The organism is Adlercreutzia sp. CNCM I-6207, assembly GCF_977072305.1.
This window is the reverse complement of sequence record NZ_CDRVLZ010000004.1, coordinates 1-57,671: the sequence shown is the minus strand read 5'-3', so window position 1 is coordinate 57,671 and position 57,671 is coordinate 1. Positions and strand designations below refer to the sequence as shown.

Annotated in this window: 49 protein-coding genes (1 of these 49 running past the window's edge); 43 read left to right on the top strand and 6 right to left on the bottom strand. The window is 64.7% G+C overall.

Annotated elements, in window-relative coordinates; translation table 11 throughout:
- On the top strand, positions 1-1,905 hold the 3' portion of the coding sequence (locus ACW4QM_RS03230; RefSeq protein ID WP_455798181.1) for an ABC transporter ATP-binding protein/permease. 1,290 nt of this gene lie to the left of the window's left edge; 1,905 of the gene's 3,195 nt are visible here — the last part of the coding sequence; its start codon lies off the left edge, out of view; the stop codon is at positions 1,903-1,905.
- A gap of 309 nt (positions 1,906-2,214) precedes the next feature.
- Here ACW4QM_RS03230 and ACW4QM_RS03225 read toward each other — a convergent pair whose 3' ends face one another.
- Positions 2,215-2,586, bottom strand: a complete 372-nt coding sequence (locus tag ACW4QM_RS03225; protein ID WP_022740483.1) for a phage holin family protein — start codon at positions 2,584-2,586, stop codon at positions 2,215-2,217.
- A gap of 44 nt (positions 2,587-2,630) precedes the next feature.
- On the opposite strand from ACW4QM_RS03225, the gene rlmD reads away from it, so the two are divergent.
- The 9 genes from rlmD (at position 2,631) to ACW4QM_RS03180 (ending at position 14,044) form a co-directional block, all read left to right on the top strand.
- On the top strand, positions 2,631-4,118 hold the full coding sequence (gene rlmD, locus ACW4QM_RS03220) for a 23S rRNA (uracil(1939)-C(5))-methyltransferase RlmD (protein WP_273701252.1): 1,488 nt from the start codon (positions 2,631-2,633) through the stop codon (positions 4,116-4,118).
- Between the two features lie 59 nt (positions 4,119-4,177).
- Positions 4,178-5,302, top strand: a complete 1,125-nt coding sequence (gene tilS, locus ACW4QM_RS03215) for a tRNA lysidine(34) synthetase TilS (protein ID WP_237974338.1) — start codon at positions 4,178-4,180, stop codon at positions 5,300-5,302.
- A 64-nt stretch (positions 5,303-5,366) separates the two neighbouring features.
- Positions 5,367-6,041: a Maf family protein gene (locus ACW4QM_RS03210; RefSeq protein WP_412668216.1), complete on the top strand. Its 675-nt coding sequence runs from the start codon at positions 5,367-5,369 to the stop codon at positions 6,039-6,041.
- Positions 6,042-6,268: 227 nt separating this feature from the next.
- The gene (gene hpt / locus ACW4QM_RS03205) at positions 6,269-6,817 is read left to right on the top strand and encodes a hypoxanthine phosphoribosyltransferase (RefSeq protein ID WP_223900067.1); all 549 of its coding nucleotides are present in this window, start codon (positions 6,269-6,271) and stop codon (positions 6,815-6,817) included.
- Positions 6,818-6,832: 15 nt separating this feature from the next.
- Positions 6,833-9,175, top strand: a complete 2,343-nt coding sequence (gene ftsH, locus ACW4QM_RS03200) for an ATP-dependent zinc metalloprotease FtsH (RefSeq protein ID WP_237974336.1) — start codon at positions 6,833-6,835, stop codon at positions 9,173-9,175.
- 362 nt (positions 9,176-9,537) lie between these two features.
- Positions 9,538-10,851 carry a dihydropteroate synthase gene (gene folP, locus ACW4QM_RS03195; RefSeq protein ID WP_237974335.1) on the top strand — a complete coding sequence of 438 codons (1,314 nt, stop codon included), beginning with the start codon at positions 9,538-9,540 and terminating at the stop codon, positions 10,849-10,851.
- Between the two features lie 2 nt (positions 10,852-10,853).
- The gene (locus ACW4QM_RS03190; protein ID WP_237974334.1) at positions 10,854-11,699 is read left to right on the top strand and encodes a biotin--[acetyl-CoA-carboxylase] ligase; all 846 of its coding nucleotides are present in this window, start codon (positions 10,854-10,856) and stop codon (positions 11,697-11,699) included.
- 39 nt (positions 11,700-11,738) lie between these two features.
- On the top strand, positions 11,739-13,277 hold the full coding sequence (locus ACW4QM_RS03185; protein WP_227070342.1) for an MATE family efflux transporter: 1,539 nt from the start codon (positions 11,739-11,741) through the stop codon (positions 13,275-13,277).
- Between the two features lie 122 nt (positions 13,278-13,399).
- Entirely contained in the window at positions 13,400-14,044 is a 645-nt protein-coding gene (locus ACW4QM_RS03180; protein WP_114548806.1) for a biotin transporter BioY, read from the top strand.
- A 250-nt stretch (positions 14,045-14,294) separates the two neighbouring features.
- On the opposite strand, the gene ACW4QM_RS03175 is transcribed toward ACW4QM_RS03180, so the two are convergent.
- Positions 14,295-14,990 (bottom strand): response regulator transcription factor, encoded by a 696-nt coding sequence (locus ACW4QM_RS03175; protein WP_022740466.1) that lies wholly within the window; start codon positions 14,988-14,990, stop codon positions 14,295-14,297.
- Positions 14,991-15,126: 136 nt separating this feature from the next.
- On the opposite strand from ACW4QM_RS03175, the gene ACW4QM_RS03170 reads away from it, so the two are divergent.
- The 5 genes from ACW4QM_RS03170 to ACW4QM_RS03150 all read left to right on the top strand — a co-directional run bounded on the left by ACW4QM_RS03170 (position 15,127) and on the right by ACW4QM_RS03150 (position 20,995).
- Entirely contained in the window at positions 15,127-15,897 is a 771-nt protein-coding gene (locus ACW4QM_RS03170; RefSeq protein ID WP_161127656.1) for a type III pantothenate kinase, read from the top strand.
- A 213-nt stretch (positions 15,898-16,110) separates the two neighbouring features.
- Entirely contained in the window at positions 16,111-17,799 is a 1,689-nt protein-coding gene (locus tag ACW4QM_RS03165; RefSeq protein ID WP_161127657.1) for a formate--tetrahydrofolate ligase, read from the top strand.
- Positions 17,800-17,969: 170 nt separating this feature from the next.
- Complete coding sequence (locus ACW4QM_RS03160; protein WP_161127658.1) at positions 17,970-18,584, top strand: cyclodeaminase/cyclohydrolase family protein; 615 nt, start codon at positions 17,970-17,972, stop codon at positions 18,582-18,584.
- Positions 18,584-19,444, top strand: coding sequence for a bifunctional 5,10-methylenetetrahydrofolate dehydrogenase/5,10-methenyltetrahydrofolate cyclohydrolase (locus ACW4QM_RS03155; protein WP_161127659.1), 861 nt, complete (start codon positions 18,584-18,586; stop codon positions 19,442-19,444). Before ACW4QM_RS03160 ends, ACW4QM_RS03155 begins: the two co-directional genes overlap by 1 nt.
- A 111-nt stretch (positions 19,445-19,555) precedes the next feature.
- Positions 19,556-20,995: a helix-turn-helix domain-containing protein gene (locus tag ACW4QM_RS03150; protein ID WP_161127660.1), complete on the top strand. Its 1,440-nt coding sequence runs from the start codon at positions 19,556-19,558 to the stop codon at positions 20,993-20,995.
- Positions 20,996-21,034: 39 nt separating this feature from the next.
- On the opposite strand, the gene ACW4QM_RS03145 is transcribed toward ACW4QM_RS03150, so the two are convergent.
- The gene (locus tag ACW4QM_RS03145) at positions 21,035-22,732 is read right to left on the bottom strand and encodes an FAD-dependent oxidoreductase (protein ID WP_161127664.1); all 1,698 of its coding nucleotides are present in this window, start codon (positions 22,730-22,732) and stop codon (positions 21,035-21,037) included.
- Positions 22,733-23,082: 350 nt separating this feature from the next.
- Here ACW4QM_RS03145 and ACW4QM_RS03140 point away from each other — a divergent pair, with 350 nt between their 5' ends.
- From ACW4QM_RS03140 to tsaD, 3 genes are all read left to right on the top strand, one after another.
- Positions 23,083-23,901 (top strand): formate/nitrite transporter family protein, encoded by an 819-nt coding sequence (locus tag ACW4QM_RS03140; RefSeq protein ID WP_114548801.1) that lies wholly within the window; start codon positions 23,083-23,085, stop codon positions 23,899-23,901.
- A gap of 103 nt (positions 23,902-24,004) precedes the next feature.
- Positions 24,005-24,517 (top strand): tRNA (adenosine(37)-N6)-threonylcarbamoyltransferase complex ATPase subunit type 1 TsaE, encoded by a 513-nt coding sequence (tsaE, locus tag ACW4QM_RS03135; RefSeq protein WP_161127661.1) that lies wholly within the window; start codon positions 24,005-24,007, stop codon positions 24,515-24,517.
- A gap of 107 nt (positions 24,518-24,624) precedes the next feature.
- The gene (gene tsaD, locus ACW4QM_RS03130) at positions 24,625-27,087 is read left to right on the top strand and encodes a tRNA (adenosine(37)-N6)-threonylcarbamoyltransferase complex transferase subunit TsaD (RefSeq protein WP_161127662.1); all 2,463 of its coding nucleotides are present in this window, start codon (positions 24,625-24,627) and stop codon (positions 27,085-27,087) included.
- Positions 27,088-27,238: 151 nt separating this feature from the next.
- On the opposite strand, the gene ACW4QM_RS03125 is transcribed toward tsaD, so the two are convergent.
- Complete coding sequence (locus ACW4QM_RS03125; RefSeq protein ID WP_022740458.1) at positions 27,239-27,604, bottom strand: NifB/NifX family molybdenum-iron cluster-binding protein; 366 nt, start codon at positions 27,602-27,604, stop codon at positions 27,239-27,241.
- A gap of 494 nt (positions 27,605-28,098) precedes the next feature.
- On the opposite strand from ACW4QM_RS03125, the gene kdpA reads away from it, so the two are divergent.
- The 15 genes from kdpA to ACW4QM_RS03050 all read left to right on the top strand — a co-directional run bounded on the left by kdpA (position 28,099) and on the right by ACW4QM_RS03050 (position 46,741).
- The gene (kdpA, locus tag ACW4QM_RS03120) at positions 28,099-29,886 is read left to right on the top strand and encodes a potassium-transporting ATPase subunit KdpA (RefSeq protein ID WP_455798180.1); all 1,788 of its coding nucleotides are present in this window, start codon (positions 28,099-28,101) and stop codon (positions 29,884-29,886) included.
- A gap of 16 nt (positions 29,887-29,902) precedes the next feature.
- Positions 29,903-31,981: a potassium-transporting ATPase subunit KdpB gene (kdpB, locus tag ACW4QM_RS03115; protein ID WP_114548797.1), complete on the top strand. Its 2,079-nt coding sequence runs from the start codon at positions 29,903-29,905 to the stop codon at positions 31,979-31,981.
- A gap of 80 nt (positions 31,982-32,061) precedes the next feature.
- Positions 32,062-32,673 (top strand): potassium-transporting ATPase subunit KdpC, encoded by a 612-nt coding sequence (kdpC, locus tag ACW4QM_RS03110; RefSeq protein WP_173112192.1) that lies wholly within the window; start codon positions 32,062-32,064, stop codon positions 32,671-32,673.
- A 121-nt stretch (positions 32,674-32,794) separates the two neighbouring features.
- On the top strand, positions 32,795-35,626 hold the full coding sequence (locus ACW4QM_RS03105; RefSeq protein WP_455798179.1) for an ATP-binding protein: 2,832 nt from the start codon (positions 32,795-32,797) through the stop codon (positions 35,624-35,626).
- Complete coding sequence (locus ACW4QM_RS03100; RefSeq protein WP_231699588.1) at positions 35,616-36,326, top strand: response regulator; 711 nt, start codon at positions 35,616-35,618, stop codon at positions 36,324-36,326. The genes ACW4QM_RS03105 and ACW4QM_RS03100 overlap by 11 nt, the downstream gene beginning before the upstream one ends.
- An 82-nt stretch (positions 36,327-36,408) precedes the next feature.
- Positions 36,409-37,494 (top strand): NrfD/PsrC family molybdoenzyme membrane anchor subunit, encoded by a 1,086-nt coding sequence (nrfD, locus tag ACW4QM_RS03095; protein WP_173112195.1) that lies wholly within the window; start codon positions 36,409-36,411, stop codon positions 37,492-37,494.
- Positions 37,482-38,024 (top strand): GntR family transcriptional regulator, encoded by a 543-nt coding sequence (locus ACW4QM_RS03090; RefSeq protein ID WP_231699589.1) that lies wholly within the window; start codon positions 37,482-37,484, stop codon positions 38,022-38,024. The genes nrfD (ACW4QM_RS03095) and ACW4QM_RS03090 overlap by 13 nt, the downstream gene beginning before the upstream one ends.
- Complete coding sequence (locus tag ACW4QM_RS03085) at positions 37,927-38,874, top strand: slipin family protein (RefSeq protein ID WP_173112198.1); 948 nt, start codon at positions 37,927-37,929, stop codon at positions 38,872-38,874. The genes ACW4QM_RS03090 and ACW4QM_RS03085 overlap by 98 nt, the downstream gene beginning before the upstream one ends.
- A 656-nt stretch (positions 38,875-39,530) precedes the next feature.
- Positions 39,531-41,981, top strand: a complete 2,451-nt coding sequence (locus tag ACW4QM_RS03080) for a molybdopterin-containing oxidoreductase family protein (RefSeq protein ID WP_161128369.1) — start codon at positions 39,531-39,533, stop codon at positions 41,979-41,981.
- Between the two features lie 6 nt (positions 41,982-41,987).
- On the top strand, positions 41,988-42,614 hold the full coding sequence (locus tag ACW4QM_RS03075) for a 4Fe-4S dicluster domain-containing protein (protein WP_425292715.1): 627 nt from the start codon (positions 41,988-41,990) through the stop codon (positions 42,612-42,614).
- 68 nt (positions 42,615-42,682) lie between these two features.
- Positions 42,683-43,972: an NrfD/PsrC family molybdoenzyme membrane anchor subunit gene (gene nrfD / locus ACW4QM_RS03070; RefSeq protein WP_161128371.1), complete on the top strand. Its 1,290-nt coding sequence runs from the start codon at positions 42,683-42,685 to the stop codon at positions 43,970-43,972.
- A 286-nt stretch (positions 43,973-44,258) separates the two neighbouring features.
- Positions 44,259-44,777: a hypothetical protein gene (locus ACW4QM_RS03065; RefSeq protein WP_237974326.1), complete on the top strand. Its 519-nt coding sequence runs from the start codon at positions 44,259-44,261 to the stop codon at positions 44,775-44,777.
- Between the two features lies 1 nt (position 44,778).
- Positions 44,779-45,219, top strand: a complete 441-nt coding sequence (locus ACW4QM_RS03060) for a DUF4405 domain-containing protein (RefSeq protein ID WP_161128372.1) — start codon at positions 44,779-44,781, stop codon at positions 45,217-45,219.
- 105 nt (positions 45,220-45,324) lie between these two features.
- A complete protein-coding gene (locus tag ACW4QM_RS03055; protein WP_237974325.1) occupies positions 45,325-45,834 on the top strand; it encodes a prolyl-tRNA synthetase associated domain-containing protein in 510 nt (169 codons plus the stop codon).
- A 115-nt stretch (positions 45,835-45,949) separates the two neighbouring features.
- Positions 45,950-46,741 carry a TorD/DmsD family molecular chaperone gene (locus ACW4QM_RS03050; RefSeq protein WP_455798178.1) on the top strand — a complete coding sequence of 264 codons (792 nt, stop codon included), beginning with the start codon at positions 45,950-45,952 and terminating at the stop codon, positions 46,739-46,741.
- 24 nt (positions 46,742-46,765) lie between these two features.
- On the opposite strand, the gene ACW4QM_RS03045 is transcribed toward ACW4QM_RS03050, so the two are convergent.
- Both ACW4QM_RS03045 and ACW4QM_RS03040 read right to left on the bottom strand, forming a co-directional pair.
- A complete protein-coding gene (locus ACW4QM_RS03045; RefSeq protein ID WP_173112207.1) occupies positions 46,766-47,716 on the bottom strand; it encodes a DUF5685 family protein in 951 nt (316 codons plus the stop codon).
- Positions 47,717-47,727: 11 nt separating this feature from the next.
- Positions 47,728-48,471 carry a class I SAM-dependent methyltransferase gene (locus ACW4QM_RS03040; RefSeq protein WP_173112210.1) on the bottom strand — a complete coding sequence of 248 codons (744 nt, stop codon included), beginning with the start codon at positions 48,469-48,471 and terminating at the stop codon, positions 47,728-47,730.
- A gap of 178 nt (positions 48,472-48,649) precedes the next feature.
- Between ACW4QM_RS03040 and ACW4QM_RS03035 the strand changes: the two genes are divergently transcribed.
- From ACW4QM_RS03035 to groL, 10 genes are all read left to right on the top strand, one after another.
- Positions 48,650-50,011: an amidohydrolase family protein gene (locus tag ACW4QM_RS03035; RefSeq protein ID WP_114548782.1), complete on the top strand. Its 1,362-nt coding sequence runs from the start codon at positions 48,650-48,652 to the stop codon at positions 50,009-50,011.
- 151 nt (positions 50,012-50,162) lie between these two features.
- Entirely contained in the window at positions 50,163-50,375 is a 213-nt protein-coding gene (locus ACW4QM_RS03030) for a CASC3 protein CASC3 (RefSeq protein WP_114539628.1), read from the top strand.
- A 22-nt stretch (positions 50,376-50,397) separates the two neighbouring features.
- On the top strand, positions 50,398-51,078 hold the full coding sequence (locus ACW4QM_RS03025) for a Sec-independent protein translocase subunit TatA/TatB (RefSeq protein WP_173112213.1): 681 nt from the start codon (positions 50,398-50,400) through the stop codon (positions 51,076-51,078).
- Positions 51,079-51,080: 2 nt separating this feature from the next.
- Complete coding sequence (tatC, locus tag ACW4QM_RS03020; RefSeq protein ID WP_173112216.1) at positions 51,081-51,860, top strand: twin-arginine translocase subunit TatC; 780 nt, start codon at positions 51,081-51,083, stop codon at positions 51,858-51,860.
- The gene (locus ACW4QM_RS03015) at positions 51,861-52,217 is read left to right on the top strand and encodes a hydrogenase maturation nickel metallochaperone HypA/HybF (RefSeq protein ID WP_173112219.1); all 357 of its coding nucleotides are present in this window, start codon (positions 51,861-51,863) and stop codon (positions 52,215-52,217) included.
- A gap of 98 nt (positions 52,218-52,315) precedes the next feature.
- The gene (gene nadE / locus ACW4QM_RS03010; protein WP_173112222.1) at positions 52,316-53,152 is read left to right on the top strand and encodes an NAD(+) synthase; all 837 of its coding nucleotides are present in this window, start codon (positions 52,316-52,318) and stop codon (positions 53,150-53,152) included.
- 137 nt (positions 53,153-53,289) lie between these two features.
- Positions 53,290-54,525, top strand: a complete 1,236-nt coding sequence (locus ACW4QM_RS03005; RefSeq protein WP_161128375.1) for a sensor histidine kinase — start codon at positions 53,290-53,292, stop codon at positions 54,523-54,525.
- Positions 54,518-55,219 (top strand): response regulator, encoded by a 702-nt coding sequence (locus tag ACW4QM_RS03000; protein ID WP_114548775.1) that lies wholly within the window; start codon positions 54,518-54,520, stop codon positions 55,217-55,219. The genes ACW4QM_RS03005 and ACW4QM_RS03000 overlap by 8 nt, the downstream gene beginning before the upstream one ends.
- A 247-nt stretch (positions 55,220-55,466) precedes the next feature.
- Entirely contained in the window at positions 55,467-55,754 is a 288-nt protein-coding gene (locus ACW4QM_RS02995) for a co-chaperone GroES (RefSeq protein ID WP_022740431.1), read from the top strand.
- A 49-nt stretch (positions 55,755-55,803) separates the two neighbouring features.
- Complete coding sequence (gene groL, locus ACW4QM_RS02990) at positions 55,804-57,438, top strand: chaperonin GroEL (RefSeq protein WP_022740430.1); 1,635 nt, start codon at positions 55,804-55,806, stop codon at positions 57,436-57,438.
- Positions 57,439-57,671: the final 233 nt, after the last annotated feature.

Sequence of the window (57,671 nt, the reverse complement as noted above, 5' to 3'; positions counted from 1 at the left end):
TTCTCCGCCTTCGGTATGGGCTCCGGTTCGTCCAACGCGCTCATGTCGTCCATGTACTCCACCGATGTGTTCAGCGAGATGATGGGCAACACCGCCATTGTGGAGGAGCAGTACGACGTGAAGGCGGGCCGGTGGCCTTCCGCCTACAACGAGTGCGTCGTGGTGCTGACCGCGAACGGAACGGTGCCCGATCTGGTGAGCTATGCCCTGGGGCTGCGCGATCACGCGGTGCTCGAGGACATGATCGACCAGTTCATGAACGAGGAGGACGTGGAAAGCCCCGACGACAACCTCACGTTCACCTACGACGAGATCATGGGCGTGTCGCTGAAGATGGTGCCCGCCGCCGACTTCTACACCTATGACGAGGAGAACAAGGTCTGGGTCGACAAAACCGGCGACGAGGAGTACATGAAGGGGCTCGTGGACGCCGGCGAGGAGCTGAAAATCGTCGGCATCGTGCAGCCGCGGCCGGACGCGAAGGCCACGGCGCTTTCCATGGGCATCTACTACACGCCCGAGCTGACGCGCCATCTGATCGAGCAGGCCTCCGAGACCGCCATCGTGCAGGAGCAGCTGAATTACCCGACCATCGACGTGTTCAACGGCAAGGATTTCGCCGAGGAAGAGGAATCGGGCTCGGATTTCTCTATGGAAAACCTGTTCAGCATCGACGAGGAGGCGCTGCAGAACGCCTTCAAGTTCGATGAGTCGAAGTTGAACATGGACACGAGCGCGCTGGGCGAGGGGATGTCGGCGAGCGATCTGCCGGCGATGCCCGGGCTCGATGCAAGTGCGTTGAACCTGGATGTGACCTCCGCCTTCAACAGCGACGCCATGGGCGAGATGATGGGTGCGGCGCTGGCCGGCTACACCCAGGCCCTCGGCGCCGCCTATGCCCAGGCCGCGGCGTCGGGCACGCCGCCGGACTTCCAGACGCTGGCGCAGTCGACGCTGGAGTCCTACGCCCAAAGCCCCGAGCTGCAGGCCATTATGGGGCAGTACGCGGCGCAGATCGTCGATGCCAACGCCCTGCAGAAGGAGATGGCAACGAAGATCTCCGCAGCCCTGGAATCTTCCATGAAAGCCTACATGGAGCAGGTCATGGCCACGATCACCGCCAAGACCCAGGCCTCGGTGCAGAAGGTGATGGGCGACATGGCGGCGAGCATTCCTCTGGCCATGTCCGTGGATACCGGCGCTTTCCAGAACGCCTTCCAAATGAAGATGACCGAAGAGGAGCTGACCGAGCTCATCATGTCGCTCATGAGCAATGGGACGCGGTCCTTCGATGCGAACCTGAGCAAGTTGGGTTACGCGGAGCTTTCTAAGCCCTCGCAGATCGACATTTATCCGGATAATTTCGAGGACAAGCAGCAGGTCATCGCCATTCTGGACGATTACAACGACCGCATGGTGGCCTCGGGGCAGGACGACAAGAAAGTCTCCTACACGGATTTCGTGGGCACGCTCATGAAATCGGTCACGACGATCGTGGACATGATCAGCTACGTGCTCATCGCGTTCGTGGCCATATCGCTCGTGGTGTCGTCCATCATGATCGGCATCATCACCTACATCTCGGTGCTCGAGCGCAAGAAGGAGATCGGCATCCTGCGCGCCATCGGCGCGAGCAAGGGCGACATCTCGCGGGTGTTCAACGCCGAGACCATCATCGAGGGCCTGACGGCGGGCCTGATCGGCGTGGGGGTCGTGGCGCTCGTGTGCATTCCGGTCAACGCCATTGTGTACGGGCTTCTGGACGTGCCCGACATCGCCATGCTGCCGCCGGTGGCGGGAGCGATCCTCGTGGCCATCAGCGTGTTCCTGTCGTTTGTCGCCGGCCTGTTCCCCGCGATGGCCGCCGCCCGCAAAGACCCGGTGGAGGCCCTGCGCTCGGAGTAGGGCGACACATGCGATGAGGCGGCGCGCGAAGGGGTTGCGCCGATGGTAAGAGTCTCGAAAACGTAGCCCGAGAGGGGATTTTGCCAGCTCTCTCCAACAAGTCTGGCATTATCCCCTCCCGGGCTACGGTGTAAACATCATTTAACTTTTTCTTTCTCAGAGAAACGCCTGGTCAGCGTCTTTTGATATGCTTGGCGCAGAAAAAGACCCGTAGCCCGAGGCCTGAAAATGTCGGAACACGCTGGGGCGCCTGGCAAAATGCCCTCTCTGGCTACGGGTTGCCGCAAGCGCTGGGGGCTGCAGCTGAGATTACGCGTCGTTGCCGATGAGGCCGTTGACGAGGGCGGACACCAGCGAGATGACGATGGAGGCCACAAAGGCGCTGCCGAAGCTGGCGATGTAGAAGCCGGCGCCGAACAGCCCGTTGGCGAGCCACGCGGCGATGTAGAGCAGAAGCGTGTTCACCACGAGATAGAAGATGCCCAGGGTGAGCACGGTCACCGGCAGCGAGAGGATCTGCAGAATCGGCTTGATGGACATGTTGATGAGCGACAGAATGAGTGCGAAGAACACGATGCCCACCCAGGATGCGCTGTTGCTCAAGATCTCGATGCCCGGCACGAGCCACACGGCGGCGGCGACGGAGATGGCGGTGACGATCCAGCGAATGATGAAGTTCATAAGTGCCTCCTTTTCCTGTGGCCCCATTATGTCAAAATGAGGCCATGACGAGAAAACATGACAACAACCCGAAACGCACCAGTAACCGCCCCGCCAAACCCAAAGCGCTCCGGGCCAACCTGCCGCGCCTTAAACGCTCCGGGGCCGATCCCGCAGGGGGCAACCTCGGTCGCCCCCTGCCCCAGGCGCGTAGGGGGAAGGGGGCGCGACGAGCGTCAAAGCCCCCCGTAGGGGGCGACCTTGGTCGCCCCTTGTCCCAGACCACCGACGATGCGGGGAAGGGCTTGTCGTGCGCCCTGTGTCCCGCCTTCGGACGTTGCGGCGGCTGCAGCCGGTTGGACGTGCCCTACGAAGACCAACTGTCCGCGAAGGAACAACAGGTGGCCGCTCTTTTCGAAGGCATCGCCCCCGCCGACGCCCTGCTGCCCATTCTGGGCATGAACGATCCCTTCCATTACCGCAACAAGGTGATCTCCCCTTACGCCCCAGCCAAGGGCGCAAAGCGCAAGGGAAAGGATGCCAAACTCGCCCGCGCCGACATCCTCACGGGCATGTACGAGACCGGCACCCACCGGCTCATTCCCACCGATACGTGCGCTATCGAAAACGAGACGGCCAAGAAGGTGACGCTCGCCATCCGCGACATCATGGCCCGCTGGAGCATGGAGCCCTACAACGAAGACACCGGCGCCGGCTTCGTGCGCCACGCCGTGGTGCGCGTGGGCCATAAGAGCGGAGAAGTGCTCGTGACCGTGGTGACCAACGGCGAGGAGTTTCCCGCGTCGAAGGCTTTCTGCCGCGAGCTGGTGCGCCGCGTGCCCGAGGTGACCACCATCGTGCAGAACGTGAACACGCGCCAGACCAATGTCATCTTGGGCGACAAGGAGCGCGTGCTCTTCGGCCCCGGATTCATCTTGGACACGCTGTGCGGACTCACGTTCCGTATCTCGTCGCAGTCGTTCTACCAGGTGAACGCCACGCAGACCGAGGTGCTTTACGACGAGGCCATCCGCTTGGCGAATCTTACGGGCGTCGAGACGGTTATCGACGCCTATTGCGGCACAGGCACCATTGGGCTGGTGGCCGCGAGCCGTGGGGCGGCCCGCGTTATCGGCGTCGATTCCGTGGAGGCGGCCATCCGCGACGCCGCCAACAACGCCCGCCACAACGGTGTGGAAAACGCCGAGTTCGTGGCGCAGGACGCCACCGCTTTCATGAAGGAGCTTGCAGCATCGGAGGAGCGTCCGCAGCCCCTCGTCCTGCTCATGGATCCGCCGCGGGCCGGTTCCACGCCCGAGTTCCTCGCGGGCGCTGCGGCGCTTGCCCCCGAGCGCATCGTCTACATCTCGTGCAACCCCGCAACCCAGGCCCGCGACGTGCGCCAGCTGGTGAAGAGCGGCTACGAGGTGCGCGCCATCCGGCCGGTGGACATGTTCCCCCACACCGACCACGTAGAATCCATCGTCATGCTGGAACGGGAAGACAGGCGCGGAGGGGCACGGGGTGGTGCTCACCGAGCGAGGACTGTTTGAGCGACTGAGCATTACCCCGCGCCCCGGCCCCGGCGAGTTGCAAGAAGAAGGAAGGGAAAATGACTGACTTGATTGAAGGAACCCTCGAAAAGGCCCGTGCCGCCATCGCAACTCACGACTTGGTGGCGCCCGATGCCGCTGTGCTGCTCATGGTGTCCGGCGGCTCCGATTCCACGGCGCTGGCGTATTTGGGCGCTGCCCTGCGCGAGGCGGGCGATGTGGGACCGGTGGCCATGCTGCACGTGAACCACCAGTTGCGCGGCGAGGACGCCGATGCCGACGAGCGCTTCGTGGCGGCTTTGGCCGAGGCGCTGGACATCCCGCTGTTCATCTGCTCCATCGACATCGCTGCCGAAGCCGAGCGCAGCCGCGAGAACGTGGAAGCCGTGGCCCGGCGCGAGCGCTACCTGGCCGCCAACGAGGCGCTGCGCTCGATGTGCCAGCACGAGGGACGCCCCCTCTCCGAGGCGTGCATCTTCACGGCCCATACCGCCGACGACCGCATCGAGAACTTCTACATGCGCTCCATCGTGGGCACCGGTCCGGGCGGCTTCCGCAGCATGCTCTACCGCAACGGGCCCGTGGTGCGCCCGTTGCTCGACCTTACCCGCGACGAGTTGCGCGACTACCTTTCCGCCCGCGAGTCAGCGGGGGAGACCGTGGTCCGCGACGAGTCCGGCGCGCTCTGGCGCGAGGACGCCACCAACGCCCACACCGACCGCTTCCGCGCCTATGTGCGCCACAAGATCGTGCCGGTGGCCAAGGAATGGAACAGTGCGCTGCCCGAGGTGCTGACCCGCTCGATGAACCTCATCGCCGACGAGGACGACATGCTGCAGAACATGGCCGAAAAGCTGGCCGAGGAGTCCGCGGAATGGGTGGCCGAGGACGACACCTTCGGCATCGACCGCTCCGAGGGCTTCCGCCTTCTGCCCGCTTTTGGAAAAGCGGAGCGCCCGCTGCAGCGTCGCGCGGTGCTGCGTCTTTTGGAAGCGATGCTCGGCCCGGATGCGCGGGTGGAAGCCGCTAGCGTGGAAGCCGTGCTCGCTGGCTTCGCGAACGGCGCGCCCAACAGCGGGTATGTGGCCAATATCCAGTATGATCTGGCCGTGAGCGCGAACAAGCGGGGTGTCCTTGTGGAGCCCATGGCCTATTTCCGAGCAAGAAGGAAGAAGCATGACTGAAAGAACCGACGAATTTGCCAACGAAGTCGCCGCGAAGGTAGCTGCCGATGAGCTGCAGCAGGCCGTGGAAGAGGAAGCGGAAGCGGAAGCTGCGACTGCGCCCGCTTTCGAAGTGATCCTCGCCTCCAGCAGCCCGCGCCGCCGCGAGCTTCTGGATGCGGCCGGCGTGAAGTTCACCGTGCGCACGCCGGCGACCCCGGTGGACGAGTCGCTGGAGCCCGATTTGGCCGCCGACCCCGAAGAGGCCGCCAAGAAGCTCGCCGAGCGCAAGGCCGGCGCGGTCATTCAGGAGGTGCTGGCCGAGAACTACACCGGCATGCTCATCGTCATCGGCGCCGACACCATGGTGGTTCTCGACGGCAAGATCTTCGGCAAGCCCCGCAGCGCCTCCGACGGCAAGCACATGCTGCGTCAGCTGTCCGGCCGCACCCACGAGGTCATCACGGCCGTGTCCGTCTGGATGGTGGCCGCCCCCAACGCCGAGGATGTGTCTCTGGGCTTCCGCACCTTCGCCGACATAAGCCGTGTGACCTTCCGCGACCTGACCGACGAGGAAATCACCGACTACCTGCGCAAGGGCGAGTCCTTCGACAAGGCCGGCGCCTACGCCATCCAAGGTGAGGGGGCGGCGCTCGTTGACCACTACGACGGCTCCCTCGACACCATCATCGGCCTGCCTACGACACGCCTCATCAAGGAATTCCCCGACCTCGTGAACGCCGAGGCCGCAGAATGCTAAGCGATCAATGTTGGCTGAGTCTTGCGGTTGCGTGACGCCGGGCTCTGGCATGCCGCCAGTATCGATGCGGCCCTTAGCGGCTCGATGACAATTAGCGCACATAATTTGTGGCGTTGCTGTCTTACGGCTGTTCGAGAAAAGGTCTTTGGTAAACTGGACTGCGATTAAAGAGCGCTGCGGCGTTTGCGCGAGGAGCGCGTGCTGCGGGCAAAGAGAAAGTGGTTCACGTGCATAACGACATCTCAGAGATACTTTTCTCCGAGCAGGACCTGGCGATACGCGTGCGCGAGCTGGGCGAGGCCATCACTCGCGACTATGCCGACGTTGCCGGGGATGCGGGCATTGTGGTCGTGTCCATCCTGCGCGGTGGGGCGGTGTTCACCTGCGACCTCATCCGCGCCATCGATCTACCGCTGGAAGTGGACTTCATGGCCGTGTCCTCCTACGGCAACGGCGCGAAGAGCTCCGGTGTGGTGCGCATCCTGAAAGATCTCAGCACCGACATCCGGGGGCGTCACGTCGTCATCGCCGAGGACATCATCGATTCAGGGCTCACGCTGAAGTACCTCCTGAAGAACCTGCAGTCCCGCGAGCCGGCGTCGCTTACGGTGGCGGCGCTCATGCGCAAGGACACGTCGGCCCAGGCCGACATCCCGTGCCGCTATATCGGCTTCGAGTGCCCCGACGAGTTCATCGTCGGTTACGGCCTCGACTTTGCCGAGCATTACCGCAACCTCCCCTACATCGGCGTTCTGAAGCCCGAGATCTACCAGTAAAGGCAGCAATCAACTATGGCAGACAACAATCCCAAGAAACCAATCCCGCCGGCGTCGACCCAGCGCACCACGATGGTCATGGTCATCATCCTCTTGGCCGTGGCATTTTTCGTGGGCAGCCAGTTCATGCGCACCGGCGCCATGGGCACCACCGTGACCGATCAGCTCATTACCTCCGAGTTCACCCAAGCGGTGGAGCAGGGCCGCGTGAAGTCGGTCACCTACTCCGCCGGCGACTACACGGTGTCGGGCACCTACTTCCCGGCGGCCACCGCCGGCTCCGAGGCCGCCGCCGCCTTCAACGGGGCCTTCGATTCCCTGAACGCCCTCATGGCGACCGAGCACGGCGATGACGGCAAGGCGCTCGGCGGCGTGGCCACCACGACGCTCGATCCGGCCACGCTGGGCAAAGAGCACAATTACACCTCCACCTATGTGGGCTCCGATTCGCTCGGCGAGCTTCTGGCGGCTCACCCCGACATCTCCTATCAGGTGACGTTGCCGAGTCCCTTCCTGGAGGTTCTGGCCACGCTTCTGCCCATTCTCATCATCGGCGGCCTTCTGATGTTCTTCTTTTACAAGATGCAGCAGGCCAACAATTCCCAGATGAGCTTCGGGAAGAACAAGGCGAAGAAGACTCTGGAGGAGCGCCCCGATGTGACGTTTGCCGATGTGGCCGGCGTCGATGAGGCCGTGGAGGAGATGCAGGAGATCAAGGACTTTCTGGCCAATCCCGCCAAATACCAATCGATGGGTGCGAAGATTCCGCGCGGCTGCCTGCTCGTGGGCCCTCCGGGCACCGGCAAGACCCTGCTCGCGCGCGCTGTGGCCGGCGAGGCGGGCGTGCCGTTCTTCAGCATCTCGGGCTCGGACTTCGTCGAGATGTTCGTGGGCGTGGGCGCGAGCCGCGTGCGCGATCTGTTCAAGGACGCGAAAGAGGCTTCCCCCGCCATCATCTTCATCGACGAGATTGACGCGGTGGGGCGCCAGCGCGGCACGGGCCTTGGCGGCGGTCACGACGAGCGCGAGCAGACCTTGAACCAGCTGCTCGTGGAAATGGACGGCTTCGAGTCCAACGACTCCGTGGTGCTCATCGCGGCCACGAACCGCGCCGACGTGCTAGATCCGGCGCTTCTGCGCCCCGGCCGCTTCGACCGCCAAATCGTTGTGGACACCCCCGACGTGAAGGGCCGCCAGCGCATCCTGGAGGTGCATTCCAAGGACAAGCCCATCGGGTCGGATGTGGATCTGGCGAAGATCGCGAAGATCACCCCGGGCTTCACCGGCGCCGATCTGGCGAACCTCATGAACGAATCGGCCCTGCTCACGGCGCGGCGCGGCAAGAAGATCATCACCATGCGCGAGGTGAGCGAGTCGATGGAGCGCGTCATCGCCGGCCCGGAGCGTAAGGGCCGTGTGATGAACGAGAAGACCAAGCATACCATCGCCTACCACGAGAGCGGGCACGCGCTCGTGGGCCATTTGCTCGACCATGCCGATCCGGTGCACAAGATCTCGATCATCTCGCGCGGCCGAGCGCTGGGCTACACCCTTTCCATTCCCGACGAGGACAAGGTTTTGAACTCGCTTTCCGAGATGAAAGACGAGCTGGCGGTGTTCATGGGAGGCCGCGTGGCCGAGGAGATCTTCTGCGACGATATCACCACCGGCGCCTCCAACGACCTTGAGCGCGCAAGCAAGATGGCCCGCGCCATTGTCACCCAGTACGGCATGAGTCCTCTGGGCACTCAGGTGTTCGGCCAGCCCAACCACGAGGTGTTCTTGGGCCGCGACTATGGCAACACCCAGGATTACTCCGAGGAGACGGCCCGTCGCATCGATGAAGAGGTGGCCAAGATCATGAAGGAGGCCCATGACCGGGCTCACGCGATTCTGTCCTCCCATGCCGATCAGATGGACCTCATGGCCAGCGTGCTGCTCGAGCGCGAGACCGTGGAAGGCGAGGCCTGCGAGGCGCTGCTCGACAACAAGTGGGACGAGTACTTGGCGCGCGAGGACGACATCATCGCCGCCAAGGAGGCGGAAGAGGCCGCGGCCCGCGCCAAGGACGCCGAGCTTTTGGCGGCCCAAGGCGAGGGCGATGGCGCGAGCGACACGCCGGGCGCGCCGGGTGCTGCGCCGGCCGATCCCGATGCCGGCGAGACGCTGGCCGACCCGAACTGGCGAAACGAGCCGGTAGAGCCGGGCGACCAGGATCCGAATGCCCCCTTCCGCACGCCTGCCGAGCACGCCGACCGCGCCGATGCACCCACCCAAGCCGAGGTGAACGCCGAGATCGACCGCGAGGACGACATGGATTCCTCCGCCGACGCCCCTGATCCGAACAAGAAGGATTGAGCGAGGACGCTGCGCTTGGACGCGATCCTCGATTGTCAACATACATAACCTTCGTAGGGGCTGACCTTGGTCAGCCCTTTCTGCAACGGCAACCATGCCTGTAGCAAGGGGCGACCAAGGTCGTCCCCCTACGGAAGAGGCCGCGCTTGCGACAAAGGGCGACCAAGGTCGCCCCCTGCGGAAGCTGAGATGACGCCTTCGGGCGCTCTTTTTCGTGCATGCGCCTAAACTTGAAGCCCGCTCTAAGAGATATTACGGTACACTCATCTGAAAACCAGTGTACACGGGCTTTTTGCGCCGTTACACTTATCGGTTGAGAATCTAAGGGAGGAAACGCCGAGGAAGACGAGGCTTCAGCATTCATGATTTGGCATTGCGGACAATACGACTTCGACACCAGCACGCCCATCATCATGGGCATTTTGAACGTGACCCCCGATTCCTTCTCCGACGGCGGCGCTTATCTCGATCCGAAGGCAGCTGTGGCCCACGGTCTGGAAATGGTGCGCGCCGGTGCCGCCATTGTGGATGTGGGCGGCGAGTCGACGCGTCCGGGCGCCACGCCGGTCACGCCCGATGAGGAGTGGGATCGCATCGGCGAGGTCGTGGCGGCCCTGGTGGAGGCCGGCATCTGCGTGTCGGTGGATACGCGCCATGCCGAGGTGGCCGTCCGCGCCCTGCATGCCGGCGCTTCCATCGTCAACGACGTGTCGGGTTTTCGCGATCCCGCCATGCGCGAGGCGGTGCGCCGCTGCGGCTGCGGCTGCGTGGTCATGCACATGAAGGGCGAGCCCGCTACCATGCAGGACAACCCCGTTTACCAGGACGTGGTGGCCGAAGTGCGCGATTACCTGCGCGATGCGGCCGCCGCTTTGGAGGCGGCCGGCATCGACCGCTCCCGCATCTGCGTCGATCCGGGCCCTGGCTTCGGCAAGACGCCCAAGCAAACCATCGAGCTCATGCGCAATCTCCACGAGATCGTCCACCTGGGCTATCCGGTCATGGTGGCGGTCTCGCGCAAGCGCTTCGTGGGCGAGGCCTACCATGTGGAAGAGCTTCACGACCGCGATGTGGCCTCCGCGGCTGAGGCATTGCTCGCCTGCGAGCTGGGCGCCAGCGTGGTGCGCACCCATAACGTAGAGATGACGGCTGCGGCGTTGAAGGATCTGAGGCCGGCGGTGCTTCTGGGACTGGGCTCCAATGTGGCGCTCGTGGCCGAGCCCGGCGAGGAGACCGAGGCCAAAATCGCCCAGCTGAACCTCGCCGTGGGTCAGTTGTGCAGCCTGCCCGACACCCAGATCATGGACATGTCGTCGTTCTACGAGAGCGAGCCGGCCTACTACGAGGATCAGGATACCTTCGTGAACGCCGTGGTGCTTCTGCGCAGCGGCCTTCCGCCGAAGGAGCTGCTCGGCTACTTGCACGGCATCGAGAACTCACTCGGTCGCGTGCGCACTATCGAGAACGGCCCGCGCACGCTCGATATCGATATTCTCGACTATCAGATGTACGTCGCTTCCGACGACGAGCTCACGCTTCCGCACCCGCGTGTGACGGAGCGCGATTTCGTTGTGAAGCCCCTGCTGGAAATTCTGCCTGGCTGGGAGTTGGCGGACGGAACCCCCGTGGGGCGCGTGCCCGAGGCGCAGCGCGTTGGGAAGGCAAGGAGGATCTAGCCATGAAGCTGACCGTGCTCGATGAGGTGGCCTCCACCAACGAGGTCGTGAAGAACGCGTTGCGCGAGGGCAAGGCCGAGGGTCTCATTGTTCGCGCCCGACGCCAGTCCAGCGGCTATGGCCGCCAGGGTCGCGAATGGGACAGCCCGGAGGGCGGCCTGTACATGTCCATCCTCTTGCGTCCCGATGTGGCCGGCAGCGGCTTGGCTACCTTGAGCCTGGTGGTGGGGCTTTCGGTCCAGCGCGCCTTAGGCCAGGTGGCGGCGCCGCAGTTCGAGGACGGCATCCAAGTGAAGTGGCCCAACGACGTGATTTATATGCCCGCCGACTGCGAGCGCGCCGACGAGTACCGCAAGCTCTGCGGCATCTCGCTGGAGGCCTGCGGGGGCGGCGTGTGCGTGGGTATCGGCATCAACGTGTTCCGCCCCGAGGTCGACCGTCCCGTGCAGGGTCGCAACGTTCCCGAGTACATGGCGGATATCATGCCGGCCCCTGAATCCGCCCCGGGGCATTTCGTGTCACTGGCCCAGGCCATCGCGGCATTGCCGGAGCGCGAGCAGGCTGCTCGTCGCGAGGAGGTCATCACCGACATCCAGCGCGAGGTCATCGCCCGCATCCTCGTGAACTACGGTCGTTGGCGCGAGCTCGGCTTCATGCCGACGTTGGGCAGCTACGAGGGCTCGTCCTTCCTCACCGGTCGCGCGGTGCGCATCGAGGACGCCGCCGGCACCGCTACTTTGGAAGGCACGGCCACCGGCGTCGACGAGCGCGGTCGCCTTCTCGTCCGCACCGCCGACGACACCGTCCCCGTCGCCTCCGGCGAGGCCCACGTCATGGTGATGCCGTAAGGGCTACAATAGCGCCGAAGAGAAGAAAGGCGCGAAGGCATGAGTGACGAGAAGAAGCTTGACGGGGAATTGAAAGAGGGCGCAGCTGCGCAGGGCGAGCGCGAGCTTGGCGTGGACGCCCAAGCAGCCGGAGATCCGCGCGGGGAGCGGTTGCGCGCCTCGTCGGCGGGTGACGACAAGGTGCTGCGGATGGGGACGGCCTCCATTCCGCGGCTCATTACGGAGTTCGCCATTCCGTCGGTGGTGGGCATGCTCATCAACGGCTCCTATGCCATCATCGACTCGGTGTTTCTGGGGCACGCGGTAGGGGAGATCGGCCTTTCGGCCATGACCGTGGCCAACCCCATCATGATCGTGTTCATGGCCATCGCCATGCTCATCGGCAACGGCGGCAACGCGCTGGCGGCCCTGCGCCTCGGCGAGGGCAAGCGCGACGATGCCGAACGCGCCCTGGGCAATGTGGTGTCCTTGAGTCTCGTTGCTGCCGTCATTGTGCTCGTCATCGGGTGGAATCCGGCGCTGGTCTCCTGGGTGCTCGATTTGGCGAGCGCCACGCCGGAGGTGCGCCCCTACGCCCAGACGTTCATCCAGATCCTTTGTGCCGGCTTTATCTTGCAGTGCATCGGCCTTGGCGTGAACAACTTCATCCGCACCTGCGGCGCCCCTAACCGGGCGCTCGGCACCATGGTCATCGGTCTGGTGGGCTCGGTGGCCTTCAACGCCCTGTTCGTTCTGGCGCTCGGTTGGGGGGTCATGGGCAGCGCCCTGGCCACGGTGCTCGGCTGGGCCTGCTCGTGTTTGGCGGTGCTGCAGTACTTCTGCCTGCGCAGCGACGTTCCCATGCGGCTGCGCTTGCCCGCCATGCGCCTGAGCTTTTCCATGGATCGCACCATCCTCGCCTTCGGGCTGCCGAGCTTCTGCGTGCAGGCGGGCATGGCCATCGTGAACTTCGTCATCAACTTCCAGCTGGTGAAATACGGGGCCCTGACGCCCATCGGCGCCGACGACGCGCTGGCGGCCATTGGCGTGGTGCAGCGCATCGGGCAGTTCTCGGTCATGCCGCTCATCGGCATCGCCATCGCCCTGCAGCCGCTGCTCGGCTTCAACTACGGCGCTCACAACGTCAATCGCGTTCGCAAGACGCTGTGGTACGGCATCGGGGCGGCATCCTCCATCTCCGTGCTCATGTTCATCATCGTCGAGGTGTTCGCGGTGCCCATCGCCCATGCCTTCGGCATCTCCCACGACGGCCTCGTTGATTTCACGGCTTTCGCCATCCGCGTGCAGTTCCTCATGCTGCCCTTCGTGGGCTTCCAGATCGTCAGCTCGAACTACTTCCAGGCCACGGGCCAGCCGGCCAAGTCGGTGTTCCTCACCTTGACGCGCCAGATTCTGTTCCTCGTGCCCTTGCTGTACCTGATGCCTGTGGTGCTGCCGCAGCTGTTTCCGCAGTTCACCGGATTGGACGCATTGTACTTCGCGGCACCGGTGGCTGACTTCCTCTCCATCTTCACCACGGCCATCTTCGTGGCCTGGGAAATGGTGCGCCTCCGCAAGCTCGCCGCGATGTACGATTAGTTTTTGAGCACTTGCACAAATTTATTGGCATGGCAGCCCGCTAACCGCTTGAGGCGCTTCGCGAGGGCTGCGGGGCGCGCTCGTCTCCTACCATGAAATTCTTCGAGTGGAAGGAGAGATGCATGGAATCAACGAAGACGCGCAGCGAGGCGACCCAGCGAACGCGGTCGGTGGTCTTTGTCGGCTTGACCATCGCCATCATGGCGGTATCGGCCTGGGTGGTCGTGCCCTTGGGTCCCATTCCCTTCACGCTGCAGATGTTCGCCATCACGTTTGCCATAGTGGTGCTGAGTCCCAAGGAGGCCATTGCGGCCATCACGGGCTACTTGCTGCTGGGTGCGGTGGGGGTGCCCGTGTTCTCGGGCATGCGCGGTGGAATCGGTGTTCTGGCCGGGCCGACGGGCGGCTTTCTGTGGGGATACCTCTTCGGCGTGGCGGCTGCCGCGCTGTTTTTGCACGCGGTGCGCACGAGGCTCGGTATGGCCGGCGGCAAGAATGCGCCGCGGCTCACTCGCGCGGAGAAGACGGCCATGACGCCGCTCCAGCGCGCGGGTGCGTTTCTGCGCAGCTTCGGGGTAGAGATTATCGCCGGCATCATCTTTACGGCTATCGCTTACGTGTGCGGGTGCGTCCAGTACATGGTGGTGGGGCACGTGGATCTGGCCACGGCGTTCCTCACGGCGGTGGCGCCGTTTATGGTCGTTGACCTCTGCAAGATCGTGGCCGCCGTCATCTGCGCCGACGCCGTCCGCGCCGCCGTGCGGTAGGCGTCTCGTCGCTGCTAAATCCTCGAGCAAATGCCAGTTGGGCCCCGAAATGGTCGTCCGCGTGTTGCCATAACGGGGCCGAACTGGCATTTGCTTGCCATTTCACCCCTTAACGGGCATCGCAGCACGCCATAACGGGGCCGAACTGGCATTTACCCTTAGAAAACGGTCGGTAGAAACCCGTCGCTAAAAGGGAAGGCTCCCGCTCGGGAGCCTTCCCTTCATGGGAGCAGATTTCTCGCGAGTTGGCTTACGCCTTGAAGCGGTAGCCGTAGCCGCGTACCGTTTCCACGAGGGCCGGATCGTAGCCGGCGGCGTGAATCTTGTCACGCAGACGCTTGATGTGGGTGTCCACCGTCTTGGTCTCGGTGAGGTACTCCCAGCCCCAGGCGTCGCGGAGCAGATCCTCGCGGGAGACCACCTTGCCGGCGTTCTTCATGAGCGAGGCCAGAAGCTCGAACTCGCGGGGCGTCAGGTCGATCTCGCCGTGGTCGCCGGCGGCGGTGTGGGCGTCCTCGTCCAGCGTGATGCCCGAAGCGGTGATGGAATTGCTCGCGCCGGGGAACTCGCCGCCCTGGCCGCGGCGCAGAAGCGCGCGGACGCGGGCGATCAACTCGCGCACGCCGAAGGGCTTGGCGAGATAGTCGTCGCCGCCGATTTCCAAGCCGACGACTTTGTCCAGCTCGGTGTCGCGGGCGGAAAGGAACAGCACGGGGGCCGTGGTCTTCGAACGCAGCCGACGGCACAGCTCGTAGCCGTCCATGCCCGGCAGCATAATATCCAAGATAAACAGATCATAGTTGTTGGCGCTTGCCAACGCGAAGGCGTCCTCGCCGTTGTCGACGACGTCGGTCTCGTAGCCCTCCTTTTTCAACGCGTAGCTGACGAATTCGGTGATGGAAGGCTCGTCGTCAACGACAAGGATGCGGCTCGGTGTCTCTATCATGGTCTTGCCTTTCTCTCGTCATATCGACGAATGCCCGTCGGGGGCATATCGTTGAGACATTGCTATAATCTCTCATGCGCTAACTATACGCAAATAAGCCCGCAGGGCCGGAAAACTGAGGAAGATTGTCATAATTATGTTACTTGCTATTGACATCGGTAACACCCATACCGTAATCGGGGTCTACGCGGGGGATTCTCTGCGCGCGATGTGGCGAATCGCCACCAATCGGAAGGCGGCGGCCGACGAGCTGCGCATCGTCTTCTCCACGCTGTTTTCCCTCGAGAGCCTCGATCTTTCCCAGGTGCGCGCCTCGGCGGTCGCCTCGGTGGTGCCCCAGCTGACCAAGGCCTGGATGCAGGCCATCAAGGACGCCACCGGCGCGCGGTCGCTGGTGTGCAATGCCGAGACGGCCGAGGGCCTTTTCGACGCCGATTACCCCAACCCCCGCGAGATCGGCGCCGATCGGGTGGCCGATGCGGTGGCGGCCCGGGCGATCTACGGGGCGCCGGTGGTGGTGGTCGACTTCGGAACGGCCACGAACATCGAGGTCATCGATCGCGACGGCCGCTTCCGCGGCGGCGTTATCGCGCCGGGCGTGCAGACTTCGGCCAACGCGCTGTTCACTCACGGCGCTCAGCTGCCGGACATCGCGCTGGTGGCGCCGCCGGCGGTCATCGGCACCAACACGGTGGAGGCCATCCAATCGGGTATCATGTTGGGAGAGGCCGACCGGGTGGACGGGCTGGTGCGCCGCATCTTCGACCAGCTGGGCTATCCGGCAAAGGTCATCGCCACGGGCGGTCTGGCGCCGGTCGTCGAGCGCTACTCGAGTACCATCGACGAGGTGAACACCGAGCTGACGCTGGAAGGCCTGCGCCTTATCGCCGATCGCGCCTACCGCTAGGGGCTGTTGGGCGCGGATGCCTTCGGGAATCCCCGCAATGAGGGGAAGTTGCGCCCTTTGGGGATAGAGGGGCGACGGGGCGCGGCCGCATCGCTAGAATGGGAGCGTCAGCGTTTGGTCGGCAGGACGATTCCTTCCGCCGGCGCTGCGCCATCTATCGATGAGGCTGCCAGGTACGCCTGCGCGCCGCGACATGAGAAAGAAGGGCCCGACGTGTTGACCGACATTGAAATTGCCCAGGCGACCGAACCGAAACCTATTGGCGAGATCGCTGCCATTGCCGGCGTCGACGAAAAGTACCTTGAGCTGTACGGAAACTACAAGGCGAAGGTCGATTACAACCTGCTGCGTGAGGAGGAGCACGCCCCGGGCAAGCTCATCCTGGTGACCGCAATCAATCCCACGCCGGCCGGAGAGGGCAAGACCACCACGACGGTGGGCCTGGCCGATGCGCTTTCGCTGCGCGGCAAGAACGTGGTCGTGGCGCTGCGCGAGCCGTCGCTCGGCCCGGTGTTCGGTATCAAGGGCGGTGCGGCCGGTGGCGGCTACGCCCAGGTTATTCCCATGGAAGACATCAACCTGCATTTCACCGGCGACTTCCACGCCATCGGCGCGGCCAACAACCTGCTCGCGGCGCTGCTCGACGCGCACATCCAGAACGGCAACGAGCTCAACATCGACGTGCGCAAGATCACGTGGAAGCGCGTGGTGGACATGAACGACCGCCAGCTGCGCCACATCGTGGACGGCCTGGGCGGCAAAGCCCACGGCGTGCCCCGCGAGGACGGCTTCGACATCACCGTGGCCAGCGAGGTCATGGCCATCTTCTGCTTGGCCACCTCCATCACCGACCTGAAGGAGCGCCTGGGCCGTATCGTGGTCGGCTACACCTACGACGACAAACCCGTCACAGCCCACGATCTGAAGGCCGAAGGCGCCATGGCCGCGCTGCTGAAGGACGCCCTGAAGCCGAACCTCGTGCAGACGCTCGAGGGTACCCCGGCCTTCGTCCACGGCGGTCCCTTCGCCAACATCGCCCACGGCTGCAACTCCATCATGGCCACGCGCATGGCCATGGCGCTCGGCGACTACTGCGTCACTGAGGCTGGTTTCGGCGCCGATCTGGGCGCGGAGAAGTTCCTCGACATCAAGTGCCGCCTCGCCGGCCTTAAGCCCGATGCGGTGGTGGTCGTCGCCACGGTGCGCGCGCTGAAGAACCACGGCGGCGTGGCCAAGGCCGATCTCAACGAGGAGAACCTGGAGGCGCTGGAGGCGGGCCTGCCGAATTTGCTGCAGCACGTGGAGAACATCACCAACGTGTACAACCTGCCCTGCGTGGTGGCCATCAACGCCTTCCCGACCGACACCAAGGCCGAGCTCGACCTCGTGGAGGCGAAGTGCCGCGAGCTGGGCGTGAACGTGGCTTTGTCCGAGGTGTGGGCGCGCGGTGGCGAGGGCGGCCTGGCCCTGGCCGATGAGGTGGTGGCCTTGTGTGAGAACGGGGATGAGGCCGGTCGCTCTGCGGAGACCTTCACGTTCTCCTACGAGGACGACCTCTCTATCGCTGAGAAGATCGAGGCCATCGCCAAGCGCGTCTACCATGCCGACGGCGTGGTGTTCGAGCCCGCGGCGCAGAAGGAGATCGCGCAGCTGGAGGCCCTGGGCTTCGGAGAGATGCCCGTGTGCATGGCCAAGACCCAGTACTCGTTCTCGGACGACGCCACCAAGCTGGGCGCTCCCCGCGATTTCCAGATCACGGTGCGCCAGGTGAAGGTGTCCGCCGGCGCCGGCTTCATCGTGGCGCTCACCGGCTCCATCATGACCATGCCGGGCTTGGGGAAGGCCCCCGCCGCCCATAAGATCGATGTGATGGAAGACGGCACGATCACGGGGTTGTTCTAGCATTTACGTAGTTGTCCGGGCTCGGACTCGGAGCGGAAGTGCCGTGCTCAAACAACATTGAAGTGCACCGTCGGAGTTCTGCTCCGGACGTGCTTCGTGCACTTCAATGAACTGCGCGCGGCACCACCGCACCGAGTCCGAGCCCTGCTTTTTCGGAAAGAAGGGTTTGCGTGGTCGATACCGAGTTTGTGGAGGCGCTGGCTTCAAAGGCCCCGACTCCCGGTGGAGGCGGGGCCTCGGCCTATGCGGGGGCGCTTGCGTCGGCGCTGGCTTCCATGGTGGGCAACCTCACCGTGGGCAAGAAGAAGTACGCCGATGTCGAGGAGCGGATGCGGGCCGAGCTCGTCGAGCTGGACGACACGCGGGCGCACCTGCTGTCGCTCATCGACGAGGACGCTCGCGCCTTCGAACCCCTCGCTGCCGCTTACGGGATGCCCAAGGACACCGATGCTGAGCGTGCGGCCCAGAACGCGGCGCTGCAGAAGGCGCTCGTGGGCGCCTGCGAGGTGCCGCTTGAGATCATGGCCTGCTGCCTGCAGGTCATCGAGTCCTGCGTGTTCGTGGCCCGGCACGGCTCGGTGCTGGCTCTCTCGGATGCCGGGGCGGGCGCCGTGCTCGCCAAAGCAGCGCTTATGGCGGCGAGCCTGAACGTGGTCATCAACATCGGCTCCATGGATGATGTCGATCGGGCCGACGTCTACCGCAATCAGATGGAGGACCTTCTCGCCGCAGGGGGCGCCATGGCCGATGAGGTGTACGCCGATGTCGTGAAGAGGCTTAGCTGATGGCGAGGATTCTGTACGGCAAGGAGGTATCCTCGGCCCTGTGGGAGCGCCTGCTGCCCCGCATCGACCGCTTGCGGGCGCACGGCGTGGCGCCGACGCTCGCCATTGTGCGCGTGGGGGAGCGGCCCGACGATTTGTCCTACGAGCGCACCTGCGCCCGCCAGGCCGATCTCCACGGCATCGCCGTGCGTCGTTTCGTGCTGCCAACGGAGGCGACGCAGGCCGAGCTGGAGGCCGTCATCGACCTCGTGAATGCCGATGCGCGCATCCACGGCTGTCTCATGTTCCGCCCGCTGCCCGCTTCCATGAATGAACGCGCTGTGTGCGACCGCCTGACTCCGGTCAAGGATATCGACGGCATTGGATCGGCGTCGCTCGCCGGCGTGTTCGCCGACACGGGCGAGGGCTTCCCGCCCGCTACGGCCCAGGCGTGTCTGGAAACGCTCGATTTCTACGGCATCCCCGTTGCGGGCAAGCGCGTCGTGGTGCTCGGTCGCAGCCTCGTGATCGGGCGTCCGGTGGCCATGATGCTCTTGGCGCGCCACGCCACCGTGACGCTGGCCCATTCCCGCACTGCCGATGTGGCCGCCCACACCCGCGAGGCCGACATCGTCGTGTGCGCCACCGGCCGCGCCCGCGCCTACGGTCCCGAGTACTTCTCGCCGGGCCAGACGGTGCTCGATGTGGGCATCAACTTCGATGCCGCCGGCAATCTCTGCGGCGATGTGGACTTCGGCGCCGTGGAGCCCGTGCTGGGGCCCGAAGGCGCCATCACGCCGGTGCCCCGAGGCCTCGGCGGCGTGACTACGAGCGTCACTATGGCCCACGTGGTGCAGGCGGCCGAGGCTGGGCAGCGCTAGGGGCGGACGACTCGTGAAACGTGCCTTGCCCCTTGGGGACAGATGGCGGGTATAATGGTGGCGGCCCCCATGGGGCCGCGCGCGACCGGTTCTGATTCGAGAGGAGAGAGGTTGAACAAGCTGCGCATCCTGCTGCTCGCGCTGGCCTACGCCTGCTTTTGGTCGCTGTTCGTGCTGTTCCCCTACCCGGCGAACGTGCTGCCCGAGTCCCATGCCTCCTACGTCGCAGGCCCCGTCTTCGCCAGCAACCTCATCACGCTCGTCACCATGGCCCTTATGGGTGGGGTGCTCGTGGTGTTTCGCGACAGCCTGGCCGAACGGGTGGCCGGCAGCACGGCGGCCATCGTCGGGTCCGGCGCCTTGCTGCTCGCCTGCGCGGCCGCGCTCGTTGCCAGCGCCGATGCCGGAGCGGTCCCGCGCTGGATGATGGCTGCCTACCCCGCCATCATGGCGCTTTACGGCGTAGTGATTGCCCTGGCCCTCGCGGCGGCATCGCGGCGCTTGACCCCTCGGGACAACGCCGTCGTGCTCGCCCTCTCCCTGCTTCTGTCGTTTCTAATCGGCGAGGCCATCGTGGCGCTTACGGATCCCCTGCCCACCGGCGACATCTCAAACCCTCTCATGTTCGCCCTGAGCAGTATCTTCCTGGTGATTCTCGGCCACATTGGCTGCGATGCCCCCAAAGCACCGCTTCCGTCCCGCCTCGCGCCGTCCCTTTCGGGGCGCGCCGCCGTGCCCGCGACGGCCATTCTGCTTTGCTACCTACTGGGAAGCGGGGCGTTCATGAGCCTCTCGTCGGTGGCTCGGGGCGAGACCTGGTTTTCCGATGGATGGATTCACTGTGCCTTCGCCCTCGTGCTCTATCCGGCCTTCTGCCTCTTCACCCTCGCCGCATGGCGGCAGCGGCGCGCGGCCTTTCCGTGGCTCGGCTTCTTCATCCTCTGCATCGCCTGTCTCTACTGCACCGCCCTGCTCTACTCGCCGTTGGCTGTGCTGTGCCGGGCCTTGATCCTGTCAAGTCGCCCCATGGCCATCACGCTGCTGTGGGTGGCGGTTCAAGAGGGCATGGGAGCGCGGGACCTCCCTTGGTGGCTGGCTGCGGTCGCTGCGCCCATGCTCATCGTGGCCGTCGACTGCGCCATCCATACCGTCGGGCTTATCGGGCTCTCTCCCGGACAGATGGACTCGGTGGTCAACGCCGTCATGCTCGTCACGGCCTTCGCCATGACGCTGGGGATGCTCTGGTTCGTGCGCCTGCGCCCTGACGGTGCCGAGCCCGCAAGCTCCGAATGCGCTGCAGGCGCCGCCGATGTATCGGAGATTCTCGCCGCCATGGCCGATGCCCATGGGCTGAGCGAGCGGGAGGGGGAGGTGCTCGGGCTGCTCTATCGCGGCAACACCCAGAAAAAGATCGCCGAGCGCCTGTTCCTTTCGGTGAGCAGCGTGCAGACCTACGCGAAGAGCCTCTATCGGAAGCTCGGCGTGCACTCGCGCCAGGAGCTGATCGACATGGTTAACGAGGCCGCGAATGGAAACGACCGGACCCGCTGAGGGGCCCGGTCGCAAAGGGAGGGATGAGGGGTTCTTGGCTTACCAGACGGTAATGGCTGTGGCGCAGAGGGGGCTGTCCCAGGCGTAGCCGCCGTCTTCACCGACGAAGGAGTCGGCGAGATCCTCGAAGCTCGCCGGGTGGGCGGGCGTCATGTCGCCGGTCAGCGCGTGGATGACCGTGTAGCGCCCGGCGGTGAAGATGTGCGAGTTCGAGAAACCGCCCGGCATGTTCCAGTTGATGCCGCCGCAGGGGTTGCCCGCCTGGATGCCGGCGGCGTACAGGCCCGGGATGGGGGCGCCCTCGTTGTCGATCACCCGGTAGCGGTTGTCCACCATGATGCCGGCGTTGATGCCCGACATGCCCACATCGCCCTTGATGCAGAAGAAGGGGGGAGTGTCGATGGCCGCCATATCGGATCCGGCGACGCCGAAGTCGTCGTCGCAGCCCTTGGCGCACAGCTCGTTGTAGCGCTCGATGCTGGCGACGCCGTCGGCCACGGGAATGCCCGCCGCCTCGCAGAGCTCCTCCAGGGTGTTGCCCGATACCACCGTTTCCGGATCCATCCAGGCGCTTCCCTCGCCCACGAGGGCCACCGGCGGCACGCCGGGAATGCCCTCCACGGCGCCCTCGGTCTTAGAGTCGAAAATGCGGAAGTGGATGCCGCGGTCCTCGGGCTTGTAAGTGGCGGACATGGAGATGTTCAGGCTGCTCATGGGGATGGTCTCGTTGCAGAAGCGCTTGCCGTGGACATCGAGGGCCAGGAAGGGGTAGAACATAAAGGGGCCGATGTAGTTGGTGTGGATCTGCCGCGCATGGCCGAGGGGCGCCATGCGGCCGCCCGCCAGAATACCGAGGATGTGGCCGTCGCCGGTGTGGTTCACCAGGCACAGGGGGAACATGGCGGCGTCGCGCAAATTGCGGTCCACCATGGACTCGTTGTTCATGTAGTCGCCGGCGGCCAGCACGACGCCCTTGGTGGCGTTGAGCTTGACGTAGCTGCCGTCCTTTTGCTTGCCGATGGCGCCCGTTACGGTGCCGTCCTCCTCCTGGACCAGCTGCACGCAGGGGGTCTCGTAGTAGAACGTGGCGCCGCCCTCGGCCGCCTTCTGGGCCAGGGCCACCATAAGATCCTGGTTCGAGGCCTGGGTGGCGTCGCACACGGCGACGACGCCGCCATCGTCGTAGCGGATGGAGCTGTCGGTGAGGAACTCGATGGGCTCGATGCCGACCGAGCGTCCCTGGCTGATAACCCAGGGTACGGCCTCCTCGGCATATTCCACATAGTAGTTGAACAGCTCGTTGTTGATGCGCCAGTCGTTGAGGCGGGCCCAGTCGCTGCGCCACCGCACGATGCCGGCGGGGTTCGAGTGGGCCTTTACGACGAAGGAGCAGCCGTTGCCGTTGGCCGAGACCGTGGCCTCCTTCTGGAGGCAGGCCACCTTCGCGCCCTCCTCCACGGCGGTGAGCACGGCGGGCACGCCGGCACAGCCCGCGCCTACTACGACGATGTCGTAGGTTTCCTCGGCGGCAAATTCCGTAATGGGCTCGCGTTCCACGATGCTGAACTCGAAGTCGCTCTCCTTGAGGTCGGCCGGCAGCTCGCCGGCCGCCGTGCTGGCGAGCGCGTCGTTGGCTGCCGGAGTCGACGGGGCACAGCCGGCGGCGCCCAGAAGTGCGGCGCCCGCCGCCAGGCCGGCCCCGCCCTTGAGGAACGTCCGTCGATCCATGTTCTCCATGTTTCCCTCCTTGGGGTCGTTGCACGTGGGCGCTTCTCCGCGCCCGGGGCGGCTTGTGCCGCCTCGGTGCCCATACTGCCCCTCTTGCCGCTTTCGCGCTTCCCATGGAAAGGGGGGTAATGTGTCGCGCCCTTTCCCATAAAATGGTGATATGACTGTATGAGCGGCACCTTTTGGGCCGCCATCCCCGCTGTGGCCGCCGGCGGCCGTCCGCCGGTCGCTTCCGTCCGCCTTCGGCGGCCCGCGACGCCGCTGCCCGATTGGGGCGGGCCCGCGGGGGTCGGGCGCGGCTTCTCGTGGAATGATGGGAGGCGTACCGATGCGCGACGATTGACCGAAGAGGAGCAACCATGGCCATCTTCAGCCCCACCGAGATCACCGACAACTACATGAGGGCCTCCGTGGGCAAGGCCGCCTCGCCGGCATGGCGGCTGTTCCTGCTGGCGGTGGCCGCCGGCGTGCTCATCGGGCTCGGCGCGGTCACCTCGTCCACGGCCGCCCACGGCCTGGAGAACGCCGGGCTCGTGCGGCTCATGTCGGGGCTCATCTTCCCCGTCGGCCTCATGATGGTCATCCTCATGGGCACCGAGTTGTTCACGGGCAACGCGCTCATGGTGACCGCCGCCATCGACGGCCAGATCACCTGGGGACGGCTTTTCCGCAACTGGGGCATCGTGTTTCTCGGCAACCTCGTGGGGGCCGTGGCCTTGGCCGCCTGCATGGCGTTCTTCGGCCAGCTGAACATCGGCGGGGGAGACTTGGCGGTGTACACGGCCAAGGTGGCTGCCGCGAAGAACGCGCTGCCGTGGATGAACGCCTTCGTGCTGGGCATCTTCTGCAACCTCATGGTGTGCATCGCCGTGTACCAGGCCAACACCGCCCAGGACACCGCCGGCAAGGTGCTCGCCATCTTCTTCCCCATCATGGGCTTCGTGCTGGCCGGCTTCGAGCACTGCGTCGCTGACATGTACTACGTGCCCGCGGGCATTTTCGCCTATATGAACCCGGCGTACACGGGGCTCATCGATGCGGCGGGCATCAATGTGGCCCTGCTCAACTTCGGCGACTTCATCTTCGCGAACCTCATTCCCGTGACCTTGGGCAACATCGTTGGCGGCGTGGCCGTGGGGCTGGTCATGTACGCCTGCCATGGCACGAAGAGGGCGTAGAAGAATCTGCCGAATTCTTCAGGAATGTGGGTAATTCGGTCAGGTTTTGCGGCTTCCCTGCGGGTGCTCTTGCGAAGCGCGGTCGACGGCCTATGATGGGAGCATGGCGAACGGACTGACATATCAGCGCACCACCACGACCCCCGAGGCCACCAAGCAGCTGGCGGCGACGCTCGCGCCCTACCTGCACGCGGGCGACACCATCGTTCTGACCGGCGATTTGGGGGCGGGGAAGACCCAGTTCGTGCAAGGAGTGGCCGCAGCCCTCGGCGTGCGGGCGGCGGTGACAAGCCCCACCTTCAACATCCTTTTGGAGTACCACGACGGGCGCCTGCCGCTGTACCACTACGACCTGTACCGGCTGGATGCGCGCTGGCAGCTGGAGGACATCGACTACTACAGCGCCATCGACGGCGACGGAGACGGAGCGGCCTTCGTGGAATGGGCCGAGAAGTTCCCCGAGGACATGCCCTACGACTATCTGGAGATCGCCATCACAGTCGACGGCGACGGCGCACGGCGCATCGTCGCGCACTCCTTCGGATCCCGTTCGCGCCAGCTTTTGTGCGTGTGGGCCAACGATTCCAAATCGCGCTTGGGAAAGTGCCAGCTGTAGAGAGAGACCTCGGGCAGTTCGCTATCTTGGGTTCGCTATCTTGCGGCGCGCGGGCAGTGGGGTACAATAGGCCGCACTGATTTGTCGTTTTCGGGAAGGTTCTCCCTTTGAATACACAGCGTTCTTTCGTACTTGCCTTCGACACGGCCAACGAGGTCATTGCCATTGGGCTGGGAAAGCTTGATGCCGCCACGCAGTCGATCGAGTGCGTGGCGAGCGTGGAAGTGGAGGCGCGGCGGGCGTCGAACACCCAGCTACTGCCGCGCATCGATGAGCTGTGCGCCCAGGCCGGCGTGGGCCGCGGCGAGATCGCCTGCGTGGCCGTGGGACGAGGCCCGGGGTCGTTCACCGGGGTGCGCATCGCCCTGGCCTGTGCCAAGGGCATCGCGTCCGCGTTAGAGGTGGGCCTTGTGGGCGTCTCGTCGCTGGACGCGGTGGCCTGGGGCGCGTGGAAGGCGAGTGAGCGCGGGTCATTGCTCGTCGTGGCCGACGCCATGCGCCGCGAGGTGTATCCCGTGGAATACCGCCTGAGCGACGCGGGGGCGGAGCGCGTGACCGCCGACCGCGTGATCAAGGCGGATGCCTTCGCCGAAGAGCTCGGCGCGACAAGTGCCTCCGATCGCCTGATCGCGGGCGATGCCCTGCGCAAGTACGTGGAGCTTTTCGAAGGCGCGGGCATCCTTCTGCCCGAGGCGCTGTGGACGCCGACGGGCGCGGGCCTCTTGATGGCGCTTCGGGCCTCATGGCGCGCGGGGGAGTGCGATCCCCTCGACGCCGAGCGCCACGATCCGGCCTTCGCCCTGCCCGTGTACACGCGCCTGTCGGACGCCGAGGAGAACGAGCGGCAGCGCCTGGCCCGGGCCGACGGTGCCCTGGCGGGCAAGCGGGGCTCGAAGCACGTGACCATGAACGACACGGCCATCGCCAACGCCCGGGCCAACGGCGAGGGCATCGCCTACAAGCCGCTCGATGCGTGTCATGTGGCCGATGTGGCGGCCCTGGAGGCGGCCGTGATGGGAACCGATGCGTGGAACGAGACGCTCGTGGCCGACGAGCTGGGCCGCGCCGACCGGGTATGGTGGGCCGCCTACGCCGCGGACCCGAAGATGCCGCTTTCCGCCGAGGCGCCTCTGGTGGGTTATGCCGGCGGCTGGGTGGTCGACGGCGACTTGCAGATTCTGAAGGTGGGAGTGGATCCCGCATGGCGCCGCCACGGCATCGCTCGCGTCCTGCTCGCCCGCGTGGCCGACGACGCCCGCAACCTGGGGGCGCGCACGAGTTCGCTGGAAGTACGTGCCGCAAACGCCGGGGCCCAAGCGCTGTATGCGGCCCTCGGCTACGAGGTGCTGGGCCGCCGCCCGCGCTACTACTCCGACGGCGAGGACGCCCTCATCATGCAGGGCCCTCTGCCCACCATCACCCTGGCAGCGGTTCCGAACGGTGCGGTGGCTGACGCGCGGCCTGGCTATGTTTCGGGCCCAGGGGCGACCGAGGTCGCCCCCTACGGGGAGAGCGATGTGATCGCGACAAATCATCCTCTCATTCTGGCCATCGAGTCTTCCTGCGACGAGACGGCCGCCGCCGTCATCGACGGCGGGGGAGTTTTGCGCTCGGACGTGGTGGCGACCCAGGTGGATTTCCACGCCCGCTTCGGCGGCGTCGTCCCCGAAATTGCCAGCCGCAAGCACATCGAGGCCATCTGCGGCGTGTGCGACGAGGCGCTCGACGTCGCTGCGGCGAGCCTGGGGCGATCGAGCCTCCGCTGGCGCGACCTCGATGCCGTGGCCGTCACCTACGCGCCGGGACTCGTGGGCGCACTCGTGGTGGGCGTGGCCTTCGCCAAGGGCGCGGCCTGGGGCGCCGACATTCCTTTTATCGTGGTGAATCATTTGGAAGGGCACCTGTACGCCAACAAGATCGGGCTGGAGGATTTCGCGCCGCCGGCGGTGGTCTCGCTCGTGTCCGGGGGCAACACTCTGCTCGTGCATATGGCCGACTGGGGCGACTATCGCGTGCTCGGCGCGACGATCGACGATGCGGTGGGCGAGGCCTTCGACAAGGTGGCCAAGGCGCTGGGCCTGGGCTACCCCGGCGGCCCGGTCGTCTCGAAGTTCGCCGCCGAGGGCGACCCGGATGCCATTCCGTTCCCCCGGGCCATGCTGCATTCGGGTGATTTGCGCTTCTCGCTCTCGGGCCTGAAGACCGCCGTGGTCACCTACATCAACAACGAGCGCGCCGCCGGGCGCGAGCTCAATGTGCCCGACATCTGCGCGAGCTTCACGGCGGCCGTTGTGGACGTGCAGGTGGCCAAAGCCCGCGCGGCCCTGCGCGAGACGGGGGCGCCCACCTTCTGCCTCGGCGGCGGCGTGGCGGCCAATCCGACCTTGCGCGCCGCCTACGAGCAGATGTGCGCCGAGGAGGGCGTGCGCCTCGTGATGCCGCCGCTCGCCTCCTGCGGCGACAACGCCGGCATGATCGCCGAAGTGGCGCTCGACCGCTATCGGGCCGGGGCGTTCTCGCCGCTTAGCACCGACGCTTTGGCCCATGGCGACTTGGAGGTGCCGTACTAGCGGCTCCGGGCGTCAGGGTTCGGGCGTTTCCGATTGCCCTTAGCGGCCCGGAGCGTTGAGCCCAAAACAAAAGCCCGAAGAGTCGGCGGCTCTTCGGGCTGGGCGAGCGATGGGGCAGGTGCCCCGTGGCCTTTGCGGGCCGAGGCCTTCTCTAGTGGCGGCAGGCGTTGGCGGGATCCATGAGCGCGACCTTGCCCTCCGCGAACAGGCGGGCCACGTTACCGACGTTGGGCTCGGTGGTGTCGGAGTAAACCTTGATGCCGGCGTTGGTGAAGCGAGTGAACGGCGGCATGCCCATGCCCACGGTGAGAATGCCGTCGACGCCGATGCCGGAGACGAAGTCGATCACGCCGCCGCAACCCACGGCATCGTGATCGGCGTTCTTCACCGACTCGACGCCCACGATGTTCATGTCGTCATCGAACTCGACGACGGTCATGTACGCGGCGTGGCCGAAGTGCCCGCTGCGGATGCTCTCGAGGCCGGCGTCGGTTTCGCTGGGGATGGCGATCTTCATGCGAATGCTCCTTTGCTGTTGCGACTTGCCCTTTGCTCGGGCAAGTCATACGTGTCTTTCAGGGCGAATTATAGCTTGAGCTGCGTCAAACATGCGTTGAAAATCGGCGACGACCTCCGAAGTGGCGTCCGGTGCACCAGCGTTCGAGGCGCCGTTGCTTCTAGCTCGCTCGCGCTGTATCCGTTGAAAGCTGAATAGCGGGGCGGATGCGACGCAGACGCGGAGACGAGCTGCCGGACTGCAATCTTAATACCGTCTTAATGCGGGCGCATGAACCTTAACGGCGTCTTTAGCCCTTGCTGATTATGCTGACATTCATCGGGTGGTGCTCTTGCGCGCGAAGCGCGTTGCCTCCCGGATGTTGGCAAGCGGTCCTGCGGGATCTTGAGAGACAAGGGCAAGATCATGTTCGTGGTGACACCTATCGTGGGCGTGTTGGCGCTCGTCGCGATGGCGTATTTGGCAGTTTTGCTGCTGCGGGGCGGTGAGCAGCGATGAGCGCGATCGCGGGGTCGGAGTTTCTGCAGGCGGGCGTGCTGGTGGCGCTCGTCGTGGCCTGCGCCCTCCCGCTTTCGGGGTATTTGGTTGACGTGATGGAAGGTCGGCCCCTTCTCATTCGGCGTGCGCTTGGCCCGCTCGAGCGCTCTGCGTGCCGTCTTGTGGGCGCGCGCGAGGATGATGGTATGGATTGGAGGCGTTTTCTCGCCAGTGCGCTCGCCTTTACGGCGGTAAGCTTTATCGGCCTCTTCACCCTGCTGATCTGCCAAGGCGCACTGCCTTGGAACCCCGAGCGCTTTCCGGGGCTTGCGCTCGATACGGCCTTCAATATGACGGCGAGCTTTGTGACGAACACCAATTGGCAGCCTATCGCCGGTGAGACGAATCTGAGCTACTTCTCGCAGGCGGTTGGTCTGGCGGTGCAGAACTTCCTTTCGCCGGCCGTCGGCATCGCGGTGGCATTCGCGTTGCTGAGGGGCCTGGCATCTTCGGACGGCGGCAAGCTCGGGAACTTCTTCGTCGATGTCGTGCGCGCGGTGCTCTACGTGCTGCTGCCCCTGTCGCTGGTGCTCGCTTTGGTGGGAGTATGGCAGGGATCCCCCCAGACGTTTCAGGGCTATGAGATGGTGCAGCTTTTGGAGCCGGTGAGCGTTGATGCCGAGGGGGCTCTCGTCGATGCCGATGATCCGACGGCGGTGCAGGAGGTGACCGAGGCGGTCGTACCGCTCGGTCCGCAATCGTCTCAGGTGGCTATCAAGCAGCTGGGAACAAACGGCGGCGGTTTCAACGGCGCGAATTCCGCCTCGGCTTTGGAGAACCCCACGCCGCTTACGAATCTCCTCCAATGTGCGGCGATGCCGCTCATCCCCTTCGCTCTGATATTTGCTTTCGGGCGCATGGTGGGCGACCGTCGGCAGAGTCGCGCGCTCATGACGGTTGTCCTCGCGATTCTCGCGGCGGGCCTGTTTTCCGTTATCGCCGCTGAGACGGCGGCCACGCCCCAGCTTTCAGCCGATGGGGCAGTGTATCTGGGCGCCTTGGATCAGTCGGCTGGCAATATGGAGGGAAAGGAATGTCGTATCGGCGTCGGAGAATCGGCGGCGTGGACGGCGCTCACGAGCGCTACTTCCAACGGTTCGGCCAACGCATCAATCGAGGCCATGACTCCTATCGGAACGCTGGTGCCGCTGGCGCTCATCGGACTTGGCGAGGTGGTCGGCGGCGGTGTCGGCACGGGTTTGGTGGGCCTGCTTGGCTTCGCGGTGCTGGCGGTGTTCGTTGCGAGCCTGATGATAGGACGCTCTCCTGAATACCTGGGAAAGAAGCTGGGTCCGGCCGAGATGCGCATGGCGGTCGTTATCGTGGTGGCGCCGGCGCTTGCCATCCTGCTTGCCGCATCGGTGCTTGTGATGAGCCCCGCCAGCGCGGCGGCGGTGGGAACTCCGGCCCCCTTCGGTTTTACCGAGTTGCTGTATGCGGCCACTTCGGCCGGCGGAAACAATGGCAGCGGCCTTTCCGGTCTGAGCTCGAACACGCCGCTGATCAATGTGGTGCTGGGGGTGGAAATGCTCTTTGCCCGCCTGGCTCCGCTCGCTGCGGCGCTGGTGCTCGCCGGGAATTTGGCGCAGCTCAAGGTTCAGGCGACGGGAGCGGTCGGGCTTTCCACCTCCGGCGCTTTGTTCGCCGTGCTGCTGTTGGTCATCATCGTGCTCATCGGCGCGCTCTCCCTTCTTCCGGCTTTTGCGCTGGGACCTCTGGCCGAGCAGTTCATGGGTGCGTTCTAGGTAAGGTGCGTGGTCTATGAAAAAGGAAACGAAACGAGCGATTCGCGACGCTTTTGCCAAGCTGTCCTTTCGCAGCCAGGCTCAAAATCCGGTTATGCTCATGGTGTATCTGTCGGCCTGTTTGACCACCGTGCTGCTTGCGTTGGCGCTCGCGGGCATATCTGACGCTCCGTGGGGCTACATTGCGGCAATTTGCGTGGTGCTATGGGCGACGGTGCTGTTCGGAAACTTTGCCGAGTCGCTCGCCGAGGGTCGCGGCAAAGCGCAGGCCGATGCGCTGCGCTCCGCCAAACGCGATGTCGAGGCGTGCCTCATAGACAACGCCGCCCTCGCTGATGCCGCCACGATGGAAGACCCGTCGGCGTTTCTTGCTGATCGAGGCCGCGCGGTGGGATCGGCTACGTTGAAGCGGGGGCAGGTGTACCTTGTTCGCGCGGGCGAGCAGGTGCCCGCCGACGGCGAGGTCATCATGGGGGCGGCAAGCGTGGACGAAAGCGCGATTACCGGCGAATCGGCGCCGGTCGTGCGCGAGAGCGGCGGCGATCGGTCGTCGATTACCGGAGGCACGACGGTGCTCTCCGATTGGCTGGTAGCGCGGGTGACCGCTGAGGCGGGTCAGAGCTTTCTCGATAAGATGATCGCCATGGTCGAGTCAGCCGCGCGCAAAAAGACCCCCAACGAGCAGGCTCTCGAGCTGCTGCTCATCGCGCTGACGTTGGTGTTTCTTGCGGTGTCGCTGTCCTTGTACCTGTTCGGAGCATTTACCGCCGCGCAGCACGGCGCGGGAAATCCTCTGGGAATCACCTCGTTGGTGGCGTTGTTCGTGTGCCTGGCGCCTACCACCATCGGCGCGCTGCTGTCCGCTATCGGCATTGCCGGCATGAGCCGACTGAATGCAGCCAATGTGCTGGCCACCAGCGGACGTGCCGTCGAGGCGGCGGGTGATGTAGATGTGCTCCTGCTCGACAAAACGGGCACTATCACGCTCGGCAACCGTCAGGCTGCGGCCTTTCTGCCCGTTGGCGGCGTTAGCGAGCGCGAACTTGCCGATGCGGCTCAGCTGGCAAGCCTGGCCGACGAGACGCCCGAGGGACGCAGTGTGGTGGTGCTCGCCAAGGAGCGCTTCGGCATCCGCGAGCGCGAGTTGGCGCAGTCCGGTTTTGCGGTAGTTCCCTTTACGGCCCAAACGCGCATGAGCGGTGTGGATTTCGAGGGTCACGAGATTCGCAAGGGTGCGGCCGACGCCGTGCGGGCTTACGTGGAAGCGCGCGGGGGCGTCTTTGGCGCGGAGGTGGCCGCCGTGGCTGAGGAGGTGTCTCGATCGGGCGGGACGCCTTTGGTGGTGGCGCGCGATGCGCGCGTGCTCGGCGTCATTCACTTGAAGGACATCATCAAGTCGGGCATTCGCGACAACTTCGCCGACTTGCGCGCCATGGGCATTAAAACAGTGATGGTCACGGGCGATAACCCCCTCACGGCCGCTGCCATCGCCGCTGAGGCGGGGCTTGACGACTTTATTGCCGAGGCCACGCCCGAAGCGAAGCTTGCGGCCATCCGTCGCTACCAGGCCGAGGGGCATCTGGTCGCCATGACAGGCGACGGCACCAACGACGCTCCGGCGCTGGCCCAAGCCGATGTGGCCGTGGCCATGAACTCCGGCACTCAGGCGGCCAAGGAGGCCGGCAACATGGTGGACCTGGATTCCTCGCCCACCAAGCTCATCGAAATCGTGCGTATCGGCAAGCAGCTGCTCATGACCCGCGGCAGCCTCACCACGTTTTCGATCGCCAACGACCTGGCAAAGTACTTCGCGGTCATCCCGGCGCTGCTCGTGCCCCTTTATCCGGGTTTGGAGGTGCTCAACATCATGCATCTGGCCACACCCGCCTCGGCGATGCTTGCGGCCATCATATACAACGCTCTTATCATCGTCGCGCTCATTCCGCTTGCGCTGCGCGGGGTGAAGTGTCGCGAGGCGTCGCCGCACCGTCTGCTCGCGCGCAATTTGGCAGTGTACGGCTTGGGCGGCGTGATCGTTCCCTTTGCGGCCATCAAGGCGCTCGATGCGCTCATGGTGTTTGTCGGCGTTGCGTAAAGGCATCCGGGCCGCAACATGGCGGCGGCCTTCGTTTGAACCGCTGTGAAGGCAATTTTCGAGAACAGGAAGAACGCATTATGAGTGGAAAGATGGTGACGCGGTGCTTCGCGAGTGCCCTGGCGTTGTTTATCGCGGCAAGTGTGCTGTGCGGGATCGTTTACCCCTGGGCTGTGACGGGGCTGTCGGCTATAGCGTTCCCGTACCAGGCGACAGGCTCTATTATCGAGGTTGACGGGGTGAAGTACGGCAGCGAGTTGGTGGGACAGCCCTTTAAGAGCGACACCCATTTGTGGGGTCGGCCCACGGTGGTCGACGCCAGCTCCTTCTCCGATGCGGAGGGGCAGCCGCTTTTGTGGTACAGCCCCGAGAACCTCAGTCCCGCGAGCGACGAGTTTGCCGCGCGAGTGGACGAACGCATACAGCAGGTGCGGGCGGCCCATCCCGACCGTGCCGCGCAGCCCGTTCCAAGTGATTTGGTGACGGTGTCGGGATCGGGCTTCGATCCGCATATCTCGCCGGCCGCTGCCGATTACCAGGTGGAACGTATCGCTGCGGCAACGGGACGGCCCGAGAGAGAGGTGCGTGCCATTATTGCTCAGTGCACCGAGTACCCCCTGTTGGGCATTATCGGCGAAGCGCGGGTGAATGTGCTGAAGGTGAACCTCATGCTCGACGGCGTGCTGGAGTAAGTGGAGCTTGGCGCGCTTGGAGAAAACCTGAGGGAAACGGATAGCGAATGAGATGCGGCTGAGGAGTGAGGCGTGCTAGGATGCAGGGGCGCTGTCGGGACGACGCGAAAGGGCAAGTGACGTGGCGGAAGTTCGAGAGAGATGGGAGATCGGCGGCGGCCGCGGCGACCCCGATGCCATCCTACAGCGAATCCGGGAGGAAGAGGAAGCGGGTGAGGCGGAGCGCTTCGAGGGGCGCGGCCGGCTCAAGGTGTTCTTCGGGTACGCTGCCGGCGTGGGAAAGACCTTCGCCATGCTCACCGAGGCTCATCATGTCCAAGATGAGGGCGTCGATGTGGTAGTGGGCTACGTTGAGCCGCACACGCGTGCCGACACCCTTGCCTTGCTCGATGGCCTGGAAGTGCTGCCCGTGAAATCGGTGAAGCACCGAAACGTCGCTTTGCGCGAATTCGACCTCGACGCCGCCCTGAAGCGCCGTCCCCAAGTTGTGCTGGTAGACGAGCTGGCGCATACCAATGCGCCGGGGTGCCGCCATCGCAAGCGCTATCAAGATGTCGAAGAGCTGCTCCGTGCGGGTATCGATGTGTACACGACGGTGAATGTGCAGCATCTCGAGGGGCTTAACGACAAGATTGCCTCCGTGACGGCTGTGGCGCCCTCCGAGCGGATCCCCGACCGCGTTTTCGACGCGGCCGATTCGGTCGAAGTCGTCGATTTGGAGCCTGCTGACCTCATCAAGCGCCTGCGTTCGGGCAAAATCTACGCGCCCGAGCGGATCGGGTCGGCGCTTTCGCACTTTTTCTCGCGATCGAATTTGGCGGCGCTGCGCGAAATTGCCCTGCGTCGCGCTGCCGACCGCCTCACGCGCGCCTCTGCGGCTACGGTGCCGCATGCGGCTGGCGGCGAAGACGTTTTGGTGCTGGTGACCGCCGATGCGGCGGCGCCGCGAGTTATTCGCGCGGCAGCGGGTATGGCCGAGGCGTTTGGCGGCTCGTGCACGGCGCTTGTGGTCGAATCGGGCGGCGAGGGCGTGGAGGGGCGATCGAAAGGCGATGCGGCCCTTGCCCGCTCGATCGCCCTTGCGGAGGAGATGGGTGCGCACATCGTCACGTTGACGGGGGACGATCCGGTGCAGCCCGTGGCCCTTTACGCCGCAGCGGCGGGTATTCGCCGTATCGTGGTGCCCTCGATGCCCGGTCGCATCGGCCTGCTCGGATGCGGGGACGTGGCGTCGCGGTTGATGCGGGCCGCTCCCGAGGCCATGGTGACGGCCGTCCCCGCGGTGGACGCCCCCTCGGTGCTCGAGCGCTTGCGCACCCATGCGAGCTTTCGCCTCACGGCCTCCGATGTTTTTCGAGCGCTTCTCGCGATAGCCGTTGCGACGGCGCTGGGGGAAGTGGCGTGGCTGGCAAGCCCTACGCCCTCGATCATCCTCATGACCTATCTGCTGGTCGCGCTGCTGCTCGCCACGCGCGCGGATGGTTTTCTGTATGCCGTGCTTGTGGCGCTGGGCAGTGTCGTGGCCTACAACTTCTTCTTCACGGCGCCGCGCTACACCTTCCATGCCTATAGCCTATCGGCCCCCATCATCTTCGCGTTTCTGCTGATAGGAACATTGGGGGCCTCATCTTTGGCCATCCGACTGAAGCGTCAGGCGACCACGGCGGCGCGACGGGCCTATCGTACCGAGGTGCTTTTGGAGAGCAGTCGGGAGTTCCAGGCGGTCGTGAGCCTCGGCGCTTGTTTGGAGACGGCGGCGGCCCAAGTGGTGAAGATTCTCGATCGGCCGGTGGTGATGTACCAGGTCGACGGGGCGGCGCATGGCGGCCTCCTTCCGCCGCGGGTCTTCGATGTCCCCGGCAGCGGCGGGGGAGACGCCGAGAAGCTGGATCTCGCGGCTCCGGGCGAGATGGCTGTTGCGTCGTGGGTCGCCGCCAATGGCGAGGCCGCCGGCGCGACGACGGATACCTTGCGCGAGGCGCGCTGCCTGTACCTTCCCATTCGTTCGAAGGATCGCGTGTTCGGTGTGGCGGGATTGGTGATGGAGCAAGGCGATGACGACTTCGGCTCCTTCGAGCGCAATCTGCTCGTAGCGCTGCTTGACGAATGCGGTCAGGAGGCGGAGGCTCTGGCGCTGGCGAGCGAGCGGAAGAACCTCGCCGTCAAGGCCGAGAAAGAGGCGCTGCGCTCGAATCTGCTGCGTGCCATTTCCCATGATTTGCGAACGCCGCTCACGAGCATCTCGGGCGACGCCGATATGTTGCTCGCCTCGGGGGACGTCCTGGACGAGGCGCAGAGGAAGCGTTTGACGTCGGATATCCATGAGGACGCGAATTGGCTGATCAATCTGGTGGAAAATTTACTGTCGGTGACGCGGCTCGACGACGGCGACGTCGAAGTGTCGCGCGCCCCCGAACTGGTTTCCGACGTGCTGGCCGATGCGCTGCGCCATGTCAGTCGCTTTGTGAGCGAGCATCGGCTGACGGTGGAGATCGAGGATGAGTTTCTCCTGGCTCAGATGGACGGACGTTTGATTGTGCAGGTGGTGGTGAACCTTTTGAACAACGCCATCGCCTACACGCCCGCGGGGTCGTCCATTCGCCTCACCGCGCATCGCGAGCGCAGCGCTTCCGGCGATAGGGTGGTTGTCGCGGTGGCCGATGACGGTCCGGGCATCCCTCTCGCCGAGCAAGCGCGCGTGTTCGATCTGTTCTACCACGGGGGACGGGTGGGCACAGGCTGCGAGGACGGCGAAGGGGGCGATGCGCGTCGAGGAATGGGGCTGGGTCTTTCGCTTTGCCGCTCTATCTTAAGGGCGCACGGCAGTGATATCGTGTTGCGCGATGCCTATCCGCACGGTTGCGTGTTCTCGTTCGCTCTTCCCGCGGCAGAGCTGCGCGAAGAGGCTCCGGTTGGCGTCGTCGAGGAAGGGAGTGCGGACGTTGAGCGATAGAAACGAGGGCGTTATCCTCGTTGTGGAGGATGACCCGGCGGTGCGCAATCTGGTTACGTGTGCCCTTGACGTGCACGGCTATCGTTCGCGCGAGGCATCCACGGCTACGGCGGCTCTCGCTGACCTTACGTGCGCGAGGGATGTCAACCTCGTCATTTTGGATTTGGGACTGCCCGATCGCGACGGGACGGAGGTCATCGGAGCGGTGCGCGGATGGTCGCGCGTGCCGATCATCGTTCTGTCGGCGCGCCAGGAGGATGCCGATAAGGTGACGGCTCTTGATGCGGGGGCCGATGATTACCTGACAAAGCCCTTCTCAGTTGCGGAGCTGCTTGCCCGAGTGCGCGTGGCGCTGCGTCGCGTCGCCTTCGACGAGACCGAGGAAGAGGCGGGGGAGACGTATCGCAATGGCGATCTCGCCATCGACTTCGATGCCAAGGTTGTCGTGAGGGGCGACGACGAGATTCATCTGACTCCCATCGAGTACAAGCTTCTGGTGCTTTTGGCCCACAATACCGGCAAGGTACTCACCCACAACTACATTCTGAAGGAGGTGTGGGGCGCCGCCCTGGCGAGCGACTTGCCCAGCCTGCGCGTGTTCATGGCCACCTTGCGCAAAAAGATCGAGCCCGATCCTGCCAGCCCGGTCTATCTCCAAACCCACGTTGGCATCGGCTACCGCATGCTGCGTGTGGAATAGGTTTTCGCTTCTGCCCCATGTTGTCATATACATTGGCGAGCGTTTGTGTCATACTTCGGGAAACGGAATCGAAGGGGGCGCGTTGTTCGGGGAGCTGGTGACAGCCTATCTGTTCTTGGCCGGGGTCGGCGCGGGCGGCGTGGCCGCGGCGTCTGTGGCCGACCTGCTCTTCGTGCGCGAGCCCTTCGGCGCGGATGTGGTGCCTGACTTCGCTGAGAAGCGCCCGGCTGAGCGCCTGGTTGCCGGTGTGCTGGCCCTCTCGTGCGGGGCGCTGGCCCTGGGCGCCGGCTGCCTCGCCGCCGACCTCGGACGTGCCGACCGCGTGCTGTCGCTGTTTTTGGCACCGCCCGTCACGCTCATGAATCTGGGCGCTTGGGCCGTGGCGCTGCTGACGGCGGTGGCGGCAGCGCTTGCCCTGGCGCGGTTTCTGTACGTGCCCTGGTTGCGTCGGTGCGCGATGGTGGTCGCGGAGATCGTCGCCTGCGGGCTGGCCGTGGTCGTGGCGGTTTACGCCGGGCTGCTGCTGCAGACGCTTTCCGGGGTGCGGCTGTGGTCGTCGCCCTGGGTACCGGCGCTCTTCGCACTGTCGGCCGCCTCCTGCGGCTGCGCCCTGCTCATGGCCGGGGCGCTTTTCGTGGAAGGCGACGGGAGCGTTCGGAAGGCGGTGCGCAGTGCCGCCCGCGTCGATGTGGTCGTCATCGTGGCGGAGGCGGTGGCGGCCGCGGGGCTTCTCGCCTTCGCGCTGGGAAGCGATCACGCGGGTGTGCGAGCCTCGGCGACGAGCCTCATGCACGGCCCGGCGGCGCTGCCCTGGTGGGCGGCTTTCGTGGCCTGCGGTCTTGCGGCGGCGCTCGCCGTGGAAGTCGGCTGCCTTGTTCGCGGGCACGGGCGCTCGCGCTCGGCTGCGAAGGCGGTCGCGAAGGCGTATCCCGCTGCGGCCCTGGCTCTTGCGGCTGCCCTCGTGCTCGTGGGTGCTCTGGGCCTGCGCGCCGCGGTGGTGGAGGCCGGTGCCCAGCGTCCCTTGGAGCTGCAGGAAGCGGAAGCCCCCGCTTCCGTACCTTCCGAAAACGAGGAGGCGGCGGGCTTGCGTTCCGCGCCTTCCGCAGAGGAAAGCGGGGGAGAAGGCTCCGCAACGGAAAGAGAGGACGTGATCCTGTGGTCAAACTAGGCAAGACGATACCTGCCGGGGATTTGTTCGAGCTGGACGCCGCCAGCTCCATTCCCGTCTGGCTTCAGCTGAAGAACCGCTTCATCTACCTCATCACCTCGGGGTTCTACCTGCCGGGCGACCAGCTGCCCACGGTGCGGGGCCTGGCCGCCGAGGTGGAGGTGAACTACAACACCGTGAGCAAGGTGTACCAGAGCCTGGAGGAGGACGGCTACATCGTGTCGAAGCGGCGGCTCGGGGCGTTCGTGGCCGATGTGTCCGACAAGCCCGGCGTCTCGGCCGAGGTGACGGCGGAGATCGTCACGGCAGAGTACCTCAAGCGCTGCCAGGAGCTCGGCATGTCGCTGGAGGATATCGACGCGCAGTTCACAGCGGCGCTCGTGGCCGCCAAGGCCAAGCGCGAGAAGGATGGCACAAGCGAAGGAGCAGCCCATGACCCGCAAGAAGCACGGCGCGGACGCCTCGTCAAGTTCCCCGAGCCCGCAGGAGAGGGCGCCGCAGACGGGCGCGCGGCTGGAAACGGGGCGTAACCGCACCTCTCGCAACGGCGCCGTGGCGTTCACCATCATCGTGTTCGCCGCCGTTTGCGCGCTGGTGCTCGCCTGCGCCCAGGCCCTCGCGGGCGGCATCGGCCTCGCGGCCCTCGTGATCGCCGTGGTGGTCGGCATCCTGGCCGCCTCGTCGGTGCACATCGTCATGGAATGGGAGCGCGCCGTGGTCATGCGCTTCGGCCGGTTCAACCGCGTGGCCGGGCCGGGGCTCGTGTTCACGTGGCCCGTTATCGAGTTCTACACGGTGCGCATCGACCAGCGCGTGGCGGCCACCTACTTCGGCGCCGAGGAGACGCTCACGTCCGACTTGGTGCCCGTGAACGTGGATGCCGTGGTGTTCTGGATGGTGTTCTCCCCGAAGAAGGCCGCCACGGAAGTGGAGGACTACGTGAGCGCCGTGGCGTGGATGGCCCAGGCCACGCTGCGGGCGGCCATCGGCCGTGCGAGCCTGGCCGAGGTGGCCTGTCGGCGCGATCAGCTGGATGCCGAGCTGAAAGAGGTGCTGGAGGCGAAGCTGGACGGCTGGGGGATCGACGTCATAGACGTGGAGGTGCGCGACATCGTGGTGCCCCGCGAGCTGCAGCCGGCGATGGCCGCCGGTGCCATCGCGGCCCGCGAGCGCGACGCCCGCATGACCCTGGCCGAGGCGGAGGCGGATATCTCCGACATGCTGAAGGACGCGAGCGCCAGCTATGCCGGAGACCCCGAGGCTATGAGGTTGCGCACCATGCATCTGGCCTACGAGTCCGTGAAGCAATCTGGCGGCACGCTCGTCATCCCCAGCGCCTTCAGCGAGGGCTTTGTGCCCGAAGGCGGGGAGAAGGCCTAGCGACCGACGACGCATCTGTGCTACAATGGGCCTCGCCTAGAGAACTTGGCCCCGAAGGGCCGGGACGCCCGAAGACGTCCCGGTAGCGAGGGTGCCTAGTCCTCGCTGTTGTTGGATGACCCGTCACTATGTGGCGGGTCCCCGCTTTCTAGGGCCAAAAGTGCAACCCCAAGAGTGGCGGCTCCAATCAAAGTCTGGACTAAGGCCAGGAAAATGCTCATCTGCATCACCTCCCTCCCGTTATCTAGAATTGGTGTTAGGGGAGATGTATGCAGAGAGCCCCAGCTCCCCGCTTAATTCATAATAATACAAACAAATATTCTATAATCAAGACTTGACTTTGCAAAATGGTGCAATTTTCTGCCATGAAAATGGTTTGCATGAAATGATCTCTGATCCGGTGTTTTGAATCAAGGACAAATTTTGTCATAGATTGTCCTACATTTTCTCTTGACAACATATGACAAAGTATGACAGACTGGCAGCATCAGAATCCGGCCGATTCTAAAGACAATGTTGGAATCCCATCAATCGTGCCGCGAAAAGGCAACCGGATTCGCCCATGGGGGATGGGAAAGAGAGGGATGCATGCGTCAACTCTGCGGAGTAGCTATCCGTTTGAATTGCGTGCTCCCTTACTCGCAAGAGGAGGAGAGATGTCGAATCGGAATAGCGCGCAAGGCGGTCTGACTCGCCGAGGCTTCCTTAAAGCCACGAGTGCAGCTGCTGGTGCTGCCGTTGTCGGATCTAATCTGGTTGGTTGCACCTTCGATGCCGCGAATGCCGGAGAGCCGACAGAGGATGAAATTGCTGGCTATGGCGTCTGCCGTTCGAACTGCATGCAATCCTGTCGCTACGCTGCCCATGTGCGCGACGGTAAGATCGTTCGGTTGGAGCCTGCCGATTATGGCGAGGATCTTTATCGCGGCAGCTGTCTGCGCGGCATGTCGTACATGCATCGCATTTACGGAAAAAACCGCATCAAGTATCCTTTGCGCCGGGTCGATGGTACCGAGCGTGGCGCTGGCGAGTGGGAGCGCATCACGTGGGACGAGGCCATTGCTGAAATCGCTCAAAAGTTCTCCAGCATCGCTGAAGAGTATGGATCCCAGGCCGTAGTCTTCGACTTTGGGACGGGCAACTATGGCGAGATTCAGGGCCAGACGGGTATCTTCAATCGCCTGGGTAGTGTCATGGGGGTCTCGAAGCCTGCGGGCATGAACGACCTTTCCACTGGCTACGGCATCGATCGCGTGCTCGGCACCGGCCTTATGTATTTCGCTAACGAGGCAAAGAGTGTACTCGATTCCTCGCATATTGTGGTCTGGGGCTCGAATCCCGTGCATAGCACGCCGCAGAACTGGCGATGGATGCAACGCGCCAAGGAGCAGGGTACGCGCATTATCACCATCGATCCGGTGAAGTCTGCCACCGCCATGAAATCTGACGAGTACTATCCCATCAAGCCCACAACCGACGGCTATCTTGCTCTGGCCATGTCGAACTACATCATTGAGAACGATCTGCAGGATGTCGAATTCATTAAAAAACGCACTACGGCGCCCTTCCTGGTGCGCCAGGACACTGGCATGCTGCTGCGTAAGAGCGATTTCGAAGAGGTGCCCGAAGACGCCGACGACGAGTTCTACGTATGGGATCCCGAGAGGAGCACTGCCGTGCTGTACGGCACCGGTGCCGATCCGGCGCTCGAGGGGTCTTACGAGTATGAAGGAATTACGGTAACCACGTCGTATACCCTGTTGAAGGAGCAGCTGTCCCAGTACGTCGTAGCCGACGCCGCTGCGGAAACGGGCATGACAGAGGAAACCATCGAGCATCTAGCCCGCATGTTCGCGGAGGCCGATGCTATTTCGGTGAACATCTCCTTCGGTATGGACCATTACAACAATGGCTACCAGTCCTGTTGGGCTATTGCCATCCTTATGGCGCTGACGGGCAATGTGGGTCGCGATGGTGCCGGCTTCACGGGCATCTACCTGAATACCGCCCTCGTCTTGAATATCCCCGGACTGTGGGCCGCTCCCGGGTTCAAGGGAATGACCACGGCGTTCCCGATGACGTTGCTGCATGAGGTGGCACGCGATCAGGAATACAACGGCGAGCCGTATCCGATTAAGGCCATGGTGGCCATTCTCTCCAACTCGGCAAGCAACTGGCCCTCGCAGACTAACTACCTCGAAGAACTTCTGCCCAATCTCGATTTCCTCCTGGCTATGGACATGGAGATGACCGACACCGCTCGATACTCCGATATGATTCTGCCCATCGCTTCTTTCTACGAAAACGAGGACTTCCGCAAGGCGCACAACCTGCCCTATATCGTGCATCAGGATAAGGTGATAGATCCGCCCTTTGAGGCCAAAGACGATGTTGAGATTGCGGGTTTGATCGGTCGCGCCCTGGGCTATGCCGAAGCGTTTCCCGAGGAGTACACTTTCGACGACTACGCAAACATGCTGTTGTCGGGCCCTGCAGTGGAGGCATTCGGTGTCAGTCTCGACCGCTTACGCAAAGACGGCTATATCGAGTTGCGCACGGCACCTGGCAAGCCTGGTATTGTTGGGCGGGAAAAGTTCCCCACGGAATCCGGTTTGGCCCAACTCTACACTGAGAAGCCGGCCCCCCGCGTCATGTATGGGCAAGACATCGCAGAGCGCTTCCCCAAGGAGCATCTGGTGTACTATCAGCCCTCAGCCGAGGTGAGCGAGCGCAGCGAAGCTGCCAAGACCTACCCGCTCGTATTCATCCAGGAGCACACGCGTTGGCGTACCCACTCCCAGTGGTTTAACTCTCCTATCTTGAGAGAGCTCGATCCCGAGCCGCTCTTCAAGATGAGCCCTGAAGATGCGGCGGACCGCGGAATCGCTGACCGAGACGTCGTCGAGGTGTTCAACGATCGCGGCCGTATGGTGGTGAAGGCCATCATCGACCCGAGTCTGCCAAAGGGCATGACTCGTATGCCCAAGGGTTGGCAGCGTGATCAGTTCATTGAAGGCGGTTACCAGGAGCTCACCTACCCGCACAATGATGAATGGTCGGTGGCCTTCAATTTTTATGATACTCGCGTCGACGTAAAGAAGAGGTAGGGTGACATTATGCATTACGGATTCGCAATTGACCAAGAGCGGTGCATCGGATGCCACACCTGCGCCGTGGCCTGCAAGATTGAGAACAACCTTCCTAACGAGATTTGGTGGAATCGCATCCTGACTGATGGCGGCAGCAACGAAATGGACATTCCCAGGGGCTCGTTCCCTGACAGCTCCATCGACTACCTGCCTGTAAATTGCCAGCACTGCGGGAATCCAGCTTGTGTGAGGGTGTGTCCGGTGGGAGCTACCTACAAGGACGAGGCAACGGGTATTGTTCGCCAAGATTATGACAAGTGCATCGGGTGCCGTATGTGTATGGCGGCGTGCCCCTACACCGGCGTGCGGTCTTTTAATTGGCAAGAGCCTGAGTATATGCTCGACTATACCTTGGGCGCGAAAGATTCGCCGGAGCATCAGCGGCATACGGTTGAGAAGTGCACCATGTGCTGGCATCGAGTTGCCGATGGCGGAGAACCTGAGTGCGTGAAGGCGTGCCCTGGGCGTGCCCGCATTTGGGGCGATTTGGATGATCCGAATTCGGAAATTTCCAAGCTCATCTCTTCACGCGAGTGCAAGCAGCTGCTTCCCGAGGAGGGGACCAAGCCCTCGGTGTACTACCTGGTGTAAGCCTCCCTTTCTTGTTGATGTCGCGCGTGCTGCGGTGCGTGGCGCGCGCCTACCTCTAGGAGATTCTCATGTCTGATTTCTCTTCTGGGGCCATCGTGGACGATGACCTCGACTTCAGTGCGGCCCAAAGCAGATCGAAGAGCCGTGAGGCAGTCGGCGCGAAAGCGGCTGCGTGGGGCGGCAAGGGCCTGAACATTGCCATCGGTATCTCGGCCGTGGTGATGGTTGCGGGCATTGCGCTCTGGTTCATGCAGCTTTCCGGCGGCATGGTGCAGACCGGCATGCGCAATCTGGATTCGTGGGGCCTCTACATCACGTCCTTCATGTTCTTCGTGGGCCTCTCTGCCGGCGGCCTCATCATTTCTTCCGTTCCCAAGGCCTTCGGCATCGCCGGGTTCGGCGGCATCTCCAAGGTGGCCGTCATGAGCTCCATCGCCTGCACCGTGGCCGCTATCGGCATGGTGGTGGTCGACCTCGGCCAGCCGGCACGCCTGTGGGAGCTGTTCGCGTATTCGAACCTGGGATCGCCTCTCATGTGGGACATCCTGGTGCTGGGTACCTATCTGATCCTTTCCTGCTTCTACCTGTGGGCGCAGGTGCGCGCCGAGGTCGGCCGCATGTCGCGCACGGCCCTGCGCGCGGTCAGCGTCGTGGCGCTCGTATGCGCGGTGCTCGTGCACTCCGTGACCGCCTGGATCTTCGGCCTGCAGCAGGGCCGCGAGATGTGGCACACGGCCCTTCTCGCCCCGTGGTTCGTGTCGTCGGCGCTCGTGTGCGGCACGGCGCTCGTGATGACGGTCGCCATCGCGCTGCGCAGGGCCGGGTACCTCGAGCTCGACCAGTCCTACATGGTCAAGCTCGCCAAGCTGCTCGGCGCCTTCGTCATGGTGGACCTGTACTTCTTCGGCTGCGACCTGCTCACCGAGGCGTTCCCCGGCGGCTCGGGGGCCGAGGTGGTCGCCATGCTGGCGACCGGCCCGCTCGCCCCGTACTTCTGGACGGAGATCGCCGGCTGCGCCGCCTGCGCCGTCATCTGCTTCGTGCCGGCGCTGCGCACCAACACCTTGCTGGTGATCGGCTCGCTGCTCGCGATCCTCGGCATCTTCTGCAAGCGCGTGCAGCTGCTCGTCGGCGGCTTCCAGATCGCCAACCTGGACTACGCCGGCCCCCTGACCTCGATGCAGCACACCGCCTGGGACTCCGGCCTCTCCGGCATCTACGGGGGCATGGTCTACTGGCCGACACCGCTTGAGTTCGGTGTGACGCTCGGCGTCGTGGCCCTTGGGTTCCTCATCTTCTTCCTGGGCCTGAAGTTCCTGCCCTTGCGCCCGGTCGAGGAGGCCTCGCCTTCCAAGTAGCCGCCTCCTTATGTGCAGGCCCGCGCCGCCCCTTCCCGGCGCGGGCCTCTTCGTCAGCATGCGAGACGATTTCGCAGCTGAATTTGGGCAAGAATTTCGAGTTGTTAGACGTCGGCAGGGAAGAACTCTGGACTGCATCCGCTTAGCGATCTCTGCGAACTGGGATTTTGCCCCTTGCGGCTCTCGAACGCGCTCGATGCGCCCCGTTGAATGTCTAACAACTCGAGATTCTCGCCCTGGGAGGCTCTCGCACTTGCTTAGGCGCTTCCGAAAGGAAAGGTTCGCAATGCCGAAGAAACTTCTCGCCGCCCTCGTATTGCTGGCGGCTCTAGCCGTGACGATAGCGGCCGGCTCTGCATTGGCTCCCGGCTCTGCCATCCGTCCCATTGCCGCGGATTCCCCCTGCCCGGCCGCGGGGTGCGCCTCGGGCGCGTGCCACGGGTTCGAGGCGGTGCCCGAGCCCGACGGGGTTCACGAGATGACGTGCCCCGAAGCCGGCTGCACGTCGGCGGAGTGTCACGGGTGGGACTCCCTCATCGGGCGCTACCACCAGGCGTCGGACGCCAGCCTGAACATGTGGATCATCATGCCCACGGTGCTGGTGCTGGCTCTGTGGCTGCTCGTGCGCCGGTCGGGCCGCGGCGCGCGCGGGCGCGAGGGACGCGGCGACGTGCTAACCAGCAGCTCTGCGGAAGCCGCGCCGGCGGCGAAGGTGCCGGCCGCCCATTCGACGGCGGAGGTGTCGATCGCCCGCTCTGCCGATCTGGCCGACGCCGATTTCGATTTCGAAAGGGAAGGTGCCTGACATGAAACGCAATCGCGCGCTTTTCGACGCGGTCGTGCTGGTGGTGTACCTGGTGGCGGCCAATCCGGCTCTCACGGGTGTTCCGGTGCACGAGTTCATCGGGCTGGGGGCCTTTGTCGTCATGGGCGTTCACATTGTTGCCAGCGGCGATGGGCTTGCCGGCCGTGGCCGCGCGGGGCGGCTCGCTCTGAACATCGTGCTGCTCGTGGCGCTCGCCGCCTGTGTGGTGTCGGGCGTCATGGTGTCCGGGGCGGCGCTTCCCTCGCTCGGCCTGTACGCCACGGGCTACTCCTTCTGGGATCCGCTGCACGCCGTGGCGGCCAAGGTGCTGCTCGCGGCCCTCATCGTGCACGTGGTCGTGCGCGCCCCCGCCGCCCTGGCGGTGTTGCGGCAACGCGGGAGTCGTCGCGCCGCGGGAGGCGATTGCCCGATGGACAACTGATCCGAGCTTGTCTTGCGCCCCGCTTTTCTTCGCTATACTGTGCCGCAGAGAAATCGACGGCGTGTTTGCGATAGGCGATGCCGGACGGCGGAAAGGAGCGGGGCCGTGACATTTGGAAAAGAAGAGGTGTGCGCGTATCTGGACAGTCGCGGGGTTGTCTACGATCGAGTCGATCACGAGGCGGTCTTCACCATGGAGGCGATGGATGCGCTCTCATTGCCCTTCGCCAATGTGGTGGTGAAGAACCTCTTTTTGCGCGACGACAAGAAGCGCAACTACTATCTGGTCGTCATGCCCGAGGATAAGCCGGCGAATCTGAAGGCTTTGCGGGCGGCTCTCGGAGCGCGGCCCTTGCGTTTTGCCTCGGAAGAGGACTTGCAGGGAATTCTCGGTCTGCGCGGTGGGGCGGTCTCTCCTTTCGGCGTGCTGAACGATACGGAAGGGAAAGTGCAGGTGGTGTTGGATGCGGCTTTGCGCGATTGGCCGGCCGTGGGCGTGCATCCCAACGACAACACGGCCACGCTGCGCGTTCCTCTGTCCGACTTGCTGGCGCTGTTCGAAGATCGCGCCGTGCCCTATCGGTTCGTCGCCACAAGCGAGGCTTCTGCGCAGTAGGGCGCTCGGCGTCAGCCATGGAGTTGCGACGCTGGTCGCGAAGCTACGCCGACAACGGGGCCGCACAATGCTATGCTTCTCGTTGATAAAACCCATCCGCAAAGGAGGAACTTCCATGACCGTATCCGCAAACATTTGGCAGGCTCGCGCGGCGATGTGCGAGCTTTTGGCGCTGTCGTTCCGCTATCCGGAGGACAAAGTGCTCGCCGAGGCCATCGCCTCGGGGGAGTGGGGCGAGGCCGCCGACGAGATTGCCGGTGTGCTGGGGCTCGACTGGACGGTCGCTACGGCCCCCGGTGCCGCTGAGGCCGCTGCGCTGCCCGACCCGGACGACATCCAGAAGGAGCTGCGCCCCGAGGCTACGCGCCTGTTCGTGGGCGCTCCCGAGGCGGCGTGCAGCCCGTACGAGGGCGTGTGGCGGGCCAAGGCCGAGGGCGTGCAGCCGCTCTTGTTCGTGAACCCGCACTCCATGGCCGTGGAGCGCTTTTGCAAGGCTTGCGGCCTGGGTCGTCCCGAGGGCACCAACGAGCCGCTCGACGCGGTGTGGACCGAGCTGGAGCTGCTGGAGTACCTAGCCCTGCGCGCGGCGGCCGACGTTATGGACGAGGCGGCCGAGGCCGATGTGGAAGCTGGCGGCGACGGCGCGCCTACCGAAGAGCAGGCCGCGCAGTACAAGGAGGTCGGCGACGAGATTGACGAATTCGACGCGGAGGACGACGGTCCCGAGCCCGGCGACGTGGTGGCCTCGGCCGATTTGCCCGGCGGCTCTCCGGAGGCGGCCTGGGACGAGTTCATGGCCGAGCACGCGAAGGTGTGGATGCCCCAGTTCGCCGAGGCCTGCGAGAAGGATTCCCGCGTGCCGTTCTACAAGCAGGCCGCCAGCCTGCTTGGCGCCTTCATCAAGTAGCGTCAGCGCGGTTGCGCGCGTCGGTCAGTTTCGAGGGGGTTCGCTCTGCGGGCTCCCTTCATTTTGCGCGAGGGCGTCTTGGGGCGGATAGGCTTTGTTGAACTGGGCCCAGACGCCGGAATACAGAATGGCGTCCATGAGATGCGCGTCTTGCACCAGCGGCAAACGCTCGTAGGGCGCGGCCGCGTCGGCGGCAGCGAGGGACAGCGTGGCGCGCATGGCCTCGGCATCGGAGCCGAGCGTCACGAAGGGATTGTAGCTGCCCGAAGCGGCGTCGTCGTTGAAATCGACAGCGGCATCCATCAGGTAGATGAAGCGCCCGAGGCCGCGCCCCAGCTCTTCCATTGCTTCGGTCCAGAATCCCTGGTTGTGGGCGAACAGCCGCCCGAGCATGCGCCCGAACTCGCGGGCTGCGGCATCGGGGTCGAACGCGAGGGCGGTATCGGTTGCGTCTGCGCTAAGAGGAGAGACGCAAGCGGTTTCAGTGCTGTCCGAAAGTGCCGGTGTGTTGTTGCGTTCAGCGCCTTCGATAGCCCGAATCGCCGCCATGGCTCGCTCAATCTCGGCGCACTGCTCGGGGATGCGCGCCCGGGCCCGCTCGTAGGCGCCGGCGAGCAGGCGCTCGGCCGCCCGTGCCGCAAGATCGCCGTCGTCGGCCACGTCGTCGAGCACCTTGTGGTAGGCGAGTGCCACGGAGAGGTCGGCGGCATAGTCGGTCCACGCCGAGCGCGCCCATGCCCGCGGGGCGGCCGGTGCCGGGTGCATCACGCAATGGCTCGTGCCCTGCGTCTCGGCAGGCTCATGCAGGGAGTTGCACAGCAGCACGAAGAAGGTGAGGTCGTAGGTCAGGCACGCCCGCGACAGCTGCCCGTACCGGTCTCGCAGCGCGAGGCACAGCCCGCAGTACACCGCCCGGTAGCGCTCTTTCTCCTCCTCGGAAAGTGCTCCCGCATCCGCCACCACGAACCCGAACATGGGCTGCCCGTTTACTCCGGCTTCTTCGCGACATGCACGGCCGCGATGCCGCCGGTGTAGTTCTTCCAGGTGACGTCGGTAAAGCCGGCCTCGCGCATCATCTCCGCCAGGCCTTCCTGGTCGGGGAAGGCGCGGATCGATTTCGCCAAGTACACGAAGCCGTCCTTGTCGCCGGTGAGCAGGCCGCCCCAAAACGGGATGAGGTGGCGCAGGTAGAAGTGGTACAGCGCCCGCCACGCGCCGTTGGGCGGCGTGGAGAACTCCAGGCACACGAGCGAGCCGCCCGGCTTCAATACGCGGAACATCTCGGAAAGTGCCCGGGGCCGGTCGGGCATGTTACGGATGCCGTAGGCCATGGTGATGACGTCGTAGGAGGCGTCCGCGTAGGGGATGTCCTGGGCGTCCACGACCTCGAAATCGATGGGCACGCCGGCGCCGTCCCCTTCGTCGATGTGCATGCGCGCCACGTCCAGCATCTCGGGTACCAAATCGGTGCACTGGATATGGCTCGGGTGCTTGGTGCGGGCCACGGTGAAGGTGACGTCTCCGGTGCCCCCCGCGATGTCCAGCACGTCGTGGCTCTCATCGATGGGGGCCTGGCGCATCATGCCCGCGAGCCACAGCTTGTAGGCGCCGAAGCTGGAGAGGGCGTTGAACCGCTCGTATTTCCGGGCGATATGCGAGAAGATGTCGCGCACGCGCTCGCTGGAAAGCTCGGCCGGGGCCTCGAGCCCGGTGGCGGTGTCGATGGTCATAGGCGTAAAACTCCCTCGTGCGGCGCGCCGATCCCGCAAGATCGCGCCCTTCGTATCGTCGTTTGGCCCCAGTATAGGGCACTCGCCCGCAAATCGAGGGCGCATATCCCTAGGCGGCGCGGCGCCGTGCTATCATGGGTGGCTAATTGAACACGCCCCTCATGAATTGGGAGGTACCATGCTTCTGTGTGCCCAGTATATCCTGCCGGTTTCTTCCGAGCCCATCATCGATGGCGCGGTCCTCGTGCGCGACGGCGTCATTCGCGACATCGGGAAGGCCGAGCAATTGCGCCTGCGCTACCCCGAGGAAGAGGTCGTCGACCAGGGTCTGGCCGCCATCATGCCCGGCCTGGTTGACCTGCACACCCGCCTCGAGCAGTCGGTGCTGCGCGGCGTGGTGAACGACGCACCCTATGTGCAGTGGCTCGCGGAAGTGGCCCAGAAAAGCGGGCGCATGGAAGCTTCCGACTGGTTCGACTCCGCTATTCTGGGCGGCCTGGACGCTCTCTCCAGCGGCATCACCACGGTGGCCGACATCACGCTGACCGGCGCCTCCTGCACGGCCGTGAACAAGCTCGGCCTGCGCTCGGTGATCTACCGCCAGGTGGGCGCCATGGACAAGAACCGCATCGACGCGGCCATGCAGTTCGCCCAGAAGGACATCCTGCACTGGCGCGAGGAGGTCGACTCCGACCGCGTCGCCATCGGCATTGCCGCGGCGCCCCTGTTCACCAACCACCCGGCCATGCTTTCCGCTATCTCGAAATTCGCCCAGAAGGAGGATCTGCCCGTGGCCCTGTGGCTCGCCGGCAGCCGTGAGGAGTCCGATTTCGTGCGCTACGGCTCGTCGCCCTTCCAAGTGCACGGCGGCGATGTGAAGCGCGGTTACGTGGAGATTCCGCCCTGGCTGCCCACGGGTGTGAGCCCGGTGCGCTACGCGCTGAACTGGAACGCCTTCGACGCCGACAACGTCATGATCGTCGGCGCGGTCTACGTGGACGACGAGGATCTGAAGAAACTGCGCTCCCATGACGTGGCCGTTTGCGTGTGCCCGCGCGCCTCGGCCCAGCTGGGCATGGGCGTCGCGCCCCTGGACGAGTACATCCGCGCCGGCCTGCGCGTGGGCCTCGGCACCGACTCGCCGGCGGCGACGGAATCCACCGACATGCTCTCGGAGATGCGTTTGGGCATGCTGCTGCAGCGCGCCGTGAACCCCGGGCGCTTCCTCGACTCCCATACGATGCTCGAGGTGGCCACGCTCGGCGGCGCGCGGGCACTCGGCATTGCTGATAAGGTGGGGTCGCTGGAGATCGGCAAATGTGCCGACATGATCGCCGTGGATCTGTCCAGCTCGCATCAGTCCTTCACGACCGATCCGGTGGCCGCCGTGGTGAACACCTGCACCACGGCCGACGTGCTCATGACCATGGTCGACGGCAACGTTCTGTACGAGAAGAACCGCTGGCACGTGAAGGTGGAAGTGGCGAAGAGCATCGCGCGGGTCATCGAGATCCGCTCCAAGCTGCGCCCCGAGGCCTAGCGGGCGCAATCGCTGAGCGGGGTGCTCGGCGCAGTTGTGAATTCGTGGAGGGCGCGCCGCGGCAGGCATTTTCGCTGGCGCGGCGCGCCCGCTTCTGCGATAATGCCATATTTGCGTATACTTGAAGTTGGGAACCTGAGGAGTACCCGCGATGTCGAGCAAGAAGAACAAGACCGGCGCGAAGAATCCCACGCGCAAGCAGCAGGCCGAGCGCATCAAGCAGGCCGAGGAGCGCGAGCGTCGCGCCAAGGAGGCCGCCGAGGCCAAGGCGCGCACCAAGAAGATCTTCACCGTGGTCGTGTGCGTCATCCTCGTGCTCGCCTTGGGCATTCCCACTATGGCGTTGACCGTGCTCTCGCTGTAGAGCTGTTGAAAGGATATCAGTCGTGTTTGGAATCGGCGGATTCGAGCTTTTCCTCATTCTGCTGTTCGGGTTCCTCATCTTCGGGCCCGATAAGCTGCCGGCCATGGCGAAGACCCTCGGCAAGGCTATCGCGAAGTTCCGCAACGCCCAAGAGGAGATGAGCGGGGTGCTGAAGGGGGAAATGGTGTTCGACAAGGACGCCGAGGATCCCTTCAAGAATCCGCTCGACGCCCTGGACGAGGCGGCGGCCAAGGCCAAGAAGGGCGCCGAGGGTGCCAAGAAGGCCGCGAGCGCTGTGTCGAAGAAGGCGAGCGAGGCTACCAAGAAGAGCACGTCCACCGCCGCTGCCGGCGCCGCCGCGGCCGCTGCCGCCAAAGCCGAGCAGGTCGACGGGGGGAATGCAGCCGATAAGGCCGATGCCGCCCCGGCGAAGCCCGAGAGCTTCGCCGAGCGCAAGGCTCGCTACGACCGCGAGCGCGCCGAGCGCAAGGCCGCCGAGGAGGCGGAGCTGAAGAAGAAGGAAGAAGAGGAGCGCAAGGCCGCAGCTGAGAAGCGCAAGGCCGAAGCGGCCAAGAAGCGCGAGGAAGCGGCCGCCAAGCGGAAGGCCGAGGCGGAGGCCAAGAAGGCCGCCGAGGAGGCCAAGGCCGTGACCGAGGCCGCCGATGCCGCCTCCGCCGCTGCCGACGAGAAGAAGGAGGCGTAACGATGCCTATCGGACCGGCACGCATGCCGCTATTCGACCATCTCGGCGAGCTGCGCATGCGCCTTGTGCGCATCGTCGCCTGCCTCGCCGTGGCCGTGGTCGTGTTCTACATGGCCACCCCTACCATGGGCCAGTTCCTCCTCATGCCCATCGCGGAGTTTCTGCCCAACGTTGACGGCATGGCCTCGCTTCAGGCCATCGACCCCTTCGAGGCGTTCTCCGTGCGCTTCCAAATCTCGCTGTGGGCGGGCATCGTGGCCACGTCCCCCGTCATCCTGTGGCAGCTGCTCGCGTTCTTCCTGCCGGCGCTGAAGCCCAGCGAGCGCAAGTGGTTCATGCCCACCTTCGCCGCCGCCGTGGCCCTGTTCATCATCGGCACGGTGTTCTGCTACCTCATCATCTTGAACCCGGCGTTCCAGTGGCTCACCGACCAGGCCATGGGCCTCGGCTATGTGGCGCCGCGCATGAGCTCCTACATCGACATCATCATCAAGTTCGAGCTCGGCTTCGGCTTCGCCTTCGAGCTGCCGCTCATCGTGTTCTACCTCGTCATCTTCGACGTCATCCCCTATAAGAAGCTGCGCGGCAGCTGGCGGACGGTCTACGTGGTGCTCATGGTCATCTGCGCCGTGGTCACCCCCGACGCCTCGCCGGTCACCATGCTGCTCATGTTCGCCGCCATGATCGCGCTTTACGAGGGCAGCCTGCTTATCGCGCGCGTGGTGCTGGGCCGTCGCATCAAGCGCCAGAACGAGCGCTTGGCGGCGGAAGAGGACGAGTAAGTGCACGAGCTGGGACTGATGACCGGCGTCATGGACGCCGCCGTGGAGGCGGCCCGCGAGGCCGGCGCGACGCGGCTTCTGGGCGTGAGGGTCTCCATCGGCGAGGCCACGGAGGCGGTGGAGGACGCCCTCGTGTTCGCCTTCGAGGCCCTGGCCGAGGCCGACCCGTTCACCCAGGGCGCCACGCTGGATCTGACGATGATCCGCCCGCGCAGCGTCTGCTTGGAATGCGGCCACGAGTTCGAGCACGACCTCTACAACCGCTTCTGCCCCGTCTGCGACTCGTTCGCCACCGAGCTTCTGGCCGGACGCGAGCTGCAGATCGACTCCATCGAGGTGGATCTGCCGGAAAACTGACGGCTGCGGGCGTCGCCAGACTGACGCACGCCGGCAATCGGCCCGAAACAAAGCGCTGCCATACTCGTGGCAGCGCTTTTGCTATAGAAAGGACGTCTATGAACCCCCAGCAGATGTACGAGGCCTGCACCGACGCTTTGGGCGCCTTCGTGCGCAGCGCCGGCTTCACCGATGTGGTCATCGGGCTGTCCGGCGGCATGGATTCCACACTCGTGGCCGTCATGGCCGCCGACGCGCTGGAAGCCGACCACGTCCACGGGGTCATGCTGCCTGGCCCCTATTCTAGCGAGTCGTCCATCGACGACGCCGAGGCGCTGGCCTTAGCCCTCGGCATCTCCAACATCACCGTGCCCATCTGCGAGCCCTTCGAGGCCTTCGAGGCCGTGCTCGCCCGGGCCTGTGGCGGCGCGCTTTCGGGCCTTGCCGCGGAGAACACCCAGGCCCGCTGCCGTATGGTGTGCCTCATGGCGCTTTCGAACGCCCACGGCTGGCTCATGCTGAACACGGGCAACAAGTCCGAGGCGGCCATGGGCTACTCCACGCTCTACGGCGACACGGCCGGGGCCTTCGCGCCCTTGGGCGGCGTGTACAAGACCGACGTCTTCGCCATGGCGCGCTGGCGCAACCGCCGGGCCGTGGAAGAGGGCGGTACTGGCCCCATTCCCGTGAACGTGTTCGTGAAGCCGCCGAGCGCGGAACTCGCGCCCGATCAGGAGGACGAGAAGTCCCTCGGCGTCGATTACGCCACGCTGGATCGAATTCTCGTCGCCTATGTGGAAGAGGGGAAGGATGCGGCGGCTATCGTCGCCGAGAGCGGCCTGAGCCGCGATTTGGTGGATTACGTCATCGCCCGTACCGACGCCAACGCCTTCAAGCGTGCGTTGGAGCCTCCGTACCCTGACGCGCCGTTCTACGGCGATCCCGCGTCCCGTTAGCGAAGCTGCGTCCCGCTGGCGATCCCGCGTCCTGCTGGCGAACGGGCCCCGTCTGGGGTCGGCGTTGTTCAACAGGCTCGTTTCATACACCCCGCGGTGTATGGCGCGTGGGCGTCCGGTCGTTTACCATAGCGGTCATGGATAAGATCTTTCGAAATACCCCGAAGTTTACGGCCACCGACTGGCTCATCGACGCCGTCATCGCGGCGGGGGCCTTCGGGTTCTGCTGCCTGCAGCTCACCGTGGCCGTTAACCTGCTCATCCCCGACGAGTTCATGCGCCGGCTCATGGGCATCCAGGCTATGGTGCCCTCGGGCCTCTCGCTTCTGGCCATCGCGCTCACCACGCTGCCGCTCGTGCTGCGGCGCAAGTGCCCCTGGGCCGTGTTCGTGTGGTGCCTGGTCAGCTGGGGTCTGCTTCAAGCGGAGCTGAACGGCATCGCCCTGTCCGTGGCGGGCCCCCTCATTGCGCTGTTCACGCTGGCGTCTGCGCGCTCGCGGGCCGAGGCGGCCATCGCGTGCGCGGTCATGTGCCTGGTGCTGCTGTTCGCGCCGGCGCCCCCGGAGCAGTCGCGCATCTTGACGCAGCTCACCGTGTTCCAGAACATGGCGCTGGCCCTGGCGGCCGCCTTCGCCGGCTATGCCCTCCACGAGCACCAGGAACGCACGCGCGCCATCGAGGAGCGCGCGATTGCCGCCGAGCGTAGCCGCGAGGCCGAGGCGCGTCGCCGGGTGGAGGCCGAGCGCGTCTCCATCGCTCGGGAAGTGCACGACATCACGGCCCATTCGCTCTCTGCCGTGAGCATCCAGGCCGCGGCCGCCGAGCGCCTGGTCGATCGCGATCCCGCCGCCGCCAAGGAGGCCATCGCCGAGGTGCGTCGCACCGCCAAGGGCGCTCTGGAGGAAATCCGCGCCATGATCGGCGTGCTGCGCGCGGAGGAGGGGCCGGCCGAGACGACGCCCACCCAGGGCACCGACCGCATGGGCGATTTGGTGTCCTATTTGGAAGGTGCCGATATCGAGGTCACGCTGGACGAGACCGCCTACGACCGCGCCTGCGTGCCGGCGTTCATCGACGTGGCCCTCTTCGGCATCGCGCGTGAGGCGGCCACGAATATCGTGCGCCACGCCGGGGCGCGCCGTGCGACGCTGGCACTGTCCACGAAACGGGAGGGCTTCGCCGAGCTTATCGTCGACGACGACGGGCGAGGGCTCGCTGCCCCGGCCGCCGCGGCCGGTCACCACGGCCTGCTCGGCATGCGCGAGCGCGCGCGGCTTCTACAGGGCACGTTCTCCGCGTTCCCAAGTCCGCTCGGCGGCGTGCGCATTGCCGTGAGCGTTCCCCTCAGCCAGAAGGAGGAGACCCATGAGTGAGGCCGATCCCATCCGCGTGCTCGTCGTGGACGACCAGGATCTCGTGCGCGGCGGCTTCAAGGCCATTCTCGGCACCTACGAGGGCATCGAGATCGTCGGCGAGGCCCGAAACGGGGCCGATGCGGTACAGGAGGCGCAGCGCCTTCGGCCCGACGTGGTACTCATGGACATCCGCATGCCTGAAATGAACGGCATCGAGGCCACCCGCGCCATTACGGGCAACCCGCTGCTCGCAAAAACCCGGGTGCTCGTGCTCACCACCTTCGACGTGGACGAGTACGTTTACGATGCTCTGGGCGCCGGGGCGAGCGGCTTTTTGCTGAAGGACGCCGACCCCGACGAGATCGTGGCGGCCATCCGCGTCGTGGCCCGAGGCGACGCGCTCATCCAGCCCTCGGTGATGCGCCGGCTGGTGGAGACCTTCGTGGCCGCGCGCCCGCGGGGCGGCTGGGGCGCCGCCGATGTGGCCGAGACTCGCCGCGCCGCGCTGACGAGCCTCACCGACCGCGAGCGCGAGATCCTCGTGCTGGTGGCCCGGGGCCTTTCCAACGACGAGATCGCCGAAGAGCTGTTCATCTCGCCGGCCACGGTGAAGACGCATCTGGCCCGCGTCATGGCTAAGACTGATGCTCACGACCGCGCCCAGCTCGTCGTCTTCGCCTACGAGACGGGTTTGGTGACGCCTGCCCCCTAGGGAGACTGTTCACCTGCACAAATTCCAACTTGAAAAGTAATCCCTGATCAAGATTATAATCACAGGAAACTTGAGTGAAAAAAACTCAAGTTTTTCTCCGTCCCCTCTTGCATTCCTTCCCGTAGCTGTTATGATGCGTAACTGTTTAGCACTCGTTGCTACCGAGTGCTAGCACTTAACCTAACCGAGTGGTTAAATTGGAAGTTGCGCGAAGGCGCCACAACAACCATTGAAAGGACGGCAAGCTATGAATTTGAAGCCTCTGGGCGACCGCGTCATCCTGAAGCAGGACGAGGCCGAGGTTACCACCGCGTCCGGCCTGTTTTTGGCCTCCGATGCCAAGGAGAAGCCCCAGACCGGTACCATCATCGCCGTGGGCGAGGGCAAGATGGACAAGGACGGCAAGCTGCTTCCTATGCCTGTTAAGGTCGGCGACAAGGTCATCTACGGCAAGTTCGGCGGTACCGAGGTGACGCTGGACGGCGAGAACGTGCTGATTCTGCGCGCCGACGACATTTACGCCGTAGTTGAATAACTGGGAAGATAAACCGAGAAGATAGATCCACTGAAAGGAACACGAACTTATGGCTAAGGAAATCAAGTTCGATACTGATGCCCGCTCCGGCTTGGCCGCGGGCGTCTCCAAGCTGGCCGATGCCGTCAAGGTGACGCTCGGCCCCAAGGGCCGCTACGTGGCTCTGGAGAAGTCCTACGGCGCCCCGCTCATCACCAACGATGGCGTGACCGTCGCCAAGGAAGTCGAGCTGGAGAACCCGGTCGAGAACATGGGCGCCCAGCTGGTGCGCGAGGTGGCCGTGAAGACCAACGACGTGGCCGGCGACGGCACCACCACCGCCACCCTCCTCGCCGACGTCATCGTCTCCGAGGGCCTGAAGAACGTGACCGCCGGCGCCGACGCGCTGGGCATTCGCCGCGGCATCGAGAAGGCCACCGACGCCATCGTGGCCGCCATCAAGGCCGACGCCACCCCGGTGTCCACCAAGGAGCAGATCGCCAACGTCGGCCGCATCTCCGCCGGCGACGCCGCCATCGGCGACAAGATCGCCGAGGCCATGGACGCCGTGGGCAACGACGGCGCCATCTCCGTGGAGGAGTCCCAGACCATCTTCGGCATCGATATGGACATCGTCGAGGGCATGCAGTACGAGCGCGGCTATATCTCCCCCTACATGGCCACCGACATGGAGAAGATGGAAGCGGTGCTGAAGGACCCCTTCATCCTGCTGACCGACATGAAGATCAACTCCATCCAGGACATGGTTCCGCTGCTGGAGGAAGTCATGCGCGCCCAGCGCCCGCTGTTCATCGTGGCTGAGGACGTCGAGGGCGAGGCCCTGTCCACCATCCTGCTGAACCGCCTGCGCGGCACCCTGAACGTCGTGGCCATCAAGGCTCCCGGCTTCGGCGACCGCCGCAAGCGCATCCTCGAGGACATCGCCGTGGTCACCGGCGCCCAGGTCATCGACAAGGACTTTGGCATGACCATGGCCGACGCCACGATGGAGATGCTCGGTACCGCCAAGACCGTGAAGGTCACCAAGGACACCGCCCTTATCGTGGACGGCGCGGGCAAGAAGGAAGACATTGAGAACCGCATCCAGATCATCCGTGCCGAGCTCGAGCGCGTCGATTCCGACTTCGACCGCGAGAAGGCCCAGGAGCGCCTGGCGAAGCTCTCCGGCGGCGTGGCCGTGCTGAAGGTGGGTGCTGCCACCGAGTCCGAGCTGAAGGAGAAGAAGTCCCGCATCGAGGACGCCCTGCAGGCGACTCGCGCGGCCGTGGAAGAGGGCATCGTCGCCGGCGGCGGCGTGGCGCTCGTGGACGCCATCGGCGCCCTGGACGCCGTCAAGGCCGACGACAAGGACGAGGAAGTCGGCATCGACATCATCCGCAAGGCCATCGAGGCCCCGATGCGCGCCATCGCCCAGAACGCCGGCTTCGAGGGCTCCGTCGTGGTGGAGAAGGTCAAGAGCCTGCCGAAGGGCGAGGGCTTGAACTGCGCCAACGGCGAGTACGGCAACATGATCGAGATGGGTGTGAACGACCCGGTGAAGGTGACCCGCACGGCGCTGCAGTCCGCGGCCTCCGTGGCGGCTCTCATCCTCATCACCGAGGCCACCATCAACGAGATCCCCAAGGAGGGTCCCGATCTGAGCGCTCTGGCTGCCGGCATGCAGGGCGGCGGCGGAATGTACTAGGCCCAAGCAGGAAAAACTTGCGTGCGGCCTAACCGCGTAACCTACTAACTCGCAGAAGGGCGCCCTCCGGGGCGCCCTTCCTGTTGCGCGCAGGTTTTTGCTGTGCATCTTGGAAATCGTGCTTTTTTGGATCGCTGGGGGTGCGGACAAAAAGTTGGACACTCCGGTGTCCGGATTGGAGTCCGCATGTACCCGTTGGAGACCAGGGAGCTCGCCGTGGAGGCCGTCGCGGC

Excerpts from the sequence above, each read along its gene's own strand:
- ACW4QM_RS03145 (WP_161127664.1), bottom strand. The coding sequence starts at position 22,732 with ATGGAGAACATGGATCGACGGACGTTCCTCAAGGGCGGGGCCGGCCTG.
- folP (WP_237974335.1), top strand. The coding sequence starts at position 9,538 with ATGATTTGGCATTGCGGACAATACGACTTCGACACCAGCACGCCCATC.
- ACW4QM_RS03085 (WP_173112198.1), top strand. The coding sequence starts at position 37,927 with ATGACCCGCAAGAAGCACGGCGCGGACGCCTCGTCAAGTTCCCCGAGC.
- ACW4QM_RS03080 (WP_161128369.1), top strand. The coding sequence starts at position 39,531 with ATGTCGAATCGGAATAGCGCGCAAGGCGGTCTGACTCGCCGAGGCTTC.
- ACW4QM_RS03045 (WP_173112207.1), bottom strand. The coding sequence starts at position 47,716 with ATGTTCGGGTTCGTGGTGGCGGATGCGGGAGCACTTTCCGAGGAGGAG.
- ACW4QM_RS03170 (WP_161127656.1), top strand. The coding sequence starts at position 15,127 with ATGTTACTTGCTATTGACATCGGTAACACCCATACCGTAATCGGGGTC.
- kdpB (WP_114548797.1), top strand. The coding sequence starts at position 29,903 with ATGAAAAAGGAAACGAAACGAGCGATTCGCGACGCTTTTGCCAAGCTG.
- ACW4QM_RS02995 (WP_022740431.1), top strand. The coding sequence starts at position 55,467 with ATGAATTTGAAGCCTCTGGGCGACCGCGTCATCCTGAAGCAGGACGAG.
- ACW4QM_RS03140 (WP_114548801.1), top strand. The coding sequence starts at position 23,083 with ATGGCCATCTTCAGCCCCACCGAGATCACCGACAACTACATGAGGGCC.
- ACW4QM_RS03155 (WP_161127659.1), top strand. The coding sequence starts at position 18,584 with ATGGCGAGGATTCTGTACGGCAAGGAGGTATCCTCGGCCCTGTGGGAG.
- ACW4QM_RS03000 (WP_114548775.1), top strand. The coding sequence starts at position 54,518 with ATGAGTGAGGCCGATCCCATCCGCGTGCTCGTCGTGGACGACCAGGAT.
- tsaE (WP_161127661.1), top strand. The coding sequence starts at position 24,005 with ATGGCGAACGGACTGACATATCAGCGCACCACCACGACCCCCGAGGCC.
- ACW4QM_RS03030 (WP_114539628.1), top strand. The coding sequence starts at position 50,163 with ATGTCGAGCAAGAAGAACAAGACCGGCGCGAAGAATCCCACGCGCAAG.
- ACW4QM_RS03005 (WP_161128375.1), top strand. The coding sequence starts at position 53,290 with ATGGATAAGATCTTTCGAAATACCCCGAAGTTTACGGCCACCGACTGG.
- tilS (WP_237974338.1), top strand. The coding sequence starts at position 4,178 with ATGACTGACTTGATTGAAGGAACCCTCGAAAAGGCCCGTGCCGCCATC.
- ACW4QM_RS03185 (WP_227070342.1), top strand. The coding sequence starts at position 11,739 with ATGAGTGACGAGAAGAAGCTTGACGGGGAATTGAAAGAGGGCGCAGCT.
- ftsH (WP_237974336.1), top strand. The coding sequence starts at position 6,833 with ATGGCAGACAACAATCCCAAGAAACCAATCCCGCCGGCGTCGACCCAG.
- nadE (WP_173112222.1), top strand. The coding sequence starts at position 52,316 with ATGAACCCCCAGCAGATGTACGAGGCCTGCACCGACGCTTTGGGCGCC.
- nrfD (WP_161128371.1), top strand. The coding sequence starts at position 42,683 with ATGTCTGATTTCTCTTCTGGGGCCATCGTGGACGATGACCTCGACTTC.
- ACW4QM_RS03060 (WP_161128372.1), top strand. The coding sequence starts at position 44,779 with ATGAAACGCAATCGCGCGCTTTTCGACGCGGTCGTGCTGGTGGTGTAC.
- ACW4QM_RS03125 (WP_022740458.1), bottom strand. The coding sequence starts at position 27,604 with ATGAAGATCGCCATCCCCAGCGAAACCGACGCCGGCCTCGAGAGCATC.
- ACW4QM_RS03225 (WP_022740483.1), bottom strand. The coding sequence starts at position 2,586 with ATGAACTTCATCATTCGCTGGATCGTCACCGCCATCTCCGTCGCCGCC.
- kdpA (WP_455798180.1), top strand. The coding sequence starts at position 28,099 with ATGAGCGCGATCGCGGGGTCGGAGTTTCTGCAGGCGGGCGTGCTGGTG.
- groL (WP_022740430.1), top strand. The coding sequence starts at position 55,804 with ATGGCTAAGGAAATCAAGTTCGATACTGATGCCCGCTCCGGCTTGGCC.
- ACW4QM_RS03175 (WP_022740466.1), bottom strand. The coding sequence starts at position 14,990 with ATGATAGAGACACCGAGCCGCATCCTTGTCGTTGACGACGAGCCTTCC.
- kdpC (WP_173112192.1), top strand. The coding sequence starts at position 32,062 with ATGAGTGGAAAGATGGTGACGCGGTGCTTCGCGAGTGCCCTGGCGTTG.
- ACW4QM_RS03190 (WP_237974334.1), top strand. The coding sequence starts at position 10,854 with ATGAAGCTGACCGTGCTCGATGAGGTGGCCTCCACCAACGAGGTCGTG.
- rlmD (WP_273701252.1), top strand. The coding sequence starts at position 2,631 with ATGACGAGAAAACATGACAACAACCCGAAACGCACCAGTAACCGCCCC.
- ACW4QM_RS03035 (WP_114548782.1), top strand. The coding sequence starts at position 48,650 with ATGCTTCTGTGTGCCCAGTATATCCTGCCGGTTTCTTCCGAGCCCATC.
- ACW4QM_RS03180 (WP_114548806.1), top strand. The coding sequence starts at position 13,400 with ATGGAATCAACGAAGACGCGCAGCGAGGCGACCCAGCGAACGCGGTCG.
- ACW4QM_RS03065 (WP_237974326.1), top strand. The coding sequence starts at position 44,259 with ATGCCGAAGAAACTTCTCGCCGCCCTCGTATTGCTGGCGGCTCTAGCC.
- ACW4QM_RS03050 (WP_455798178.1), top strand. The coding sequence starts at position 45,950 with ATGACCGTATCCGCAAACATTTGGCAGGCTCGCGCGGCGATGTGCGAG.
- tatC (WP_173112216.1), top strand. The coding sequence starts at position 51,081 with ATGCCTATCGGACCGGCACGCATGCCGCTATTCGACCATCTCGGCGAG.
- ACW4QM_RS03040 (WP_173112210.1), bottom strand. The coding sequence starts at position 48,471 with ATGACCATCGACACCGCCACCGGGCTCGAGGCCCCGGCCGAGCTTTCC.